This is a genomic window from Streptomyces sp. NPDC048825, from assembly GCF_043198355.1.
Lineage (GTDB): Bacteria > Actinomycetota > Actinomycetes > Streptomycetales > Streptomycetaceae > Streptomyces > Streptomyces xiangluensis.
Window position 1 is genome coordinate 1 of record NZ_JBICUR010000021.1, and the last position, 57,671, is coordinate 57,671.

The 57,671-nt window shown below is 69.3% G+C and carries 42 protein-coding genes, 1 tRNA gene, 1 rRNA gene and 1 pseudogene (1 of these 45 running past the window's edge); 29 read left to right on the top strand and 16 right to left on the bottom strand.

Annotated elements, in window-relative coordinates:
- The 3 genes from rrf to ACGFNK_RS37475 form a co-directional block, all read left to right on the top strand.
- Positions 1-92, top strand: a 5S ribosomal RNA gene (gene rrf / locus ACGFNK_RS37465); the annotation flags it as partial.
- A 114-nt stretch (positions 93-206) separates the two neighbouring features.
- Entirely contained in the window at positions 207-869 is a 663-nt protein-coding gene (locus ACGFNK_RS37470; RefSeq protein ID WP_386344914.1) for a DegT/DnrJ/EryC1/StrS family aminotransferase, read from the top strand.
- 90 nt (positions 870-959) lie between these two features.
- Positions 960-1,032, top strand: a tRNA-Thr gene (locus ACGFNK_RS37475).
- An 88-nt stretch (positions 1,033-1,120) separates the two neighbouring features.
- On the opposite strand, the gene ACGFNK_RS37480 is transcribed toward ACGFNK_RS37475, so the two are convergent.
- Entirely contained in the window at positions 1,121-3,871 is a 2,751-nt protein-coding gene (locus tag ACGFNK_RS37480; RefSeq protein ID WP_393423323.1) for a SpoIIE family protein phosphatase, read from the bottom strand.
- Positions 3,872-4,172: 301 nt separating this feature from the next.
- On the opposite strand from ACGFNK_RS37480, the gene ACGFNK_RS37485 reads away from it, so the two are divergent.
- The 8 genes from ACGFNK_RS37485 (at position 4,173) to ACGFNK_RS37520 (ending at position 18,083) form a co-directional block, all read left to right on the top strand.
- Positions 4,173-9,662, top strand: a complete 5,490-nt coding sequence (locus ACGFNK_RS37485; protein ID WP_393423325.1) for a HAMP domain-containing protein — start codon at positions 4,173-4,175, stop codon at positions 9,660-9,662.
- A gap of 277 nt (positions 9,663-9,939) precedes the next feature.
- Positions 9,940-10,620, top strand: coding sequence for a two-component system response regulator (locus ACGFNK_RS37490; protein ID WP_393423327.1), 681 nt, complete (start codon positions 9,940-9,942; stop codon positions 10,618-10,620).
- Positions 10,621-10,865: 245 nt separating this feature from the next.
- Positions 10,866-13,619, top strand: a complete 2,754-nt coding sequence (locus tag ACGFNK_RS37495; protein WP_393423329.1) for a DNA translocase FtsK — start codon at positions 10,866-10,868, stop codon at positions 13,617-13,619.
- A 270-nt stretch (positions 13,620-13,889) separates the two neighbouring features.
- The gene (locus ACGFNK_RS37500) at positions 13,890-14,732 is read left to right on the top strand and encodes a helix-turn-helix domain-containing protein (protein ID WP_393423331.1); all 843 of its coding nucleotides are present in this window, start codon (positions 13,890-13,892) and stop codon (positions 14,730-14,732) included.
- Positions 14,733-14,853: 121 nt separating this feature from the next.
- The gene (gene rimO / locus ACGFNK_RS37505; protein WP_393423333.1) at positions 14,854-16,326 is read left to right on the top strand and encodes a 30S ribosomal protein S12 methylthiotransferase RimO; all 1,473 of its coding nucleotides are present in this window, start codon (positions 14,854-14,856) and stop codon (positions 16,324-16,326) included.
- The gene (gene pgsA / locus ACGFNK_RS37510; RefSeq protein WP_393423335.1) at positions 16,323-17,054 is read left to right on the top strand and encodes a CDP-diacylglycerol--glycerol-3-phosphate 3-phosphatidyltransferase; all 732 of its coding nucleotides are present in this window, start codon (positions 16,323-16,325) and stop codon (positions 17,052-17,054) included. The genes rimO and pgsA overlap by 4 nt, the downstream gene beginning before the upstream one ends.
- Entirely contained in the window at positions 17,051-17,599 is a 549-nt protein-coding gene (locus ACGFNK_RS37515; RefSeq protein WP_393423337.1) for a CinA family protein, read from the top strand. Before pgsA ends, ACGFNK_RS37515 begins: the two co-directional genes overlap by 4 nt.
- Before the next feature lie 109 nt (positions 17,600-17,708).
- Positions 17,709-18,083 carry a helix-turn-helix domain-containing protein gene (locus ACGFNK_RS37520; RefSeq protein WP_393423339.1) on the top strand — a complete coding sequence of 125 codons (375 nt, stop codon included), beginning with the start codon at positions 17,709-17,711 and terminating at the stop codon, positions 18,081-18,083.
- Between the two features lie 618 nt (positions 18,084-18,701).
- Here the strand turns inward: ACGFNK_RS37520 and ACGFNK_RS37525 are convergent.
- The 3 genes from ACGFNK_RS37525 to ACGFNK_RS37535 all read right to left on the bottom strand — a co-directional run bounded on the left by ACGFNK_RS37525 (position 18,702) and on the right by ACGFNK_RS37535 (position 25,365).
- Positions 18,702-19,466 carry an SDR family NAD(P)-dependent oxidoreductase gene (locus ACGFNK_RS37525; protein WP_393423341.1) on the bottom strand — a complete coding sequence of 255 codons (765 nt, stop codon included), beginning with the start codon at positions 19,464-19,466 and terminating at the stop codon, positions 18,702-18,704.
- Between the two features lie 100 nt (positions 19,467-19,566).
- Complete coding sequence (locus tag ACGFNK_RS37530; RefSeq protein WP_393423343.1) at positions 19,567-20,376, bottom strand: Fpg/Nei family DNA glycosylase; 810 nt, start codon at positions 20,374-20,376, stop codon at positions 19,567-19,569.
- Positions 20,377-20,607: 231 nt separating this feature from the next.
- Positions 20,608-25,365, bottom strand: a complete 4,758-nt coding sequence (locus tag ACGFNK_RS37535) for an ATP-dependent helicase (protein ID WP_393423345.1) — start codon at positions 25,363-25,365, stop codon at positions 20,608-20,610.
- A 289-nt stretch (positions 25,366-25,654) separates the two neighbouring features.
- Here ACGFNK_RS37535 and ACGFNK_RS37540 point away from each other — a divergent pair.
- From ACGFNK_RS37540 to ACGFNK_RS37550, 3 genes and pseudogenes are all read left to right on the top strand, one after another.
- Positions 25,655-26,404: pseudogene (locus ACGFNK_RS37540) on the top strand (AraC family transcriptional regulator); the annotation flags it as partial.
- A gap of 113 nt (positions 26,405-26,517) precedes the next feature.
- Complete coding sequence (locus tag ACGFNK_RS37545; RefSeq protein WP_393423347.1) at positions 26,518-27,279, top strand: AzlC family ABC transporter permease; 762 nt, start codon at positions 26,518-26,520, stop codon at positions 27,277-27,279.
- Positions 27,276-27,584 (top strand): AzlD domain-containing protein, encoded by a 309-nt coding sequence (locus ACGFNK_RS37550; protein ID WP_393423349.1) that lies wholly within the window; start codon positions 27,276-27,278, stop codon positions 27,582-27,584. Before ACGFNK_RS37545 ends, ACGFNK_RS37550 begins: the two co-directional genes overlap by 4 nt.
- Before the next feature lie 98 nt (positions 27,585-27,682).
- Here the strand turns inward: ACGFNK_RS37550 and ACGFNK_RS37555 are convergent, their stop codons facing one another.
- On the bottom strand, positions 27,683-28,627 hold the full coding sequence (locus ACGFNK_RS37555; protein ID WP_393423351.1) for a hypothetical protein: 945 nt from the start codon (positions 28,625-28,627) through the stop codon (positions 27,683-27,685).
- A 79-nt stretch (positions 28,628-28,706) separates the two neighbouring features.
- On the opposite strand from ACGFNK_RS37555, the gene ACGFNK_RS37560 reads away from it, so the two are divergent.
- The 6 genes from ACGFNK_RS37560 (at position 28,707) to ACGFNK_RS37585 (ending at position 35,994) form a co-directional block, all read left to right on the top strand.
- Positions 28,707-28,901, top strand: coding sequence for a DUF3046 domain-containing protein (locus ACGFNK_RS37560; protein WP_344390026.1), 195 nt, complete (start codon positions 28,707-28,709; stop codon positions 28,899-28,901).
- A 60-nt stretch (positions 28,902-28,961) separates the two neighbouring features.
- Positions 28,962-30,248 carry an AI-2E family transporter gene (locus ACGFNK_RS37565; protein ID WP_393423354.1) on the top strand — a complete coding sequence of 429 codons (1,287 nt, stop codon included), beginning with the start codon at positions 28,962-28,964 and terminating at the stop codon, positions 30,246-30,248.
- A 218-nt stretch (positions 30,249-30,466) separates the two neighbouring features.
- Complete coding sequence (recA, locus tag ACGFNK_RS37570) at positions 30,467-31,597, top strand: recombinase RecA (RefSeq protein WP_393423356.1); 1,131 nt, start codon at positions 30,467-30,469, stop codon at positions 31,595-31,597.
- 3 nt (positions 31,598-31,600) lie between these two features.
- The gene (gene recX, locus ACGFNK_RS37575) at positions 31,601-32,494 is read left to right on the top strand and encodes a recombination regulator RecX (RefSeq protein ID WP_393423358.1); all 894 of its coding nucleotides are present in this window, start codon (positions 31,601-31,603) and stop codon (positions 32,492-32,494) included.
- Between the two features lie 237 nt (positions 32,495-32,731).
- Complete coding sequence (locus ACGFNK_RS37580) at positions 32,732-33,466, top strand: ArsR/SmtB family transcription factor (RefSeq protein ID WP_393423360.1); 735 nt, start codon at positions 32,732-32,734, stop codon at positions 33,464-33,466.
- Positions 33,463-35,994 carry an FtsX-like permease family protein gene (locus ACGFNK_RS37585; RefSeq protein ID WP_393423362.1) on the top strand — a complete coding sequence of 844 codons (2,532 nt, stop codon included), beginning with the start codon at positions 33,463-33,465 and terminating at the stop codon, positions 35,992-35,994. Before ACGFNK_RS37580 ends, ACGFNK_RS37585 begins: the two co-directional genes overlap by 4 nt.
- A 231-nt stretch (positions 35,995-36,225) precedes the next feature.
- Here the strand turns inward: ACGFNK_RS37585 and ACGFNK_RS37590 are convergent, their stop codons facing one another.
- From ACGFNK_RS37590 to ACGFNK_RS37625, 8 genes are all read right to left on the bottom strand, one after another.
- On the bottom strand, positions 36,226-36,627 hold the full coding sequence (locus tag ACGFNK_RS37590; RefSeq protein WP_393423586.1) for a rhodanese-like domain-containing protein: 402 nt from the start codon (positions 36,625-36,627) through the stop codon (positions 36,226-36,228).
- A complete protein-coding gene (locus tag ACGFNK_RS37595) occupies positions 36,618-37,163 on the bottom strand; it encodes a cysteine dioxygenase (RefSeq protein WP_393423364.1) in 546 nt (181 codons plus the stop codon). The genes ACGFNK_RS37590 and ACGFNK_RS37595 overlap by 10 nt, the downstream gene beginning before the upstream one ends.
- Positions 37,164-37,242: 79 nt before the next feature.
- The gene (locus ACGFNK_RS37600; RefSeq protein ID WP_393423588.1) at positions 37,243-37,329 is read right to left on the bottom strand and encodes a putative leader peptide; all 87 of its coding nucleotides are present in this window, start codon (positions 37,327-37,329) and stop codon (positions 37,243-37,245) included.
- 91 nt (positions 37,330-37,420) lie between these two features.
- Entirely contained in the window at positions 37,421-39,019 is a 1,599-nt protein-coding gene (locus ACGFNK_RS37605) for an FAD-dependent monooxygenase (RefSeq protein WP_393423366.1), read from the bottom strand.
- Positions 39,020-39,194: 175 nt separating this feature from the next.
- A complete protein-coding gene (locus tag ACGFNK_RS37610) occupies positions 39,195-40,106 on the bottom strand; it encodes an amino acid ABC transporter permease (protein WP_393423368.1) in 912 nt (303 codons plus the stop codon).
- Positions 40,103-40,777 (bottom strand): amino acid ABC transporter permease, encoded by a 675-nt coding sequence (locus ACGFNK_RS37615; protein WP_393423370.1) that lies wholly within the window; start codon positions 40,775-40,777, stop codon positions 40,103-40,105. Before ACGFNK_RS37615 ends, ACGFNK_RS37610 begins: the two co-directional genes overlap by 4 nt.
- Positions 40,778-40,873: 96 nt before the next feature.
- Positions 40,874-41,725: a glutamate ABC transporter substrate-binding protein gene (locus ACGFNK_RS37620; protein ID WP_393423372.1), complete on the bottom strand. Its 852-nt coding sequence runs from the start codon at positions 41,723-41,725 to the stop codon at positions 40,874-40,876.
- Positions 41,726-41,781: 56 nt separating this feature from the next.
- On the bottom strand, positions 41,782-42,558 hold the full coding sequence (locus ACGFNK_RS37625) for an amino acid ABC transporter ATP-binding protein (RefSeq protein ID WP_344390039.1): 777 nt from the start codon (positions 42,556-42,558) through the stop codon (positions 41,782-41,784).
- A 282-nt stretch (positions 42,559-42,840) separates the two neighbouring features.
- Between ACGFNK_RS37625 and ACGFNK_RS37630 the strand changes: the two genes are divergently transcribed.
- Together ACGFNK_RS37630 and ACGFNK_RS37635 are read left to right on the top strand one after the other, a co-directional pair.
- Positions 42,841-43,527, top strand: a complete 687-nt coding sequence (locus ACGFNK_RS37630) for a response regulator transcription factor (RefSeq protein WP_386344866.1) — start codon at positions 42,841-42,843, stop codon at positions 43,525-43,527.
- Between the two features lie 9 nt (positions 43,528-43,536).
- Positions 43,537-44,940, top strand: a complete 1,404-nt coding sequence (locus tag ACGFNK_RS37635; protein ID WP_393423375.1) for an ATP-binding protein — start codon at positions 43,537-43,539, stop codon at positions 44,938-44,940.
- 77 nt (positions 44,941-45,017) lie between these two features.
- On the opposite strand, the gene ACGFNK_RS37640 is transcribed toward ACGFNK_RS37635, so the two are convergent.
- Entirely contained in the window at positions 45,018-46,016 is a 999-nt protein-coding gene (locus ACGFNK_RS37640) for a TAXI family TRAP transporter solute-binding subunit (RefSeq protein ID WP_393423377.1), read from the bottom strand.
- A 258-nt stretch (positions 46,017-46,274) separates the two neighbouring features.
- Complete coding sequence (locus ACGFNK_RS37645; RefSeq protein WP_393423379.1) at positions 46,275-48,146, bottom strand: serine/threonine protein kinase; 1,872 nt, start codon at positions 48,144-48,146, stop codon at positions 46,275-46,277.
- A 175-nt stretch (positions 48,147-48,321) separates the two neighbouring features.
- On the opposite strand from ACGFNK_RS37645, the gene miaB reads away from it, so the two are divergent.
- Both miaB and ACGFNK_RS37655 read left to right on the top strand, forming a co-directional pair.
- Positions 48,322-49,848 (top strand): tRNA (N6-isopentenyl adenosine(37)-C2)-methylthiotransferase MiaB, encoded by a 1,527-nt coding sequence (miaB, locus tag ACGFNK_RS37650; RefSeq protein WP_393423381.1) that lies wholly within the window; start codon positions 48,322-48,324, stop codon positions 49,846-49,848.
- Between the two features lie 313 nt (positions 49,849-50,161).
- Positions 50,162-50,905 (top strand): class III extradiol dioxygenase subunit B-like domain-containing protein, encoded by a 744-nt coding sequence (locus tag ACGFNK_RS37655; RefSeq protein WP_393423590.1) that lies wholly within the window; start codon positions 50,162-50,164, stop codon positions 50,903-50,905.
- 416 nt (positions 50,906-51,321) lie between these two features.
- On the opposite strand, the gene ACGFNK_RS37660 is transcribed toward ACGFNK_RS37655, so the two are convergent.
- Complete coding sequence (locus ACGFNK_RS37660; RefSeq protein ID WP_393423383.1) at positions 51,322-51,612, bottom strand: hypothetical protein; 291 nt, start codon at positions 51,610-51,612, stop codon at positions 51,322-51,324.
- A 182-nt stretch (positions 51,613-51,794) separates the two neighbouring features.
- On the opposite strand from ACGFNK_RS37660, the gene miaA reads away from it, so the two are divergent.
- The 5 genes from miaA to ACGFNK_RS37685 all read left to right on the top strand — a co-directional run.
- Positions 51,795-52,733 carry a tRNA (adenosine(37)-N6)-dimethylallyltransferase MiaA gene (miaA, locus tag ACGFNK_RS37665; protein ID WP_393423385.1) on the top strand — a complete coding sequence of 313 codons (939 nt, stop codon included), beginning with the start codon at positions 51,795-51,797 and terminating at the stop codon, positions 52,731-52,733.
- 108 nt (positions 52,734-52,841) lie between these two features.
- Positions 52,842-53,339 carry a hypothetical protein gene (locus tag ACGFNK_RS37670; RefSeq protein WP_033318902.1) on the top strand — a complete coding sequence of 166 codons (498 nt, stop codon included), beginning with the start codon at positions 52,842-52,844 and terminating at the stop codon, positions 53,337-53,339.
- Positions 53,340-53,440: 101 nt separating this feature from the next.
- A complete protein-coding gene (gene dapF, locus ACGFNK_RS37675; protein ID WP_393423387.1) occupies positions 53,441-54,310 on the top strand; it encodes a diaminopimelate epimerase in 870 nt (289 codons plus the stop codon).
- A 169-nt stretch (positions 54,311-54,479) separates the two neighbouring features.
- Positions 54,480-56,636 carry a RelA/SpoT family protein gene (locus ACGFNK_RS37680; protein WP_393423389.1) on the top strand — a complete coding sequence of 719 codons (2,157 nt, stop codon included), beginning with the start codon at positions 54,480-54,482 and terminating at the stop codon, positions 56,634-56,636.
- Positions 56,637-56,725: 89 nt separating this feature from the next.
- A protein-coding gene (locus tag ACGFNK_RS37685) for a M1 family metallopeptidase (protein WP_393423391.1) crosses the window boundary here: on the top strand, positions 56,726-57,671 show its 5' portion. Its footprint extends 593 nt past the window's final position; the window shows 946 of its 1,539 coding nt (coding positions 1-946); the start codon lies at positions 56,726-56,728; the stop codon falls past the right edge of the window.

Here is a 57,671-nt window from a genome sequence, read left to right on the forward strand (position 1 = left end):
CGCCCGGTTACATTCCGAACCCGGAAGCTAAGCCTTACAGCGCCGATGGTACTGCAGGGGGGACCCTGTGGGAGAGTAGGACACCGCCGAACAAAAATTGAAAGAGCTGGTCCCCGAACTTCGGTTCGGGGACCAGCTCTTTTTTGTTGCGCGTCACTTGGCGTTCACGTTGCGCGAGAAGCATCCCGGGCATGGGGACTGTAGGAATGCTCAGGGCCGCGGGCGTCGGACTTGGTGACGAGGTCGTCGTGCCGGCGTTCGGGAACGTCGAGGTCGCCGAGGCCGTGAGCCTGACCGGTGCGATGCCGGTGTTCGCTGACATCGACCCGGCCACGTACTGCCTTGATGCCGCCGCCGTCGATGCTGTCGTCGGGCCGCGGACGGTGGCTGTCGTCGCCGTACACCGCTTCGGTCGGTCTGCTGACCTCGCTGGGCTGCGGCGCGCTGGGCAGCGGCATGGTCTCCTCGTGCTGGAGCTGAGCGAGTCGAAGGCGCCGTACGACGAGGTCGAGCAGCGCAGGGCTCATGCCGCGTATCTGGACAGGCGGTTGAGCGGGGTGCGGACGCCGGAGGGTGGCGTGGGGCACACGTACCAGCAGTACGTTGTGCGGGTGCCGGGCAATGGGCGGCCGGACCGGGACGCTTTCGCACGGGCCGTGCGGGCCAGGGGAGTTGAGTGCTGGGTGCCGGTGAAGACGCCTGTGCACCGAATGCCCGGATTCCGGCGGGACGTGTATCTGCCGGAGACCGAGCGCGCCGCCGATGAGACGCTGGCGCTGCCCGTGGACGCTGCTTTGACGAAGCGTGAGATGCATCGAATGGTGTCCGCGTGCAATGCGCTCGGTGGGTTGTTGCAGCCTGCCTTCTAGTCGAGCCCGGCGTCGAAGATGGTGGGAGCACTCTGCTGTTCGGGGTATGATCTATGCCGTTGCCGCGGGGAAAACCCGAGAGCGCGACAGGCCCCTATAGCTCAGTCGGTAGAGCGTCTCCATGGTAAGGAGAAGGTCAACGGTTCGATTCCGTTTGGGGGCTCTGACAGCAAAGGCCTCCGCCCAATCGGGCGGAGGCCTTTTTCGTATGCCTGGGCTTGTTCTGGGATTTCAGTGCGTCAGCTGTTGAGTCAGTCCTTGTGGAGGCCCGGAACGCGCATGGCCAGGATCGCCATGTCGTCTGACGGGGCGTCGGAGGCGAAGCGTTCGACCGCGCGCATGATGCGGGCGGCGACCGCGCCGGCGGTCAAGCCCGTGCAGGTGGTGAGGACGTCCGTGAGGCCGTCGTCGCCCAACATGCGGGTGCCTTCGCGGCGTTCGGTGACACCGTCCGTCACACACAGGAGGACATCGCCCGGATCGAGCGTCACTGTCTGCTCGTACAGCTCGAGGTCGTCCATCACGCCGAGAAGGGGCTGCGGTTCGGCGGCCGGTTCGACCGTGCCGTCCTGGCGCAGGCGCAGCGGGAGGGGATGGCCGGCGCAGACGATCTTCAGGACGGCACTGCCGTCGTCCTGGGGCCACAACTCGCCGTACAGGAGCGTCAGAAAGCGGCTGCGGGCGCCCTCGTCGAGGATCGCGGAGTTGAGGCGCTCCAGGACGGCCGGGCCGCCGAAACCCTCGCGGGCGAGGAGACGGAGGGCGTGACGGGCCAGGCCTGTGACGGCGGCGGCCTCCGGGCCCGTACCGCAGACGTCGCCGATGGCGAAGCCGTACGCGCCGTCGCGGATCGGGAAGACGTCGTAGAAGTCGCCGCCGACCTCATTGCCCTCGCCTGCCGCGCGGTAGATGACCTCGACCTCCACGCCCTCGATGACCGGGAGTTCGGGCGGCAGGAGGCTGCGCTGGAGGGACTGGCTGATGGCCATGCGCTCGGAGTACAGGCGGGCGTTGTCCAGGGCCAGAGCGGCCCGGCGAGAAAGGTCCTCGGCGAGTTCGAGGATCTCCTGACGGAAGTGTTCGTCCGTCGGCTTGCCGAGCGTCAGCATGCCGATAACGCGGTTGCGGGCCACCAGGGGGAGTACGACCGTCTCGCCGCCGACCGCCGAGGCCGTGGCGAGGGTGGTGCCGATGCCGGAGCTGACCGTCGCGGGCTCTCCGCGGCCGAGGCTGCGCATGGAGGTGCGCAGGGCCGCCTCGTGGGCCGCCTCAGCCGGGGCCGACCAGACGCGGGCGCCAGGAGTCGGGACCGGGTCAGGAGGGGCGATCTTGGAGAGGAGCGCCTTGAGGCCGTCGATGCGCTCCTCGTCTTCATGCAGGACGTACGAGAGATACGGGTCCGAGGCCTGGTCGGCAATCGTGTAGACGGCACACCAGGTGGCCAGGGTCGGGACCGTCATCTGTGCCATGAGGGCCAGTGTCTGATCGCGGTCCAGGGTGCCCGCGAGGAGGTCGGAGGCCTCTACGAGGAAGGACAGCGAGCCCCGGCGCAGACGCTCCAGCTCGCCCAGGCGGGCCGATTCGACGGCGAGCGCGATGCGGTCGGCGGCGAACTGGAGGCGCAGGGCCTCTTCGTTCGAATATCGCGCAGGGGACTCGGCCGCGACGCCGAGCGAGCCTGTGAGGCGGCCCTCGACCTTCAGTGGGACCGTGACGACCGACCGCATGCCCGTGCCGCTCAGCAGCGGTACGGCGCCCGGGACGGCCGTGAGGTCGTCGTGGACGGCCGGCATCCGGGCCGAGCCGTACCGGCCGGGACCCGCCTCCACGGGGACGCGAGCGAAGCGCTGGCGGGCGGAGGGGAGCCCGGTGGAGGCCCGTACCTCCAGCTCGGTCTCGTCGTCGGTGGCCAGGAGGAGGAAGGCGGAGTCGCCGTCGAGCATGTCGCGGGCGCGCTCCACGGTGCGCTGGAGGAGGCCGTCGAGGTCGTCCGGGGCCGGGGAGCCGATGAACACCTCGAAGGGGTCGGTGCCCTGGCCGCCTTCGGAGAGTGTCGCCGAGTCCGCGGCGGGTACGCGCAGGGGAGTCTGCAGGACGGCGCGCTCGTGATCCCGTACGAGGAGACAGACGGTGGAGGGCTCGCCGCCGGTGTCGCGGACGCGCAGATGCGAGGCGTACACAGGCGTCACGCGGCCGTTGGCACCGCGGATGCCGTAACTGCCCTCCCAGCGCGAGAGCTGGAGGGCTTCGGCGATGCCGGTGCTGGTGCCGGGGGTGTGCGGCCAGGCCGCGAGGTCGGTCAGCGGCTTGCCGATGACCTGCTCGGCGGCGTACCCGAAGAGCTCCTCCGCGTCCTCGCTCCAGGCGGAGATGGCGCCGGAGCGGTCGATCTGGACGACGGCGACGCGTACGCGGCCGTCGGCGAGGGGCAGGAGGTCCGCGGGCAGCGAGGGGCCGGCCGTACGCGTGCCCACCGGGCGGTCCGGGAGGTTGAGTTGGAACCAGACCTGCTTGTGGGTGGGCGTGTACTCCACACCCCAGCAGGCCGCCAGGGCCGCGCACAGCTGGAGACCTCGGCCACCCTCGCGGTCGGGGCTGCCCATGTTGACGGCCGCCGCCTGGAGTGGAATCTCTCGTTCCGGGTAGCGGTCCGCTACTTCGATGCGTACGCCGTCCTCGGTGCGCAGACACAGGACATCGGCGGACGTGCCTGCATGCACCACGGCGTTGGTGACAAGCTCGCTGGTGAGGACCACGGCGTCGTCGACGATGTCACCGAAACCCCAGCCCTGGAGGGTGTCACGGACGAAGGACCGAGCGGTTGCGACGGACCGTCCGACGGGGTCGAAGCTGGCGGCCGCGCGAGCGGTGATCACAGCACTCCTTGTCCGGGTCTCTGCGGGCAGGGCTTCGTGGCCGACTCGCCCCTGCCGCGGCAGATGGCGGTTGCCTGTTGGTCCGGGATCCTGGGGCTGTCCCCCAGGATGCACTCCGGTGGTCATGGTGAGGCCGCCCCTCCGATGCCTGCCCGCTCGTGCTCGTGCCACCGCCCAGACCGGACGGACCGGTGTGGCTGGACAGCCGCATGCAAGGTTACTTACCTTCGCCGTCCATGCGGATGCCGGTCACCACAGTGTTTCCGTCCGGGAGGGTGTGTGCGGACGATGTGCGAAGCTGCCGAACTGTTATGGCCTGGTTCAGGCACGGTGAAACACTGGGCAAGCTGCAAGAGATGGTCCAAACACGCAGTGCACTACCCGAACACCCCGAGCAGTAATGGTCGACCCTTGCGGGAGGGACACAGTGGAGTCTGGCGCAGCGACGCGGGGCGACAAAGCGCGCGCGAAAGGCGGACAGTCCCTGAGTAACCAGCGTAAACCGCGCAACGGAACCACCGAGGTGGACACCGCTGCGCTGAACAGACTGCTCGTGGCCCTGGAGTCCATGCGGGACGGTAACTTCCGCAAGCGGCTGACCGTGTCCGGCGACGGCGTTATGTCCGAAATCGCGGCGGTTTTCAATGAAGTGGCCGACCGTAATCTGCATCTGACGGGCGAACTGTCGCGCGTACGGCGCATGGTCGGCCGCGAGGGAAAGCTCACGGAGCGCCTGGAGACGGGCGTCTGCGAGGGGTCCTGGGCCGCGGCGATCGACGCGTCCAACGCGCTGGTCGACGACCTCGTGCGCCCGGTGTCCGAGGTCGGGCGGGTGCTGTCCGCGGTGGCCGACGGTGATCTGTCGCCGCGTATGGAACTGCGGGCGCAGGCCCCGGACGGCAGTGGGCATCCGCTCCGCGGGGAGTTCCTGAAGGTCGGTCGTACGGTCAACAACCTGGTCGACCAGCTGTCCACGTTCACCGACGAGGTCACGCGTGTGGCCAGTGAGGTCGGCACGGAGGGCAAGCTGGGCGGGCAGGCCCGTGTGCGCGGGATGTCCGGTTCGTGGAAGGACCTCACGGATTCGGTCAACACGATGGCGTACCGGCTGACGGCTCAGGTTCGCGACATCGCGCTGGTGACGACGGCGGTTGCCAAGGGTGACTTGTCCCGGAAGGTCACGGTTCATGTGGCCGGCGAGATGCTGGAACTCAAGAACACCGTCAACACGATGGTGGACCAGCTTTCCTCGTTCTCCTCCGAGGTGACGCGAGTCGCGCGCGAGGTCGGCACGGAGGGCGAGCTCGGCGGGCAGGCGCAGGTGCCCGGTGTGGCCGGTGTGTGGAAGGACCTCACCGATTCGGTGAATCTTATGGCCGGCAATCTGACGGCCCAGGTCCGCGGGATCGCGCAGGTGACGACGGCGGTCGCCAACGGTGACCTGTCGCAGAAGGTGACGGTTTCGGCGCGCGGTGAGATGGCGCAGCTCGCCGAGACGATCAACCAGATGACCGAGACGCTGCGTACGTTCGCGGACGAGGTCACGCGTGTGGCCAACGAGGTCGGCGGCGAGGGGCGGCTCGGCGGGCAGGCGAACGTGCCGGGTGCGGCGGGCACGTGGAAGGACCTCACCGATTCGGTGAACACGGTCTTCCGGAATCTCACCACTCAGGTTCGGGACATCGCCGCGGTGACGACGGCGGTGGCCAACGGTGACCTTTCGCAGAAGGTCAGCGTCGAGGTCGCCGGCGAGATGCTGGAGCTGAAGAACACCGTCAACACGATGGTCGACCAGCTGTCGTCGTTCGGTGCTGAAGTCACGCGAGTGGCGCGAGAGATCGGCGTCGAGGGTGAACTGGGCGGCCAGGCGGCGGTGCCGGGCGCGGCCGGTACGTGGAAGGACCTGACGGACTCCGTCAACACGGCGTTCCGGAACCTCACCGGACAGGTGAGGAACATCGCGCAGGTGACGACGGCCGTGGCCAACGGCGACCTGTCGCAGAAGGTCACGGTGGACGTCTCCGGCGAGATGCTCCAGCTGAAGAACACCGTGAACACGATGGTGGACCAGCTCTCCGCGTTCGGCGCCGAGGTCACGCGGGTGGCCCGGGACGTGGGCACCGAGGGCCGACTGGGCGGTCAGGCCCGCGTGGACGGCGTCTCCGGCACGTGGAAGGAGCTCACCGACTCCGTCAACTTCATGGCGGGCAACCTCACCTCGCAGGTGCGGCAGATCGCCCAGGTGACGACGGCGGTGGCGCGGGGTGACCTGTCGCAGAAGATCGACGTGGACGCGCGCGGGGAGATCCTGGAGCTGAAGAACACCCTCAACACGATGGTGGACCAGCTCTCCGCGTTCGCCGACCAGGTGACCCGGGTGGCCCGCGAGGTGGGCACGGAGGGCCGGCTTGGCGGTCAGGCCCAGGTGCCCGGTGTCGCCGGTGTGTGGCGGGACCTCACCGACTCCGTGAACGGCATGGCCGGCAACCTCACCGCCCAGGTGCGCAACATCGCGCAGGTCGCGACCGCGGTGGCCCGCGGTGACCTGTCGCAGAAGATCGACGTGGACGCGCGCGGGGAGATCCTGGAGCTGAAGAACACCCTCAACACGATGGTGGACCAGCTCTCGAACTTCGCCGAGCAGGTCACGCGGGTGGCCCGTGAGGTGGGCACGGAAGGCATCCTCGGCGGTCAGGCGGAGGTGCAGGGTGTCTCCGGCACCTGGAAGGACCTCACGCAGTCCGTCAACTTCATGGCGAACAACCTCACCATTCAGGTGCGGAACATCGCCGAGGTCACCACGGCGGTCGCCAATGGCGACCTCTCCAAGAAGATCACCGTCGACGCGAAGGGCGAGATCCTCGCCCTGGTCACCACCGTCAACACGATGGTCGACCAGCTGTCCAACTTCGCCGAGCAGGTCACGCGGGTGGCCCGTGAGGTGGGCACGGACGGCAGCCTCGGCGGTCAGGCGCGGGTGCCCGGTGTCTCCGGCATCTGGAAGGACCTGACCGACAACGTCAACGTGATGGCCAACAACCTCACGGGTCAGGTGCGCAACATCTCCCAGGTCGCGACGGCGGTGGCCAACGGCGACCTCACCAAGAAGGTCACGGTCGAGGCGAGCGGCGAGGTCGCCCAGCTCGCGGACACCGTCAACACGATGGTGCGGACGCTGAGTTCGTTCGCCGACCAGGTGACGCGGGTGGCCCGTGAGGTGGGCACGGACGGCATCCTCGGCGGTCAGGCGCACGTCCCGGGGGTCGCCGGTACGTGGAAGGACCTCACCGAGTCCGTGAACGGCATGGCGTCCAACCTCACCGGCCAGGTGCGCAACATCGCGATGGTCACCACGGCCATCGCCAAGGGCGACCTGACCAAGAAGATCGACATCGACGCGCGTGGCGAGATCCTGGAGCTCAAAACCACCATCAACACGATGGTCGACCAGCTCTCGTCCTTCGCCGAAGAGGTCACCCGCGTCGCCCGCGAGGTGGGCACCGAGGGGCAGTTGGGCGGCCAGGCGCGCGTACGCGACGTCGACGGCACCTGGCGCGACCTCACCGAGTCGGTGAACGAGATGGCAGGGAACCTGACCCGGCAGGTACGCGCCATCGCGCGCGTGGCGACCGCGGTGACCCGCGGCGACCTCAACCTGAAGATCGACGTGGACGCCTCCGGCGAGATCCAGGAACTTCAGGACTACATCAACAAGATGATCGCCAACCTGCGCGACACGACCATCGCCAACGAGGAACAGGACTGGCTGAAGGGCAACCTGGCCCGTATCTCAGGTCTGATGCAGGGCCGCCGCGACCTCGCCGACGTGGCCGCGCTGATCATGAGCGAGCTGACTCCGGTGGTCTCGGCGCAGCACGGTGCGTTCTTCCTGGCGATGCCCCTGGACGACGGCAAGGATGTGGGCGCCGCGGGCGACGACTCGTACGAACTGCGCATGCTCGGGCACTACGGCTACTCCATGGGGTCCATGCCGACGTCGTTCCGGCCCGGAGAGACGTTGATCGGGACGGCCGCCAAGGAGAAGCGGACGATTCTCGTCGACAATGTGCCGCCGGGGTACCTGAAGATCGCCTCCGGGCTCGGTGAGGCGCCTCCGGCGCATGTCATCGTGCTGCCGGTCCTCTTCGAGGCGACCGTTCTTGGAGTGATCGAGCTCGCATCGTTCCAGCCGTTCACGCAGATCCAGAAGGACTTCCTCAACCAGATCGCCGAGATGATCGCGACGAGCGTCAACACGATCGCCGTCAACACCAAGACCGAGGTGCTGCTCAAGCAGTCGCAGGAGCTGACCGAGCAACTGAGGGAGCGGTCAGCCGAGTTGGAGAACCGGCAGAAGGCCCTCCAGGCTTCCAACGCCGAACTGGAGGAGAAGGCCGAGCTGCTGGCCCGGCAGAACCGCGACATCGAGGTCAAGAACACCGAGATCGAGGAGGCGCGGCAGGTCCTGGAGGAGCGCGCCGAGCAACTCGCGGTCTCCATGCGCTACAAGAGCGAGTTCCTCGCCAACATGTCGCACGAGCTGCGTACGCCGCTCAACTCGCTGCTCATCCTCGCCAAACTGCTCGCCGACAACGCGGACTCCAACCTCACCCCGAAGCAGGTCGAGTTCGCCGAGACGATCCATGGAGCCGGCTCCGACCTGCTCCAGCTGATCAACGACATCCTCGACCTGTCCAAGGTCGAGGCGGGGAAGATGGACGTATCGCCGACGCGGATCGCTCTGGTCCAACTCGTCGACTACGTAGAGGCCACTTTCCGTCCGCTGACGGCAGAGAAGGGCCTCGATTTCTCCGTACGCGTCTCTCCCGAACTGCCCGCCACGCTGCACACGGACGAGCAACGGCTCCTCCAGGTGCTGCGTAACCTGCTGTCCAACGCGGTGAAGTTCACCGACTCGGGGGCGGTCGAACTGGTCATCCGGCCCGCCGGCGCGGACGTGCCCGTCGCCATCCGGGAGCAGCTCCTGGAGGCCGGCTCGCTGCGGGATGCGGACGCCGATCTGATCGCGTTCTCCGTGACCGACACCGGAATCGGTATCGCGGCCAGCAAGATGCGGGTGATCTTCGAGGCGTTCAAGCAGGCGGACGGCACGACGAGCAGGAAGTACGGCGGTACGGGACTGGGGCTGTCCATCTCGCGGGAGATCGCGCGGCTGCTGGGCGGCGAGATCCATGCGCAGAGCGAGCCGGGACGCGGCTCCACGTTCACCCTGTATTTGCCACTGCACGCGAGCGAACTGCCGCCGCAGGGCTACCCGCAGCTCGCGGCGCCGGCGATGGACAACGGAGCGCTCGCGCTGCCCGCGGAGGTCGACGACGGGGCCCCTGTGGAGACGCCCGCCGAGGTCAAGTCGTACCAGGAGACCCAGAACGGGGCCGCCGCGCTCTTCAGGCGGCGCCGCAGGTCGCTGCCCTCTGCCGGGCAGCGGCCCGTGCTGTCGGGGCAGCAGGGCCAGGTCCAGGAGCCCTGGGCCGCGCGCGGTGAGGAGGCGTCCGGCCGGCCGAGGGGCGCCTTCCACTTCGAGGGCGAGAAAGTGCTGATCGTCGACGACGACATCCGCAATGTGTTCGCGCTCACCAGCGTCCTGGAGCAGCACGGCCTGTCGGTGCTGTACGCCGAGAACGGCCGCGAGGGCATCGAGGTCCTGGAGCAGCACGACGACCTCACGGTCGTCCTGATGGACATCATGATGCCCGAGATGGACGGGTACGCGACCACGACGGCGATCCGCCGGATGCCCCAGTTCGCCGGCCTGCCGATCATCGCCCTCACCGCGAAGGCGATGAAGGGCGACCGCGAGAAGGCGATCGAGTCGGGGGCTTCCGACTATGTGACGAAGCCGGTCGATCCCGATCATCTGCTCGAGGTGATGGACCGGTGGATGCACGAGCGATGACCGGATCGGGTCCCCCTGTTCAAGTGCACAGTGAGCATGGGGGACCAGAGCGCGCGGTGCTGCTGACTGACTGTGCCCGGCCCCGTGTAGAAACCCGGGATTCGGGGAACCTTCTGGTCTCCTGCCGCGTTTCTGCTACGTGCACAGTGACATCGCGGTGACAGGGTGTGGCGACAGGCGGGGTGCGGCTACCATGACCGGCACAAGGACGGGCGGCGTAAGGGAGTCGTCCCCTGGGGCGGCGCCCGGTGCACTGCCGGGGCGAGGAGGACGGGCCATGGTGCAGAAGGCCAAGATCCTCCTGGTCGATGACCGGCCGGAGAATCTGCTGGCGCTGGAGGCCATCCTCTCTGCGCTCGATCAGACACTGGTTCGGGCATCGTCCGGGGAGGAAGCGCTCAAAGCACTGCTCACGGACGATTTCGCGGTCATTCTGCTGGATGTCCAGATGCCGGGCATGGACGGTTTCGAGACCGCCGCGCACATCAAGCGGCGGGAGAGGACCCGGGACATCCCGATCATCTTCCTCACCGCCATCAACCACGGCCCGCACCACACCTTCCGGGGATATGCGGCGGGCGCGGTGGACTACATCTCCAAGCCGTTCGACCCGTGGGTGCTGCGGGCGAAGGTCTCCGTGTTCGTCGAGCTCTACATGAAGAACTGCCAACTCCGGGAGCAGGCGGCGCTGTTGCGGCTCCAACTGGAGGGCGGTGGCGGCAAGAGCGCGGAGACCAAGGAACCGGCTGGACTGCTCGCCGAACTCTCCGCGCGGCTCGCGGCGGTAGAGGAGCAGGCCGAGGCGCTCTCCAAGCAACTCGACGACGACTCGGCGGATGCGGCGGCGGTGGCGACCGCAGCTCATCTCGAGCGCAAACTCACGGGACTGCGCAGGGCGCTGGACGCGCTGGAACCGGGCTCGGGGAACAGCGCGGCTTCTCTGCCTTCGCAGAACTGAGTTTGCACAACGGCGGAAATGCAGGAGTCCGGTGTCGCCTGGTCCGCGCATGAGCTGATGGCCCGCGTGTGTGTTGCCTGCCTGCGAGCTGAGCTGAACGGCGCTGCTCTCCGGCGTGCTTTGCCCGGCGAGTCCCCTACTGCGGTTGAGGCTCCGTCAACTTGGCGCCTCTATGGAGGCGACACGAACGGGTGAAGCAGAAGGCACACGTGTCCGCAGTGGTCTCCCCCGGTAACCTCACACCCATGGCCCCTCGTCAGCCCGCAGCCAAGAAGTCGACCGCGAAGAAGGCGGCCGCTCCGAAGAAGGCTGCGGCGAAGAAGGCCCCCGCGAAGAAGGCCCCGGCCAAGAAGGCTCCTGCGAAGAAGGCCGCGGCCAGGAAAGCCGCGCCGCCCAAACCGGCGCCCAATCCCACAGGGGGCTTGTTCAAGCTCGTACGCGCCCTCTGGCTCGGTCTCGCGCACGCCGTCGGCGCCGTGTTCCGAGGCATAGGGCAGGGCGCGAAGGGGCTCGACCCGGCGCATCGAAAGGACGGACTCGCCCTGCTGCTGCTCGGCCTCGCCCTGATCGTCGCCGCGGGCACCTGGTCCAACCTCCGGGGCCCTGTCGGCGACCTCGTCGAGCTGCTGGTGACCGGCGCCTTCGGCCGCCTCGACCTGCTTGTGCCGCTCCTGCTCGCGGTGATCGCCGTACGACTCATCCGGCACCCCGAGAAGCCAGAGGCCAACGGACGTATCGTCATCGGCCTGTCCGCGCTCGTCATCGGCGTACTCGGCCAGGTCCACATCGCCTGCGGCGCGCCCGCGCGCAGCGACGGCATGCAGGCCATACGGGACGCCGGCGGGCTCATCGGCTGGGGCGCGGCGACGCCGCTGACGTACATGATGGGCCAGATCCTGGCCGTACCGCTCCTCGTGCTGCTCACCATTTTCGGGCTCCTGGTCGTCACGGCGACCCCCGTGAACGCCATTCCGCAGCGGCTTCGGCTGCTCGGCACCAAGCTTGGCCTCGTACAGCCGAAGACGGCCGAGAGCGACTTCAGCGAGGACGACGAGCGCTACGACGACCAGTGGCGCGAGGCGCTGCCCGCGCGCTCCCGAAAGCGCCGCTCCGCGCCCCGGGCGTCCGAGGAGTACGACCCGGACAGCGCCGAGCAGGAGGCGCTCTCCAAGCGTCGCAGCCGCTCCAGGCGGCCCCCCGCCCAGCAACCCGCCGCGGACCGGCAGAGGGACGCGGTGGACGTGGCCGCGGCGGCCGCAGCGGCGCTCGACGGTGCCGTGATGCACGGGATGCCGCCCTCGGCGCTCGTGGCTGATCTGACGCAGGGCGTCGGGGCGGATCGCGGGGACCGCGAGGACACGGGTGGTGGGCACCAGGAGACGACGCCGGTACCGGCCGCGCGCAGCAAGGGCGGCAAGCCCAAGCAGGAGATGCTGAAGGCCGAGGTCGCCGACCTGACCAAGGCGCCCCCGGAGGAGCCACGCGATCTACCGCCGCGCGCCGAACAGCTCCAGCTCTCCGGCGACATCACGTACTCCCTGCCGTCGCTCGACCTCCTGGAGCGCGGCGGCCCGGGCAAGGCGCGCAGCGCCGCCAACGACGCCATCGTCGAGTCGCTCACCACCGTCTTCACCGAGTTCAAGGTCGACGCCTCCGTCACCGGATTCACGCGCGGCCCGACGGTCACTCGGTACGAGGTCGAGCTCGGCCCCGCCGTGAAGGTCGAGCGCATCACGGCGCTCACCAAGAACATCGCGTATGCCGTCGCCAGCCCGGATGTGCGGATCATCAGCCCGATCCCCGGCAAGTCGGCGGTTGGCATCGAGATCCCCAACACCGATCGCGAGATGGTCAACCTGGGCGACGTACTGCGGCTGGCCGACGCGGCTGAGGACGACCATCCGATGCTGGTCGCGCTCGGCAAGGACGTCGAGGGCGGCTATGTGATGGCCAACCTTGCGAAGATGCCGCACGTGCTGGTGGCCGGAGCGACCGGGTCCGGTAAGTCGTCGTGCATCAACTGTCTGATCACGTCGATCATGGTCAGGGCGACGCCCGAGGACGTCCGCATGGTGCTCGTCGACCCCAAGCGCGTCGAACTCACCGCGTACGAAGGTGTTCCGCACCTCATCACGCCGATCATCACCAACCCGAAGCGGGCCGCCGAGGCGCTGCAGTGGGTCGTACGGGAGATGGATCTGCGTTACGACGACCTCGCGGCGTTCGGATTCCGGCACATCGACGACTTCAACGAGGCCATCAGGAACGGCAAGGTCAAGCTGCCCGAGGGCAGCGAGCGTGAGCTCAGCCCGTACCCGTATCTGCTGGTGATCGTCGACGAGCTCGCGGACCTGATGATGGTCGCCCCCAGGGATGTCGAAGACGCCATCGTGCGCATCACGCAGCTCGCGCGCGCGGCCGGTATCCATCTCGTCCTCGCCACTCAGCGCCCCTCCGTCGATGTCGTCACCGGTCTGATCAAGGCGAACGTGCCGTCCCGGCTCGCCTTCGCCACCTCCTCGCTCGCCGACAGCCGCGTCATCCTCGACCAGCCCGGCGCCGAGAAGCTGATCGGCAAGGGCGACGGGCTCTTCCTGCCGATGGGGGCCAACAAACCGGTCCGTATGCAGGGCGCCTTCGTGACCGAGGACGAGGTCGCGGCGGTCGTACAGCACTGCAAGGACCAGATGGCGCCGGTCTTCAGGGACGACGTCGTGGTCGGCACCAAGCAGAAGAAGGAGATCGACGAGGACATCGGCGACGACCTCGACCTGCTGTGCCAGGCGGCCGAACTGGTCGTCTCCACGCAGTTCGGATCCACCTCGATGCTCCAGCGCAAGCTGCGCGTCGGGTTCGCCAAGGCCGGGCGGCTGATGGACCTCATGGAGTCCCGCAACATCGTCGGGCCGAGCGAGGGTTCCAAGGCTCGTGATGTTCTTGTGAAACCTGACGAGCTGGACGGAGTGCTCGCGGTGATCCGTGGGGAGGCTCAACCGTAAGGAATCACCGTCAGGAATCGGTGCGGGCCGGGTCCCTGCGCGAGTGGGTCGACGATGCGCGAACGTGACTCATCCGTAAAGAGGCGGCGAGCAACCGTTTCCCTTCGGCGCACGTCAAGTTGAGGGGTGGGACAGATACGTGTCCCACCATCAGGACGTCCGGCCATTCTGATGGCGTACAAAGTCATACCGCCCGGTTGCCCCACCCTTTGGCACCCCCCATAGACTGAACCTCCAGCACAGGTGGCTATTCGCTCGAAAGGCGCCCCCGTGTCCATCGGCAACTCCCCTGAGGACAACTTCCCTGAGGACAAGCGTCCCTTCGAAGAAGACGACCGTCCCTCGATCGGCAGTGCGCTGCGGCAGGCACGTATCGATGCAGGGCTGACCGTCGACGACGTCAGTAACGCCACCCGGGTCCGCATCGCCATCGTGCAGGCGATCGAGCAGGACAACTTCGCCGCCTGCGGCGGAGATGTCTACGCGCGCGGTCACATCCGGACCCTGGCACGCGCTGTGCACATCGATCCGGATCCGCTGCTCACGCAGTACGCCGCCGAGCACGGCGGGCGTCCGGCCCCGACGCCGGCGGCCCCGCTGTTCGAGGCGGAGCGGATCCGTCCGGAGCGCCAGCGGCCGAACTGGACGGCAGCCATGGTCGCCGCGATCGTCGCCGTGATCGGTTTCGTCGGGTTCACGCTGTTCAGCGGCGGTGACGACGGTGCCGATGCGAAGACCCAGGTCGCCGAGGGTTCCAAGCCCGCCGCCACCAAGTCCCCCGACCGCAAGCCTGACAAGACCGCCGACCCCACGCCCGACGCATCGGACAGCGCCATCGCGGCGGCGCCGCGGGACAAGGTCACCGTCCGGGTGACCGCCCCCGACGGGCGCAGCTGGATCTCGGCTCACGATCACAGCGGCCGACGGCTGTTCGACGGCTTCCTGGAGCAGGGTGACTCCAAGACCTTCCAGGACAAGGAGAAGATCGACCTCGTCCTCGGTGACGCGGGTTCGCTCCAGCTGTACGTCAACGGCAAGAAGATCGACGACGAGTTCCGGCCCGGAGGGGTCGAGCGCCTGACGTACACGAAGGGCGACCCCGAGGTCGGCTGAGGCGCACGGCATTCAGGGGCAGACGGGCACGGGGTTTTTCGGGCAGGCGGGTACGGGGTTGGCCAAGGACGGCCAACCCCGTCGACGTGGGCTGTCAGTGGGACGAAGTAGTCTTGAGCCCATGCCTGAACGCCGTACCGTCGCACTCGTCACTCTTGGCTGCGCTCGTAACGAGGTGGACTCGGAGGAGCTCGCAGGCCGCTTGGAGGCGGACGGCTGGCATCTCGTGAAGGACGCCGAGGAAGCGGACGTCGCCGTCGTGAACACGTGCGGCTTCGTCGAAGCCGCCAAGAAGGACTCCGTCGACGCCCTCTTGGAGGCCAACGACCTCAAGGGACACGGCAGAACCCAGGCCGTCGTCGCCGTCGGCTGCATGGCCGAGCGGTACGGCAAGGAGCTCGCCGAGGCCCTCCCCGAGGCCGACGGCGTGCTGGGCTTCGACGACTACGCGGACATCTCCGACCGGCTCCAGACGATCCTGAACGGCGGGATCCACGCCGCCCACACCCCGCGGGACCGCCGCAAGCTGCTGCCGATCAGCCCTGCCGAGCGGCAGGAGTCCGCCGTCGAGGTCGCGCTTCCCGGGCACGGACCGGCCGATCTTCCGGAGGGGCTTGCTCCGTCTTCGGGCCCCCGTGCGCCGCTTCGGCGCCGTCTCGACGGTTCTCCGGTCGCCTCGGTGAAGCTGGCCTCGGGATGCGACCGCCGCTGCTCCTTCTGCGCCATCCCGTCCTTCCGCGGCTCGTTCATCTCGCGGCGGCCGTCCGACGTCCTGGGGGAGACACGCTGGCTGGCCGAGCAGGGCGTCAAAGAGATCATGCTGGTCTCCGAGAACAACACCTCGTACGGCAAGGACCTGGGCGACATCCGGCTCCTGGAGACGCTGCTGCCGGAGCTTGCCGAGGTCGACGGGATCGAGCGGGTGCGGGTCAGCTATCTGCAGCCCGCCGAGATGCGGCCCGGGCTCATCGACGTACTGACCTCGACGCCGAAAATCGCGCCTTACTTCGACCTGTCCTTCCAGCACTCGGCTCCCGGTGTGCTGCGCGCGATGCGGCGCTTCGGAGACACCGACCGGTTCCTGGAACTGCTCGACACGATCCGCGCCAGGGCCCCGCAGGCGGGCGTGCGGTCCAACTTCATCGTGGGCTTCCCCGGCGAGAGCGCGGACGACCTGGCCGAGCTGGAGCGCTTCCTGAACGGTGCGCGGCTGGACGCGATCGGCGTCTTCGGATACTCCGACGAGGAGGGCACGGAAGCGGCGACGTACGAGAACAAGCTGGACGAGGACATCGTCGCCGAGCGGCTGGCCCGGGTCTCGCGGCTCGCGGAGGAGCTTGTCTCGCAGCGGGCCGAGGAGCGCGTCGGCGAGACCGTGGAGGTGCTCGTCGAGTCGCTCGACGCCGCCGAGGGCGCGATCGGCCGTGCGGCGCATCAGGCGCCGGAGACTGACGGCCAGGTGCTGTTCACGAGCGGCGAGGGTCTGACGGTCGGCCGTATGGTCGAGGCGAAGGTGGTCGGTACGGAAGGTGTCGACTTGGTGGCCGAGCCGCTCCTGGGCTCGCTCGCAGGTCCTGAGGAGGCTGCCAGATGACGGGAGTCCCGGCATCCGCGGCGGGCGGCCCCGGCGCGCCCGGCACGCGTGGTGCTGCCGCCGGCGCCCCCGGGACGGGCGCTTCCGGTGCTCAGGGCTCGAAGTCGTCGCGCGGCGGGAAGCTGGGCGCCGTGGCCGTGAACCAGGCCAGCCTCTGGAACGTCGCGAACCTCCTGACCATGCTCCGCCTCGTCCTCGTGCCGGGCTTCGTCGCGCTGATGCTGGCCGAGGGCGGGTACGACCCCGTCTGGCGGGCCTGGGCCTGGGCCGCTTTCGCGGTTGCCATGATCACCGACATCTTCGACGGCCACCTTGCGCGTACGTACAACCTCGTCACCGACTTCGGGAAGATCGCCGACCCCATCGCCGACAAGGCGATCATGGGGGCAGCACTGATCTGTCTGTCCTCGCTCGGCGATCTGCCGTGGTGGGTGACGGGTGTCATCCTCGGGCGGGAACTGGGAATTACGCTGCTGCGTTTCCTGGTTATCCGCTACGGCGTCATTCCGGCGAGCCGCGGCGGAAAGTTGAAGACGCTCGCCCAGGGCACGGCGGTCGGGATGTACGTCCTGGCGCTGACGGGGCCATTGGCGACCCTGAGGTTCTGGGTGATGGCTGTGGCGGTCGCCCTGACCGTGGTGACCGGGCTCGACTATGTGAGACAAGCCATTGTGCTGCGACGCCAGGGTCTCGCCGAGCGGAAAGCAGCGGCAAAGGAGGCGGAATGACTGCTTCCCAAGCTGCTGAAGTGCTGAAACTACTGACAGTGAGAGGCGAGACGCTGGCTGTCGCAGAGTCCCTGACGGGTGGTCTGGTGGCAGCGGAGATCACGGCCGTGCCGGGGGCTTCCAAGGCCTTCCGCGGCTCCGTGACCTCGTATGCCACCGATGTGAAGCAGGATCTACTCGGCGTCGACGCCACCCTTCTGGAACAGCGCGGGGCGGTGGATCCGCAGGTCGCAGCCCAGATGGCGGCCGGCGTACGCAAGGTGCTCGGCGCGGATTGGGGCCTCGCGACCACCGGTGTCGCAGGTCCCGAAACCCAGGACGGGCAGCCGGTCGGCACGGTTTTCATTGCCGTCGACGGGCCTTCCGCGGAGGTCGGCGGCGGTTTTGGTGGCGGGAAAGTGGCGGCGCTGCGGTTGAACGGCGGCCGGACGGAAATCCGTATGGAGAGTGTACGGAGCGTGCTCGGGCTTCTCCTGGAGGAGCTCGAGCACGAACAGCTGGGAAATGAGCGGGCACAGGATACGGAACAGAACGGGGGGAATTGATGTTTACAGCCCTGAGTGAACACGACATCGCTCCCCGCACGGCCGCGGCGCAAGGCGGTACGGTGGGGCGAGAAGGATGCGGCTACACGGCCCGAGGAGGGAGCCACCGATGATTCTGCTCCGTCGCCTGCTTGGTGACGTGCTGCGTCGGCAGCGCCAGCGCCAGGGCCGTACTCTGCGCGAAGTCTCCTCGTCCGCCCGAGTTTCACTCGGCTATCTCTCCGAGGTGGAGCGGGGGCAGAAGGAGGCTTCCTCCGAGCTGCTCTCCGCGATCTGCGACGCGCTGGACGTACGGATGTCCGAGCTCATGCGAGAAGTGAGCGACGAACTCGCGCTCGCCGAGCTGGCCCGGTCGGCAGCGGCCACCGAGCCTGTGCCAACGCCAGTACGCCCGATGCTCAATTCCGTGTCAGTGACCGGTGTGCCACCGGAACGAGTGACGATCAAGGCGCCGACCGAGGCGGTCGACGTAGTCGCCGCCTGAACGGCTGCCGGCTTGTGGTGGCTCGTGAGCAAGCTCTCATGAGCTGAGAACCGGCTGAGAACTGTGTGAGGGCCCCGATCGGGACCTCTCCGGGGAGACCTGGAGGGGTGCGGTCGGGGTTTTTGCGTTGCTGGAGGGCGGCTGCTGGGGATTCGTATGCTCCGGAGGAGGGCCGTCGGGGCATTTGTGTTTCGATTTCATCACATTTGCACCGTTTGCCGGTGTGTCCCGGGACGGCGATGGTTGAGGGGCCGGGGGCGCTCGAAGCGGAGCGACAGCGCCTTTCGCGTGTGGGTGCGCTGGGCGCCTCGTGGGGATTGATGCGCCCTGCCGGTGGTTCACGGTCGTGGTCTAGCGTCGGTTGGCGGGTTGGAGGTGGCGCCATGGCGTGGCGAGCGATGCGAATAGGGCGGTGGGGGCTGGCTCTCGGGGGCGGGACGCTGTGGTGCTGCGGAGTGGTGCGATGGGTGTTTGCGTCGGATGTCGGGGCGTGGGAGGGGATGGTCGTGGCCGGGGGGTGGGGGTTGAGTCTGCTTCCGGTGCACTGTGTGCCGAAAGCCCGGGCCAAGGCTGACGCGAGGCTTGGGTCGCGGATCGGGGAGTAGACCGGCACTGGTGCTACCAAGGCATGGCCACGCCGCCGTTCGGGCGGAGGATCTGGCCCGTTGTGAAGGCCGAGGCGTCGCCGGCGAGATACAGGACCGCGTGCGCGATGTCCTCCGGCTCGCCGACCCGGCCCAGCGGTGACATCCGGGCCATGAATGCCTCGGTCCGCGCCTGGGACTCGTCGTCATGGCGGTCTGTCATGGGCGTGCGGATCCAGCCCGGAGCGACCGCGTTGACGCGGATGCCGTGCGCCCCCATCTCGGTCGCCAGGGTCTTCGTCAACTGGACGACGGCCGCCTTCGCCGCCCCGTAGCAGAGCAGCCCGGGCCCTCCGGTGTCGACAGCGCCCGAGGCCATGGTGACGATGCTGCCGCGTGTCCCGGACGCGATCATGGCGCGGGCCGCCTCCTGGCACGCATACAGCACGCCTTTGAAGTTGACGCCGATTACTCGGTCCAGGTCCTCGTCGCGGGTCTCCAGGACCGGACTGCTGTGCATGATCCCGGCGACGGCGGCCATCACGTCGAGACGCTCACAGGCCGCGACCGCCTGGCCGAGCCGGGCGCGGTCGGTGACGTCGAGGGCGTATGTGTGGGCCGCGCCGCCCTTGTCCTTGATCAGGGCCGCCGTCTCGTCGAGGCCCCGGTCATCGCGGTCCGCGCAGTGGACGACAGCCCCTGCCTCCGCGAGCAGCACGGCACAGGCGCGGCCGATGCCGCTCGCGGCGCCGGTGACAAAAGCGGTGCGTCCGGTGAGGTCGTACGCCGTGACGGGCATGAAGGGACCGTACGAGAGTTTCTGACGGATCGTCAATTAGTTGTACGGGATGGGGGCGGAGTGGTACGTGGACGGGTTGTACGTGCCGGGGTGCACCTCATCAGGAAGGCCTCGTCTCGGGGGCTGGGCCCGACTGGCATGTCGGGCACCAATACGTGGGACGTTCTCGGGAGCCGTCGCCCTGGTTCGCCGTACGGATAGAGGTGCGGCAGCGCAGGCAAGGGCGGGGTGTGCGGCCGTACACGTAGAGGTTCTGGTCGCGGCGGCCCGTGGTGCTGCGGGCCGGGCGGTCGCGATTGGCTTCCAGGAGTTTCTTGGCGAGGGCGGGCAGTTGGGCGGCACGTTCGGCGGGGAGGTGGCCGATGGGCAGCCATGGAGTCGCCCGGAGCAGGAAGCAGAGCTCGCTCTTGTAGACGTTGCCGATTCCGGCGAGGTTGCGCTGGTCGAGGAGGGCTTCGCCGAGCGGGCGGGCCGGGTCGCGCAGGAGGTTCTCCAGGGCCTTGTCGGGGTTCCAGTCCGGGCCCAGGAGGTCGGGGCCGAGGTGACCTACGGCCCGATGCTCGTCGGTGCTGCGGAGCAGTTCGAGTACGGGGAGCCGGTAGCCGACGGCTGTGTGCTCCGCGGTGCCGAGGATCACGCGGATCTGGTGGCCGGGACCGCCGCTCCAGCGCTCGCCGGGCGCGTACACCTTCCAGGAACCGTCCATCCGTAGGTGCGTGTGCAGCGTCAGCCCGCCCTCGATACGGGTGAGCAGGTGCTTTCCACGTGGGGTGACGTCCAGGACGGTACGCCCGGTGAGGTCGGCCGTGGCGTACTTGGGCACCCGCAGGTCGGAGCGGGTGAGCACGTGGCCCGCGAGCGCTGTGTGCAGGCGCCGGGCGGTCTGCCAGACGGTGTCTCCTTCGGGCATGGGGTCCAGGGTGGCATGGGGCGGGCGGGGGCGTCTTGGTCGGGAACGCGGGGAGGCTGGTGGCGGGCGGGGTGTGTCGGGTGGTGTGGCTGAGGACGGGACGGACGACTGGTCGCCTGGGACGGCTGGCGGTCGGCTGGGGAGGCGAGCGGGCGGCGGGGACAGGCCGGCGCGGCCTGGTGCTCCGACCTTCGTCAGGTCCGTCGGTGCGTGTTACTGCGCTGGGTGGGCTTATGCGCGCATGCGCAGGCCCCGCGGCGTCGCGTGGAAACCGGCTCCTTCCAGGAGTGTGCCGAAGGGCGACGTCAGGGCCGAGACGCCGTTCACACGCTCCACAGTGACCGTGCCGAGGGAGCCCGCACGGGCGGCTGCGGAGAGGGCCTCGGAGGCTATGCGCAGGCGTGGGTCGTTCAGCGGGGTGTCGTCCGAGGCGGAGGGCCAGGCCAGGAGGGTCTTGCCGCCGCGCTCCATGTAGAGGGTCAGCTCGCCGTCGACCAGCACGACCAGGGAACCCGCCTTGCGGCCGGGCTTGTGACCCGCGTCGGCCGGGGGGTCGGGCCAGGGGAGGGCCGCCCCATAGGCGTTTGCCGGGTCGGCGGCGGCCAGGACGATGGCACGGGTGGCGTTGCTCGGACGGGGGCGCGAGGCGGGGCCGCCGGGGAAGCCGGTGTCGGAGGGGGCGTCGGCGTAGGGGTCCTGGAAGCCGGTGTTGGCGCCCGGGAACGCCGCCTCTGGCAGATTCTCGCCTCGCTCGCGTGCGTTGGCCGCCGCGCGAAGCCGGTCCACCGCGCCGTCCATCGCGAACTGTGCGGCACCGAGCCCCTCCACCACGTAGCCCCGGCGTGCCTGCCCGCTGTCTTCGAAGGCGGACAAGATGCGGTACGTCGCCGAGAAGCCGCCCTCGACCCCTTCCGCGGCGACTGCACCCCGGGTGACCACGCCGTGCCGGTCGAGCAGGGTGCGGGCCAGGGCGTGGGCGCGCACGGTGGGGTCTGCCTCGCGGTCAGGGAGCAGTGACCAGCGGCCCGCGACGGTGGGAGGGCCGGTACGGGAGGCGGGGCGTGCTGCGGCTGTCAGGCTGCCGTACCGTCCGCGCGGCACCGTGCGCTTCGCGCGATGTGCGGTGGAACCGGCGGTGCGACCAGAGCCCAGGAGGGAGCGCATCGGGCTGAGTGTGTCATTCGTCAGCCGGCCCGACCAGGCCAGGTCCCAAAGGGCGTCGGCGAGTTGGGGGTCGGTGGCGTCGGGGTGCGTGGTGGCGCGGATCTGGTCGGCGATCTGGCGGAAGAAGAGCCCATAGCCTCCCGAGAGGGCGTCCAGGACCGACTGATGGAGCGCGGTCAGCTCCAGAGGATGCGGGGCCGGCAGCAGCAGGGGGGCCGCGTCCGCCAGATACAGCGACACCCAGCCGTCCTTGCCGGGCAGTGCGCCGGCTCCGGCCCACACCACCTCGCCCGCGGCTGTCAGCTCGTCGAGCATCGCCGGAGCGTAGTTCGCGACACGGGACGGCAGGACGAGCTTCTCGAGCGCGGAGGCGGGCACCGAGGCGCCCTGCAACTGCTCGACGGCGCGTACGAGCCCGTCGATGCCGCGCAGCCCGTGCCCGCTGCCCAGATGCTGCCACTGCGGCAGGAACTGGGCGAGTGCGGCGGGCGGCACCGGCTCCAGCTCCTGCCGCAGCGCCGCGAGCGAACGGCGCCGCAGCCGCCGCAGCACCGCCGCGTCGCACCATTCCTGGCCGATGCCGGCCGGGTGGAACTCTCCTTGTACGACACGGCCGCCCGCGGCGAGCCGCTGCAGGGCGCCCTCGGTGACCGCCGTACCGAGGCCGAAGCGTGCCGCCGCCGCGGTCGAGGTGAACGGACCGTGGGTGCGTGCGTACCGCGCGAGGAGGTCGCCGAGCGGGTCCTTGACCGGCTCGGTGAAGGCCTCGGGGACGCCGACGGGCAGCGCCGTGCCGAGCGCGTCACGCAGTCGGCCCGCGTCCTCGATCGCCGCCCAGTGGTCAGCCCCGGCGATCCGGACCCGGATGGCGCGGCGGGACGCGGCCAGCTCCGGGGCCCACTCCGGTTCGGCGCCGCGCTCGGTCAGATCCGCGTCCGTGAGGGGGCCGAGCAGGCGCAGCAGGTCCGCGACGCCTTCGGCGTCCTTGACGCGGCGGTCCTCGGTGAGCCACTGGAGTTCGCGCTCCAGCTCGGTCAGGACGTCGGCGTCCAGGAGCTCGCGCAGCTCGGCCTGGCCGAGGAGTTCGGCGAGGAGCCGAGAGTCCAGCGACAGGGCGGCGGCGCGTCGTTCGGCGAGCGGGGAGTCGCCCTCGTACAGGAACTGCGCGACGTATCCGAACAGCAGTGACCGTGCGAACGGTGACGGCTCCGGTGTCGTGACCTCGACGAGCCGCACCTTGCGGGACTCGATGTCACCCATCAGTTCCGTGAGGCCGGGCACGTCGAAGACGTCCTGGAGGCACTCGCGCACCGCCTCCAGGACGATCGGGAAGGAGCCGAACTCGCTGGCCACCTGGAGAAGTTGTGAGGCGCGCTGGCGCTGCTGCCACAGCGGGGTGCGCTTTCCGGGGCTGCGGCGCGGCAGCAGCAGGGCGCGGGCGGCGCACTCGCGGAAGCGGGACGCGAACAGGGCGGATCCGCCGACCTGGTCGGTGACGATCTGGTCGACCTCGCCCTTGTCGAAGGCGACGTCTGCCGCGCCCACAGGGGCCTGGTCCGAGTCGTACTCGGTGCCCATGGTCCTTGGTTCCTGGTCGAGCAGGTCCAAGCCCAGCAGGTCGGCGTCCGGGAGGCGCAGCACGATGCCGTCGTCGGCGTGCATGACCTGCGCCTCCATGCCGTACCGCTCGGAGAGGCGGGCGCCCAGCGCGAGGGCCCACGGGGCGTGGACCTGGGCGCCGAAGGGGGAGTGCACGACGACTCGCCAGTCGCCCAGCTCGTCGCGGAACCGCTCGACGACGATGGTGCGGTCGTCCGGGATGTGGCCGCAGGCCTCGCGCTGTTCGGCCAGGTAGGACAGGACATTGTCGGCGGCCCAGGCGTCGAGGCCGGCGGCGAGGAGCCGGAGCCGGGCGTCGTCCTTCGGCAGGGAGCCGACCTCGCGGAGGAACGCGCCCACCGCGCGGCCCAGTTCCAGCGGGCGGCCCAGCTGGTCGCCCTTCCAGAACGGCAGCCTGCCCGGCACTCCGGGCGCGGGCGAGACGAGGACGCGGTCGCGCGTGATGTCCTCGATGCGCCAGGAGCTGGTGCCGAGCGTGAAGACATCGCCGACGCGGGATTCGTAGACCATCTCCTCGTCGAGCTCGCCGACCCGTCCTCCGCCCTTCTTGGGGTCGGCGCCCGCGAGGAACACCCCGAAGAGGCCGCGGTCCGGAATCGTGCCTCCCGAGGTGACGGCGAGGCGCTGCGCGCCTGGGCGGCCGGTGACCGTCCCGGCAACGCGGTCCCAGACGACGCGTGGCCGCAACTCCGCGAAGGCGTCGGACGGATAGCGGCCCGCGAGCATGTCGAGCACCGCCGTGAACGCGGACTCCGGAAGCGATGCGAAGGGTGCGGCCCGGCGAACCGTCGCGAGCAGGTCGTCGACCTGCCAGGTGTCCAGGGCGGTCATGGCGACCAGCTGCTGGGCCAGCACGTCCAGGGGGTTGGCGGGGATACGGAGGGACTCGATGGAGCCGGTGCGCATCCGCTCGGTGACGACGGCGGCCTGGACGAGGTCCCCTCGGTACTTGGGGAAGACGACACCGGTGGAGACCGCCCCGACCTGGTGCCCCGCGCGGCCGACGCGCTGGAGACCGGAAGCCACCGACGGCGGGGACTCGACCTGCACGACGAGGTCCACCGCGCCCATGTCGATGCCCAGTTCGAGACTGGAGGTGGCGACCACCGCAGGCAGCCGGCCCGCCTTCAGGTCCTCCTCGACCAGCGCGCGCTGCTCCTTGGAAACCGAGCCGTGGTGGGCGCGCGCGATGACCGGCGGGGCGCCCTGGGCCGCGCCCGAACCGCCCATCAGCTGGGCGGGGGCATGGTGCTCCTCCATAGGCTCGCCCGTCGCCCTCTCGTACGCGATCTCGTTGAGCCGGTTGCAGAGCCGCTCCGCGAGCCGCCGGGAGTTCGCGAACACGATCGTCGAGCGGTGTGCCTGGACGAGATCGGCGATCCGCTCCTCGACATGCGGCCAGATCGACGGGCGCTCGGCACCCTCGTCGGAGTCGGCGACCGGGGAGCCCCCCAACTCGGCGAGATCCTCCACCGGAACGACCACCGACAGGTCGAACTCCTTGCCGGACGGCGGCTGGACGATCTCCGCCTTGCGGCGCGGCGAGAGATAGCGCGCCACTTCATCCACCGGACGCACCGTCGCGGACAGGCCGATGCGGCGCGCAGGCTTCGGCAGCAACTCGTCGAGCCGCTCCAGGGTCAGGGCGAGATGGGCGCCGCGCTTGGTGCCCGCGACCGCGTGCACCTCGTCCAGGATCACCGTCTCGATACCGGTCAGCGCCTCGCGTGTGGCCGAGGTGAGCATCAGGAACAGCGACTCCGGCGTCGTGATCAGGATGTCGGGCGGGCGCGTTGACAACGCGCGGCGCTCGGCGGGCGGGGTGTCGCCGGAACGGATGCCGACCTTCACCTCGGGCTCGGGCAGCCCGAGGCGCACTGCTTCCTGCTTGATGCCGGTCAGCGGGCTGCGCAGATTCCGCTCGACGTCGACCGCGAGCGCCTTGAGCGGCGACACGTACAACACCCGGCAGCGCTTCTTGGGGTCGGCCGGCGGCGGCGTCGAGGCCAGCTGGTCGAGCGCGGCGAGGAACGCGGCCAGCGTCTTGCCGGAACCGGTCGGCGCGACCACAAGCACATCCGAGCCCGCCCCGATGGCCCGCCACGCCCCGGCCTGGGCGTCGGTGGGCGCGGAGAAGGCCCCCGCGAACCAGCCGCGGGTCGCGGGCGAGAAGCCGTCGAGGGCACCATGCGCAGACCTGACCATGCCCCCATCCTGCACCCCGCCACTGACAACGGGTTTGACCTGCGAAGACGGCCTCGCGGAGGGGTTCGCGGGAGGCGCCTGGGCAGAGGCACGGGCTGTGGCGGAGGCCGGCGCAGGCCGCGGTGCGGGGCGCTGCGCGCTGCGATGAGGGAGTACGCACCGTCCGGGACCCGTCGTGACCCCGAATCGTCTCGGTTCCCGGCAGCGGGCGGGTCCGGGCCTGGCAGCAGCCACACCCGCCGCCCGAAACCCGCCGAACCCAGCCGGCGACCTGGCGCAGAATGGGGACATGGCAGGTTCGGGCGAGCGAGCACGGCACTGGCAGTACCCGGAACTGCCAGGCGTCGACCTGCTGCGCGCCCGGTACATCCGGAAGACCTTCGTCCGGCACACCCACGAGAACTTCGTCATCGCCGCCATCGCCGACGGCGTCGAGGTCTTCCACCACGGCGGCGCTGACCAGTACGCGGGACCCGGCTCCCTGGCCCTGGTCAACCCCGACACCCCGCACACCGGTCGCGCGGGCGGTCCCGAAGGCTGGCGGTACGGGGCGGTCTACCCGTCCCCCGACCTGGTGGCCGAGATCGCCGCCGAAACCACCGTGATCCGCGGCACCCCCGGATTCACCACCCCGGTGCTCGACGACCCCTACGCCGTACGCCTGGTCCACCAAGTGCTGCGTGCAACCGACGAGGGCAACGCACTCGCCGCCGACACCCTGCTGAGAGTCGCCGTCACACGGCTGCTGCGACTGAACGGCGGGCCGCTCCCGCAGCGCGCTCCGCGCACGGCGGGCGCCCGAATCGCTGCACGCGCGCGTGCCGTCCTCGAGGAACGGATGACCAACCCGCCCACCCTGGAACGGCTCGCCGCCGACCTCGGCACCAGTCCATTCGCGCTGCTGCGCGCCTTCCGGGACACCTACGGCATGCCTCCGCACGCCTGGCTGACCGACGCCCGCATACGCCGCGTACGCCACCTCCTCGACGCCGGCACCGCGCCCGCCGAAGCCGCCCACGCCGTGGGCTTCACCGACCAGCCGCACCTCAACCGCCACTTCACCCGGATCGTGGGCGTGCCGCCAGGGGCATACCAGCGCGAGCGCAAGAACGTACAAGACCCACAGGAGGGGCTCCTTCTACGGTCCAAGGCGTGGCAGAACAGACAGCTCTCGCAGACACACGTGGTGAAGACGGCGGAAAACCCGACGCCGCCGTCGTACGAGACGCCCTCGGAGTCGGGATCGCCGTCGGACTGTCCGGTTTCGCCTTCGGGGTGACCTCGGCAGGAAGCGGCCTCACCCTGCTGCAGACCTGCGCGCTCAGCCTCCTGGTGTTCACCGGCGCCTCGCAGTTCGCCCTCGTGGGAGCGCTCGCGGCCGGAGGCAACCCGTTCACCGCCGCCGCGGGCGCGTTCTTCCTTGGTGTGCGCAACGCCTTCTACGGGCTGCGTCTTTCGCAGTTGCTGGCCCTCCCACGCGCGGTGCGGCCGTTCGCTGCCCAGTGGGTCATCGACGAGACCGCGGCCGTAGCGCTCGCTCAACCCACACGACGCAGTGTGCGGATCGGCTTCACTGTCACTGGACTGACCCTCTACGTGCTGTGGAACCTCACCACGCTGCTCGGCGCATTGGGGGCCGAAGCAATCGGCGACACCAACGCATGGGGCCTGGACGCCGCCGGGCCCGCCGTCTTCCTGGCCCTGCTCGCGCCGATGCTCAAGACGACCCCGGAGCGGGCCGTCGCGGGCCTCGCGGTCGTCCTCGGCCTCGGACTCCTGCCCGTACTGCCCGCCGGTGTGCCCGTCCTGGTGGCCGCGCTCGCCGCCCCGGCTGTCCTGTGGGCGGAGGGCCGCCGCAAGGGGCGTACGACCGCTGTGAAGCCCGCGAACGACGCAGCAGGGGAGGACCGTTGAACATCTGGATCGCGATCGCCGTGACCGCCGTCGGCTGCTATGCCGTGAAGCTCATCGGTCTCCTCGTCCCCGCGGGGGTCCTGGAACGGCCGCTCGTCCAACGGCTGGCCGCCCTGCTGCCCGTCGCCCTGCTGGCCGCCCTCACGGCCCAGCAGACCTTCGCCGACGGCCGGGCCCTGGTCCTGGACGCGAAGGCCGCCGGGCTCGCGGCAGCCGCCGTGGCGCTGCTTCTGCGGGCTCCTTTCTTGCTCGTCGTCGCGGCGGCTGTGGTGGTCACGGCAGGGGTGCGGGCGATGACCGGCTGACGTACAGGGCGGCCACGCGCGCGTGGAGGCCGATTGGCGGCACGCGCGCGTATGAGGGCCGGTTTACGTACGCGCCGCCCTGGAAGCCCCCGGACACGTCAGCCGACAGGGCGCCCGTACGCCCGCAGAGTGCGCAACGCCTCGATCGTGACGATCGGACGCGCCTCCAGGGCCGTGCCCGGCGCCCACTGACGCCAACGGATCGGCCAACCGCCGTCCTCCTCCTGCGCGTCGGCCAGAAAGTCCAGCGAGCGCGCCATCTCCTCGTCGGTGAACCACGCGCGCGCGAGCGAGTCCGGTGTCTTTGCGTAGTCGTGCCCGAAGTGGTGCTCGCCCGGCGCGTAACCGGGCGCCACCGGAAACTCCTCAGACCGCTCCGGGTCCAGCGCCGCGAGCCGGTGCTCGCGCACCAGACGGCCGAGCCGGTCGGCGGCCGCCTCCGCGCGCGAACGATCGGGAGCCGAGTCCAGAAAGGCCACGGCCGCCTCGATCTCGTACGGATGCGACTTCTCCAGAGACTCCACCGCCTGCCAGCAGAAATCGGTGGCCCTGAACAGCCAGGCGTGCCACACCTCATTGCGGTGCAACAGGCCCACCACGGGCCCTGTGGCGAGGAGTTCACTGGGCGGATCGTCCACGACCGGCACGAAGGGGGCCACGGGATAGCCGCGCTGGCTGGGATGGATCGCCGGCAGCGCGCCGTCCTGCGTCGACACGGCGGTCAGATAGCGGCACACACGCTCTACCCGCTGCCCGCCGCACCGCCCGATCGAGTCCAGGACACGCAGCGCGTGCCCGGTGTGCAGGGGCTGGCTGACCGGGCCACGAAGATCGGGCTCGAGCGCGTGGCCGTATCCCTCGTCCTGATTACGGTAGGCGGCCAGCGCGGTCTCCACCGCGTCGGCATCGCCACCGAGGAAGTGGTACGCGAAACGCCGCTGCTCCAGCACGCGCGCGGTGAGCCAGACGAAGTGCTCGGCGCGGGCTAGCTGGGAGTGTGCCGGGCGCTTCGGGGGGAGTGGGGATGCTCCGGTTTCGGCCATGGTCCGACCGTAGGACGGAAAGCGTTCTCGACAAGCGGTCCCGGCTCGGCCCCACTCTCAGGGGCGGGATACTGAAGTCATGCGGTTGACGGTCTTCTGGCAGCGGATGGCGGAACACTTCGGCAAGGGGTACGCCGACACCTTCGCGCGCGATCACGTGATGTCGGAGCTCGGAGGGCGCACCGTTCACCAGGCGCTGGACGCGGGCTGGGAGGCGAAGGACGTGTGGCGTGCGGTGTGCACGGCCATGAACGTTCCGTACGAAAAGCGCTGACCGACCACGAAGATCCGAGGACCGGGACCGATTGTCGGTGGTGTGAGCGAGACTTGCACGGTGGCATCGACAGATGAGACCGCCCAGGTCGGACAGCAGGCATCCCCGCTCGGCACGACGCCGCCCACGCGACCCTCGACCGACGGCCCGACGGCGCGCGCCCGCATGCCACGCTGGCTACCGCGCGCCATGGTGCTCGCCCTCGCCCTCATCGCCTGCTTCCAGCTGGGCAGTTGGGCCTTCCACCAGCTGACCGGGCTGCTGATCAACATCCTGATCGCGTTCTTCCTGGCGCTCGCCATCGAACCCGCGGTGAGCTGGATGGCTGCGTACGGTATGCGCAGAGGACTGGCCACCGCGCTCGTGTTCTTCGCCGTGATGATCGTGAGCGCGGGCTTCGTCACACTGCTCGGCTCGATGCTCGCCGGGCAGATCGTCGACATCGTCGAGGACTTCCCGAAGTACGTCGACTCGGTGATCAGCTGGATCAACACGACCTTCCAGACGGAGCTCAGCCGCGTCGACATCCAGGACAGCCTGCTCCGCTCCGACTGGCTCCGCAGGTACGTGCAGAACAGCGCGGGCGGTGTCCTCGACGTGTCCGCCCAGGTCGTGGGCGGTCTCTTCCAGCTCCTGACGATCACACTGTTCTCGTTCTACTTCGCCGCCGACGGACCGCGACTGCGGCGCGCGCTGTGCTCCGTACTGCCGCCCGCCCGCCAGGCCGAGGTGCTGCGCGCCTGGGAGATCGCCGTCAACAAGACCGGCGGATACATCTACTCACGCGGACTGATGGCGCTGATCTCGGGCGTAGCGCACTACATCCTGCTGGAGTCCCTCGGCGTGGACTACGCGCCCGTGCTCGCCGTCTGGGTGGGTCTGGTCTCGCAGTTCATCCCCACGATCGGCACGTATCTCGCCGGCGCCCTGCCCATGCTGATCGCCTTCACAGTCGATCCCTGGTACGCGCTGTGGGTGATGGTCTTCGTCGTGATCTACCAGCAGTTCGAGAACTACATGCTGCAGCCCAAGCTGACCGCCAGGACCGTGGACGTCCACCCGGCAGTCGCCTTCGGGTCCGTCATCGCGGGCACCGCGCTGCTCGGCGCCGTCGGCGCACTGATCGCCATCCCAGCCGTCGCCACGCTGCAGGCCTTCCTGGGGGCGTATGTCAAGCGGTACGACGTCACGGACGACCCCCGGGTACACGGACACCGCAGGCGGGGCTCAGGCGCTCTCCTCGCGCGCATACGAGGCTTGGTGCGCGGGTCCGGGCAGACGGAGCCCGTGGTGGGAGAGGAAGCGGCGGAGGGAGCGCCCGGGAAAGCCATGCGGGACTCCTCGTAGGGCATCCACGCACGGGTCGCGGTTGAGGCGGGTGGTGCGCTTGACACCAAAATCGAACATCCATTCTTATGGAATCTCCGGCGGGGCTCTCGACGGCGATTTCGCGGGGAAGTGCCCGAGTTATCCACAGGCAGGACGGGCGTCGGGGCGCATTGTCAGTGGCAGGCGTTAGCGTCTTTGACGTGAAGCGATCGACTCAAGCAAATCGGGTGGAACCCATGGCAGGAACCGACCGCGAGAAGGCCCTCGAAGCCGCACTCGCACAGATTGAACGGCAGTTCGGCAAGGGCGCAGTGATGCGCATGGGCGAGCGGCCGAACGAGCCCATCGAGGTCATCCCCACCGGGTCGACCGCACTCGACGTAGCGCTCGGCGTCGGCGGCATCCCGCGCGGCCGAGTGGTGGAGGTGTACGGACCGGAGTCCTCCGGTAAGACGACCCTGACGCTGCACGCGGTGGCGAACGCGCAGAAGGCCGGCGGTCAGGTGGCGTTCGTGGACGCGGAGCACGCCCTCGACCCCGAGTACGCGAAGAAGCTCGGCGTCGACATCGACAACCTGATCCTGTCCCAGCCGGACAACGGCGAGCAGGCCCTGGAAATCGTGGACATGTTGGTCCGCTCCGGCGCCCTCGACCTCATCGTCATCGACTCCGTCGCCGCCCTCGTGCCGCGCGCGGAGATCGAGGGCGAGATGGGTGACTCGCACGTGGGTCTGCAGGCCCGCCTGATGAGCCAGGCCCTCCGGAAGATCACCAGCGCACTCAACCAGTCCAAGACCACCGCGATCTTCATCAACCAGTTGCGCGAGAAGATCGGCGTGATGTTCGGCTCCCCGGAGACCACGACCGGTGGCCGGGCGCTGAAGTTCTACGCCTCGGTGCGCATGGACATCCGCCGCATCGAGACCCTGAAGGACGGTACGGACGCGGTCGGTAACCGCACCCGTGTCAAGGTCGTCAAGAACAAGGTTGCACCGCCCTTCAAGCAGGCCGAGTTCGACATCCTCTACGGACAGGGCATCAGCCGCGAGGGCGGCCTGATCGACATGGGCGTGGAGCACGGCTTCGTCCGCAAGGCCGGCGCCTGGTACACGTACGAGGGCGACCAGCTCGGCCAGGGCAAGGAGAACGCTCGTAACTTCCTGAAGGACAACCCCGACCTCGCCAACGAGATCGAGAAGAAGATCAAGGAGAAGCTGGGCGTCGGCGTGAAGCTGAAGCCGGAGGAGCCGACGGTCGAGCCGGGCGCGGACGCGGCGGTCGCGGCAGTCCCGGGCGAGGCCGCGAAGGCGGTGCCCGCTCCGGCGGCCAAGGCCACCAAGTCGAAGGCCGCGGCGGCCAAGAGCTGATCCATGACGCGACGAACCGACTGGGCCGAGTACGTCTATCCCGGTGCCCCGGAGGTGCAGGGGCATCGAGGTGGCGTCGGCTCCATCGGAGACGACGACAGGGCGAACGGCGGTGACGGGCCGGACGGCACCGGCGCATTGGGTGCCGAGGGGGCGTACAGAAGTGATCCGGACGGTGATGGCGGACCGGACGGTGGCCCGCGCCGTGGTGACGGTCCGCCCCCTGCCGACGGTTTGGGGCGGGGTGACTGTGCGCCAAGCAGCGGTGTAAGTCGGGGCGGTGGCCGTGATGGACGGTCTCGTGGCCGCCGGAGGCGCGGCTTCGGAGAGTCGTCCGGCGGCTCGAAGGACGGAGGCACCCCTTCCTCGTCGAGGGCCGAGGCGGGGGAGCCTTCAGGGGACCCGGCTGAGCGGGCGCGGGCCATCTGCCTGCGTCTGCTCACCGGGACTCCGCGCACGCGAAAGCAACTCGCGGACGCGCTGCGCAAGCGCGAGATCCCGGACGATGTGGCGGATGAGGTGCTGTCCCGCTTCGAAGAGGTCGGCCTGATCAACGACAGCGCCTTCGCGGATGCCTGGGTGGAGTCCCGGCACCACGGCCGGGGCCTGGCCCGGCGGGCGCTGGCACAGGAGCTGCGGACCAAGGGTGTGGACTCGACGCTGATCGACGAGGCGGTCGGACAGCTCGACTCCGAGCAGGAGGAGGCGACGGCGCGGGAGCTAGTGGCACGCAAGCTCCGCTCCACCCGAGGCCTCGACCGCGACAAGCGGCTACGGCGCCTCGCGGGCATGCTCGCCCGCAAGGGTTACTCCGAGGGCATGGCGCTCAGAGTGGTCCGGCAGGCGCTGGAGGAAGAGGGGGAGGACACGGAGGGGTTGGGGGACGAGGGGGCCTGATCCAGAGGTCCCTCGTGGCTGCAAGGCGCACTCTGGCTGCCGGGTAGCAGCTGGCCCTTCGCGGGTCCTGAGCACGGTAGACGCGCGGGGGCGCCGATCGCGTTCAGGGCTTGACGCTCGTCCGGACCCGTGAGCTCCACGGCCCAACTCTTCGCCTGTCAGGTGGGGTTAACCCCCCGCTGAAGACGCTGGGCCGCCGCAATGCACAGATACCTGTGCACAGGCGACTGTGTACGCATGCCCCAGGAACCCGGCGACACAGACCCCGCAGAACAAGGGCCTGCCCCTACCGGCCCCTCGACGGCGCCGTCCGCCCCCATCGAGCTCACCGACCTCGCCGCCCTCAAAGCTCTCGCACAACCCCGGCGGCAGCGAATGCTGCAGCACCTCACGGTGCACGGCCCCGCCACGTCCGCGACGCTCGCCCGGGCCCTCGGCCTCAACACTGGAGCCACCAGCTACCACCTTCGCGAACTCGCCCGCTACGGCTTCGTCGAGGAGACCGAAGTGGCAGACGGAGGCATCGGCCAGGGCCGGGAGCGCTGGTGGCGGGCTGTCCCCGGCGACCGCCGATTCCCGCCCCGCAACCGCCAGAGTCCCGAAATGCGGCTCGTCATGGACGAGTTGAACCATCACGCGTACGCCGCCGACCTCGAACTCTTCGAGCAGCTCCAGCGGGACGCGACCGACGACCCGTGGGCGGATGCCTTCCCGTACTCACGCGGCACGATCCGGCTGACGCTCCCCGAACTACGCGCATTCTTCGAGGAGTACATCGCGCTCCTCAACCGCTATAAGCGCCCGGAAGCCGACACACCGCCCGGCGCGCGCATGGTGCTCACCCGGTTCCTCGCCTTCCCCGCCCAGGCCGATGCGCCGGGAGCCGACCGGTCCGATGCTCTGGACGACTCCCGGATCGACGCCACGGGCGACTCCACGCCCGACAACAGAAAAGAGACCGAGACCTCATGATGCTGCGCTACGCCCTGCAGACCGTCCGGGACCGCACAGCCGGTTTCCTCGGGGCCTTCGTCGCCCTGATGTGCGCGGCCGCTCTCATCACCGCCTGCGGCACCCTCCTGGAAACCGGGCTGCGCGGCACCATCGGCACCGAGCGCTATGCCGCCGCCCCGGTCGTGGTCTCCGCCGACCAGAACGTCCACCAGACCACCGTCAAGCGCAAGAAGGGCAAGACGAAGACCAAGCACAAGGCCAAGCCGATCGCCGAGCGGGCCTGGCTGTCGGAGGACCTCGCCGCACAACTCGACAAAGCTCCGGGCGTCGCCAGGGTTATCCCCGAGCTCACCTTCTTAGCCCAGCCGTTGACGCCTGCGGGCACTGGCGAAAGGACCCCCTACGGCCACGCCTGGGACTCCGCCGCCCTCACCCCGTACACCCTGACCGCCGGCACCCCTCCCAGGGCACAGAGCGATCTGGTCGTCGACCGTTACCTCGCCGACCGCGCCGACCTCAAGGTCGGTGACCACCTCACCGTCCAGTCCACCCAGAGCCCGCGCGCGTACCGGATCACTGGAATCGCTGCGCCCACCGGCGACGACGTACGCCACCAGACGTCCCTCTTCTTCTCCACCGCCGAGGCCCGGCGCCTTGCCGCGCACCCCGGGCAGGTCACAGCGTTCGGCGTGATCCCGGCTCAGGGCACGGACCCGGCTGCCCTCAAGGTGTCCGTAGCCAAGGTGCTGCACGGCACCACCGCGAAGATCAGCGCGGGCGACGAGCGCGGCCCCGTCGAGTTTCTGGACGCCGCCACCGCCCGCACCAAGCTGATCAGCATGGGCGGGGCGATGGGAGGTACCTCCCTGCTTGTCGCTGTACTCGTGGTCGTCGGCACCTTCGCGCTCTCGGTGCAGCAGCGCCACCGCGAACTCGCTCTGCTGCGCGCCATCGCCGCCACACCGGGGCAGATCCGCAAGCTGCTCGGCCGTGAAGCCCTGCTCGTCGGCGCGGGTGCCGGAGTCGCCGGAGCACTCATGGGACTGCCTCTCGGCAGTTGGCTGTACGGCAGGTTCGTCGCCATGGGAGCCGTCCCGGCCACGCTTCAGCACACGGTCAGTGTCTTCCCGCTGTTCGCAGCGGTCGCCGCGACCCTGTTCGGAGCCTGGGCGGCGGCCCGTATCTCCTCACGCCGCATCACCCGCATTCGCCCGGCGGAGGCGCTTGCCGAGGCCAGGGTCGAGCGCACCCGGCCCGCATGGGGACGCCTTCTCGCAGGATTCGCATTGCTCGCCGGAGGCACGGTCTTGGTCGCCGTACTCAGTGTCCTGCGCACCGAGCCGGCCTCGACTCCCGTGACGTTCCTGGCCGTTGTGGTCCTCTCCACGTCCGTGGCGCTGTTGGGTCCGCTCCTGGTGAGGGCCGCTGCGGCAATCCTGGGCGGCCCGCTGCGGCTGACCGGTCCCGGCGGCAGGCTCGCCAAGGCCAACCTCCGCGGCAACGCCGCCCGCATGGCCTCCGTCGTCACGCCGCTCACCCTCCTCATCGGAATGACCTGCACCGTGCTCTTCGTCCAACCGACCCTCGGCAACGCCGCCCGCGCCCAGGCCCGCGAGGGCATACGTGCCGACTGGGTGCTCGCCGCGCAGGGCCCCGGCGTCCCGGCGCAGGCCGCACAGCAGCTGCGTACGAACGACGACGTCGCCACCGAAGTCGTCCGCACAACCGTCCGGGTCGGCCTCGACAAGTACGCGGCACAGGGCGTCACGCCCGCCGGCCTCACCCGCACGTGGGACCCCGACGTCACCGCGGGCTCCGTCGCGAAGCTCACGAGCGACACCGTCGCCGTCAGCGAACTCGCCGCGGACCAGCTCCACTTGAAGCCAGGCAGCACGCTCAAGCTCACTCTCGGCGACGGCAAACCCGTCACGCTCACTGTCGTCGCCGTCTACGCCAAAGGCCTGGGCTTCGGTGACCTCACCATGGCCCACGAACTGGTCGCCCGCCACGTCGACAACCCACTCGCGGCCACGGTCCTCGTCTCCACCACCCGCTCACAGGAAGAACTCGCGGCCGGCGTCCGGAAGTTCCCGGGCGTCCAGGTTCTCTCGCCGGACACCGCGGACTCCCTGCAGGCCGAGCGCCAGCAGGCGAACGCCGAGGTCAACTATGTCGCCATGGGGCTCGTCCTGGCCTTCACTGCCATCGCTGTCATCAACACGCTGGCCATGTCGGTCTCCGAGCGCGTCCGAGAGTTCGCGATGCTCCGCCTCGCGGGAGCCACCCGCCGCCAAGTGCTGCGGATGCTGCGCACCGAGGCGCTGTCGGTCCTGCTCCTGGCTGCAGCTCTCGGCAGCGGCATCGCGCTCGCCGTGCTGACGGCCTTCAGCGTGGGTATGACCGGCAGCGCGGCACCAGCGGTCACACCCCTGGTGTACGTCGCGGTGGTCGGGGTGGCCGGACTTCTGGCCCTCGTCGCGACCGCCCTGCCGGGGCGAGCCGCGCTGATGCCCTTGCCCGTCACGGTGGCGACGGCCAAGGAGTAAGGAACGGACGCAATGGTGGGGACCCCTTACATGAAGGGGCCCCCACCGCTACATATGCCCAAGTAGCCGGGTACGCACGCCATTCACGTTACTCACGCGACGTACGGACGCGCGCTCGCCCTGTACTCCGTAACCGCCGCGTCCGGTCCCCCGCCACCCGCCGCCCGCCGCGCGCCAATGCGCCTGGAACTCCGAAAGCGGCGCTTGGAGTCCCGACAGCCAAGACGTCACCTAAGACGTCACCGGAAGCCCAGACGCCCGCCACGCTTGGAAGCCCCCCACCAGATCCGTAGCCCGGCGCAGCCCCAACTGCCGCAGTGACGCGGCAGCGAGGCTCGACGCGTAGCCCTCGTTGCAGACCACCACGACCCATAGATCATGACTCGTGGCCTCGGGGGCGCGATGGCTGCCCTGTGGGTCGAGTCGCCACTCCAGTTCGTTGCGCTCGACGACGAGGGCGCCGGGGATCAGGCCGTCGCGGTCGCGCAGAGCGGCATAGCGGATGTCGACCAGTAGAGCCTCGCCGGCCTGCGCGGCATGGTAGGCATCCGCAGGCTCTACACGGTCGAGGTCCGAGCGGACGCGCTCGAGCAACTCGTCGATTCCCAGGGGTCGTTCGGTGCTCACTGCCAGTCCTCCGGCCGTTCGACCTGCTCCAGGCGCATGACCTGGCCGGTACGGCTGTAGCGGCGGATCCGGGGCAGCGGCGGGTAGTAGGCGTGGACGGAGATCGCGTGCTGCTCGGTGGACTCGTTGAGTACCTCGTGCACATGGTTGCGACCGAAAGCGCGTCCCTTGCCGGCCGGCAGTCGTCGTTCCTGGTCGATTCCCTCGGTGAGTTCCAGGGTCTTCCAGCCGTCGGTGGGCAGCCGGGCCGTGAGCGAGTTCTCCTTGAGCTCGCCCGACGCCGTGAGGAAGGCCCCGACCGACTCGGCGTGGTCGTGCCAGCCCGTGCCGGTGCCGGGCGGCCATCCGATGAGCCAGGCCTCGCTGCCGCCGGGGCCTTCCAGACGCACCCAGGTACGGCCCTCAGGGTCGAGCGGGAGTGAGGCGATCAGCTCAGGGTCGGTGGCCGTTTGCCGGACGAAGTCGAGCAGGTCGGCCTGGGTGGGGGTGGTGCGAGTGGGCGTGCTGTCAGTGGGTGCGGAGACAGAGGGTGACACAGACACGGGTACCGTCCTGATGAGTGTTCGCGCGGGGGCGCGGGCCGAGCAGTGGGTGGCGCGCGCGGGTGACTGGGATGCGAATTCAGCAGGACGAGTGACACACGCAGCCCGCATAGCGGATGAGGTCCATATGGACCCTCCGCCACAGGTGCACACAGGTGTCTGTCACGAGCCGGAGTACACCATGGCGGTGCGGGCCGGTCAACTCGGGGTCGCTGTATGGACAAGGGGCTCGGTGGCACCCTGTGGACAGGGGCGGCTCAGCTCGTTCCCGCCGGGGCCTCGGCCGTGGCCCGTGGTCTGCCCAGCGTCGCCTCGGCGGCCTCGTACAGATCGGCCGGGCGCACCCCGCTCAGCGCCGTGACCAGGTGTCCGTCGGGGCGGATCAGCAGCACGGTGTGTGCGGCGGCGCCGGGATAAGCCTCCGCGACGAGCAGTTCGGCGGGGTGCGGCAGCGCCGTCACGGCGGCCGCGAGGCGAGGCATGATCCCGGCCGTCATCCAGTGCTTGCGCTCCCACACACCCGTACCCGGCGCGATCAACAGCACGAGGAGCACGTCACGACCCAGCCGATCCCGCAGTTGCACGAACGAACCGTCCTCCGCCGTCACCCGTACATCGACGACCGGAGCACCCGCCTCCGTGGCGACCTCGGCCGCCGACTCGGTGCGTGGAGGCGTGAGGGGCGAATCGGCGTACGCCCCCGGCGCGCCCAGCGGGCCGCGTCCGAGGTGACCGTCTGTGAGCAGCGCATCGTGGCCGCGGGCCGAGCCGGGCACGACGGAGCGCAGGCCTCCGCCGGCGCGCAGCAGCGGAAGCGACTGGTCGGCCGCGCGGAGCCGGGCGGCAACGACGGCGCGCCGTTCCACCTGGTAGCTGTCGAGCAGCGCCTCATGCGGACCGTGGTGCCAGGCGAGGGCCAGCTTCCATGCGAGGTTGTCGGCGTCCCGCAGGCCTTCGTCGAGCCCTTGGGCGCCCAGCGCGCCCAACAGATGTGCGGCGTCTCCGGCGAGGAAGACCCGGCCGACCCGCCACCGGCGGGCCAGGCGGTGGTGGACGATGTGGACTCCGGTGTCGAGCAGTTCGTACGGAGGTGTGGAGCCCCCGCTCCAGCCCGCGAGGGTCTCCCGGACGCGCGCCACCAGCAGGTCGGGAGTGACCAGGTCCTTCCCCGGCGGCAGCAACCAGTCCAGCCGCCACACGCCGTCGGCGAGGGGACGCCCGGTCACCTCCCCGGCCGAAGGCCCCGACGTCCGCCACGGCGGCATCCGGTGCAACAACGCCTCACCGGGCCACGGAAGTTCCGTCCGCAGGGCCGCGACGGCGTGCCGCTCCACGGCCGTACGTCCCGCGAAGCGGATGTCCTGAAGCTTGCGCACGGTCGAGCGCGGACCGTCGCAGCCGATCAGGTAACTGCCGCGCCACCACGTGCCCTTGGGGCCGCGGGTGTGCGCCGTCACGCCCGCCTTCTCCTGCTCTATCGAGTCGAGGCGGTTCTCCACGGCGACCTTGATCAGGCGCTCGCCCGCGATCGCGTCCCGCAGGGCGGCCGTCAGCACGTGCTGGGCGATGTGCAGCGGAGCGGGTTCGTCGTCGCCGAACGTGATCTGCTGCATCACCTGCTTGCGCCGCATCGACCGCCATCCGGCCCAACGGAATCCGGCCTCGGCGATCGGGATTCCAGCGAGCCGCTCCATGAGCGCGGCAGTGTCCTCGCGCAGTACGACGGTTCGTGCAAGCCGCTGCTCGTCCTTACCCGGTCCCTCGTCCAGAACGACGGAAGGCACCTCCTGACGCGCCAGGGCCAACGCCAGCGTGAGCCCGACGGGCCCCGCTCCGACAATGATCACCGGGTCCACGGCGTGGCTCCCCCTGCCCGGAGCGGTGTCCTGAGTGTCTTATCGGGACTTGCAGGTGGAGCGGGGTGCGCGATCACAGAACGTATGCAACCTATTGCCGGTGTTTGCGTCAAGTGACAGAGGCAGTGGCGATCACGCCACTGCCTCCGTACGGGTCACGCTCTTTGACTCTCCATCAGATTCCGCCGCCGCCAGCACCGGTCGCCGCCGTGCCCCCCACCTCGCCGGCGTTGATGTCGTCCACGTTGTCGGCCCCGAGGACCGCACCCGTGCTCTTCTTGCTGCGCCGCAGCCTCTTCTCCAGCCAGCTCGCGAAGCTGGTGAGGATGAAGTTGAGCACGATGTAGATGACCGCCACCACGACGAAGCTTTGAACGACGTTGCCGTAGTTGGCAGCAAGAGTGCCGCGCGTGTTGAGCAGCTCGGTGAACCCGATCATCACGCCGCCCAGTGCGGTGTCCTTCACGATGACCACGAGTTGGCTGACGATGGCCGGCAGCATGGCCGTGACGGCCTGCGGCAGCAGGACGTTGGTCATGGTCTGGCCCTTGCGCAGGCCGATGGCCATCGCGGCCTCCGACTGGCCCTTGGGCAGGGACAGAATGCCCGCCCGTACGATCTCGGCGAGGACGGACGCGTTGTAGAGCACCAGGCCGGTGACGACCGCGTAGAGGGGCCGCTGTTCGCTGGTGACGTTCGTGTAGCGGTCGTAGAACTCGTTGGCGAACAGCATCAGAAGCAGTACCGGGATCGCCCGGAAGAACTCGACCACCACGCCGGCCGAACCCCGCACCCACCGGTGGTCGGAGAGGCGCGAGATACCGAAGACCGCGCCCAGCGGAAGAGCGATCAGCATGGCCAGTGCCGCGGCCCTCAGCGTGTCGCCGAGGCCCGGCAGCAGATATGTCGTCCAGGCCTGGGACTCCGTGAACGGTTTCCACAGGGCCCACGTCAGCTGGCCCTTGTCGTCCATGGTCTGCCAGACCCACCACAGGAGCAGGGCGAGCAGGACGAAGAAGACCACCGAGAGGAGCACGTTGCGCCGCTTGGCGCGGGGCCCCGGAGTGTCGTAGAGAACGGAGCTCATCGCTTCACCGCCAGTCGCTTGCTCAGCCAGCCGAAGAAGAGGCCGGTCGGGAGGGTCAGTACCACGAACCCGAATGCGAAGACGGCGCCGATGAGCAGCGTCTGAGCCTCGTTCTCGATCATTTCCTTCATCAGGAGGGCAGCCTCGGCCACGCCGATCGCGGCCGCCACGGTCGTGTTCTTGGTCAGGGCGATAAGCACGTTGGCCAGCGGGCCGATCACCGAACGGAAGGCCTGCGGCAGGACGATGAGCCGGAGGGTCTGAGTGAAGTTCAGTCCGATGGCACGGGCCGCCTCGGCCTGTCCGAGCGGCACCGTGTTGATGCCGGAGCGGATCGCCTCACAGACGAAGGCCGCGGTGTAGGCGACGAGACCGAGGACCGCCAGGCGGAACCCTCGGACGTCGAATTCGGACGCGCCCATCGTCACGCCGAAGATGTCGGAGAGGCCGAGCGAGGTGAAGACGATGATGACGGTGAGGGGGATGTTCCGGACGATGTTGACGTAGGCCGTGCCGAAACCGCGCATGAGCGGCACCGGGCTGACCCGCATCGCGGCCAGGATGGTGCCCCAGACCAGGGAGCCGACGCCAGAGAAGACGGTGAGCTGTACCGTCGTCCAGAAGGCGCCCAACAGGCTCGGGTCGTCATACTCTGAAAGAAAGTCGAACACGATTTCCCGCGCTTCCGGGTGTGTGTCGTACGTGGACAGCGCGGCGTGCCGCCGCCTTGATCGCAATCGGCGACGGCACGCCAGTGAACCCTCGCGCTACTTGACGATCTGGCCGATCTTCGGCGCGGGCTCGTTCTTGTAGTTGGCCGGACCGAAGTTGTCCGTGACCGCCTTGTCCCAGGCCTTTTCGCTGACCATCTTCTCCAGGGCGGCGTTGATCTTGTTGAGGGTCTCGGTGTCACCCTTCTTCACGCCGATGCCGTAGTTCTCGTTGCTCAGCTTGAGGCCGGCGAGCTTGAACTGGCCCTTGTACTGCTCCTGCGCGGCGAAGCCGGCGAGGATCGAGTCATCCGTGGTCAACGCGTCCACGGCGCCGCTCTGCAGAGCGGCGATGCACTCCGAGTAGCCGCTCCTCTCGGTGAGGTTGGCCTCCGGGGCGAAGTCGTTCTTGACGTTCTGCGCCGAGGTGGAGCCCGTCACCGAGCACAGGTTCTTGTCATTGAGGTCCGTGGCTTTGGTGATGTCCGAGTCGGCCTTGACCAACAGGTCCTGGTGGGCCAGCAGGTAGGGGCCGGCGAAGTCGACCGACTTCTTGCGCTCGTCGTTGATCGAGTAGGTGGCCGCGATGAACTTCACGTCACCGCGCTTCAGTGCGTTCTCCCGGTCGGGGGTCTTGGTCTCGACGAACTCGATCTGGTCGGCGTCGTAGCCGAGTTCCTTGGCCACGTACGTCGCCACGTCCACGTCGAAGCCGGAGAAGGATCCGTCCGGCTCCTTCAGGCCCAGACCGGGCTGGTCGTACTTGATGCCGATCTTGATCTTGTCGCCGCCGCCCGAGCCCGACCCCGAGTCGGCGCTGTCGCTTTTGCCGTCTCCACCACAGGCCGTCGCGGTAAGGGAGAGGACGAGCGCAGTGGCCGCCGCGGCGGTGACCTTGCGAAGCTTCATGGTGAACATCCTTTGGGTGGTGAAGAGAATGCCGTCGTTGCGGGTGGCGCAGGTCGTCAGTGGTGAAGGATCTTCGACAGGAAGTCCTTGGCACGGTCACTGCGCGGGTTGCTGAAGAACTGGTCCGGCACAGCCTCCTCGACGATTCGGCCGTCCGCCATGAAGACGACACGGTTGGCAGCCGAACGAGCGAAGCCCATCTCGTGCGTGACGACGATCATGGTCATGCCGTCGCGTGCGAGCTGCTGCATGACCTCCAGGACCTCATTGATCATCTCCGGGTCGAGGGCCGAGGTCGGCTCGTCGAAGAGCATGACCTTGGGGTCCATCGCCAGCGCCCGAGCGATCGCTACACGCTGCTGCTGACCGCCCGAGAGCTGTGCGGGGTACTTGTCCGCCTGGGCGGTAACGCCCACTCGGTCGAGCAGCGCCCGTGCCTTCTCCTCTGCGGCCTTCTTGTCCGCCTTGCGGACCTTGAGCTGGCCCAGCGTCACGTTTTCGAGCACCGTCTTGTGCGCGAACAGGTTGAACGACTGGAAGACCATGCCGACGTCGGCACGCAGCCGGGCGAGTTCCTTGCCCTCCTCGGGCAGCGGCTTTCCGTCGATCGAGATGGTTCCCGACTCGATGGTCTCCAGGCGGTTGATGGCGCGACACAGGGTGGACTTTCCGGACCCGGAGGGTCCGATGACCACGACGACTTCACCACGAGCGATGGTCAGGTCGATGTCCTGGAGCACGTGCAACGCGCCGAAGTGCTTGTTGACGTTCTTCAGCACGACCAGATCGTCGGCCGTGGGTACGGCGTCCTTGGTCACCGATACTTCGGTCATCGGCCTCTTGCTCCGTCCTCCTCGGTTGCGGAGGACAGTAGTAACGCCGTACGACCAGCGTCATTACATCTGAGGGGAAATTGAGCATAACGATCTGGTAGCAACCGGACACTCTTCGTGAACGGTCGCCTCCGGTCCGTACCGGCTGGGTAACGGAAACCCGCCGCGACCCGAACCCTCTTGACGCCGTACTTGCGCATCGGCGTGACTGCCTTGGTGCACGTGCGCGTGCTCATCTCTACGCGCCGAGACTGTATGGCCGATGAACCGAAGGGGGCCGGAATGCGACTGCTCCTCGTCGAGGACGACAACCATGTCGCCGCCGCTCTGTCCGCGGTCCTCGCGCGCCATGGCTTCGACGTCACGCACGCCCGCAGCGGGGAGGAGGCGCTCCAGGCGCTCGTCCCGGAGGGCGCGGGTTTCGGAGTGGTCCTGCTCGACCTGGGGTTGCCCGACCAGGACGGCTACGAGGTGTGCGGCAAGATCCGTAAGCGCACCAGTACCCCGGTCATCATGGTGACCGCGCGCTCCGACGTACGTTCTCGGATCCACGGCCTCAATCTAGGCGCCGACGACTACGTGGTGAAGCCCTATGACACCGGTGAACTGCTGGCTCGTATCCACGCCGTCAGCAGGCGCAACGTTCCCGACGAAACGACTGTCCCTATAGAGACCGCACTGCACCTGGGTCCCGTACGTATCGAACTGCCCACCCGTCAGGTCAGCGTGGACGGTTCGGTTGTCCAACTGACCCGCAAGGAGTTCGACCTTCTCGCGCTGCTCGCCCAGCGCCCTGGAGTGGTGTTCCGGCGGGAGCAGATCATCAGCGAAGTGTGGCGCACCAGCTGGGAAGGGACCGGGCGCACCCTGGAGGTGCATGTCGCCTCCCTGCGCTCCAAGCTGCGCATGCCGGCCCTGATCGAGACCGTGCGCGGCGTCGGCTACCGGCTCGTCGCGCCCGTCGCATAGCGGGCTCAGGTGCGCTCACGACTCCTCCCGCTGCTCATCGTCCTGATGGCGGCGGTGCTGCTCGCGCTCGGCGTCCCTCTCGCCATCAGCCTGGCGGCCGCCCAGCAGCAGAAGGTGGTCGTCGACCGGATCGACGACACGGCACGTTTCGCGTCCCTCGCACAGTTCGTCACCAGCCCCCCGAAGGGCTCACGGGTCAACTCCCCGAACGAGCGGCTCAAGACCCTCACCAGGGAACTCATCAAGTACAACGGGCTGTACGACATCAAGGCCGGCGTCTTCTACCGCGAAAATGTCATGGCCAATGCGCCCGTGGACTGGTACGTCCCCGAGCAGGGCGAGCTTCGCGACGCGTTCGACGAGGCCTTCCAGAGCCGTCGCAGCCACGACCCGAAGCAGGTCTGGCCGTGGGAGCGGGACCGTCTCGTCGTAGCGTCGCCCGTCATCCGGGACGGCGACGTCCTCGCCGTCGTGGTCACCGACTCGCCCACCGGGCAGATGCGCTCGAAGATCCTCCGTGGCTGGCTGATCATCGGTGCAGGTGAGATCGCCGCGATGCTCCTCGCGCTCAGCGCCGCGCTGCGCCTGACCGGGTGGGTGCTGCGGCCCGTACGCGTCCTCGACGCCACCACCCACGACATCGCGACCGGACGGCTGAAGTCCCGCGTCGCGGCTGCCGGCGGGCCGCCGGAACTCAGGCGTCTGGCCCGGTCGTTCAACGAGATGGCCGACAACGTCGAGGACGTCCTGGAGCAGCAGCGCGCCTTCGTGGCCGACGCCTCACACCAACTGCGCAACCCCCTGTCCGCCCTGCTGCTGCGCATCGAACTGCTCGCACTGGAACTCCCCGAGGGCAACGAGGAGATCGCCTCCGTCCGCACCGAGGGCAAGCGCCTCGCCCAGGTCCTGGACGACCTCCTGGACCTCGCTCTCGCCGAGCACGCCGAGGCGGACCTGCGGCTCACCGACATCGGAGAGCTGGCCGCCGAGCGCGTGGCGTCATGGTCGCCGGTCGCCGACGACAAGGGCGTACGACTCGTCGGGACCTGCCCCGCCACGACCGCCTGGGCCGACCCGGTCGCCCTATCCAGCGCCCTGGACGCCGTGATCGACAACGCGCTGAAGTTCACCCCTGAGGGAGAGTGCGTCGAGGTCGAGGTCGCCTCCAACGGCACGGTCTCGACCGTCGTGGTCGCCGACCGCGGTCCCGGCCTCAGCGACGAGGAACTCGCCCGCGTCGGCGACCGCTTCTGGCGCAGCCCCAGTCACCAGAACGTCAAGGGTTCGGGCCTGGGCCTGTCCATCTCCCGGGCCCTGCTGGCCGCGGGCGGCGGCTCCATCGTGTACGAACACCACGAGCCGCACGGCCTGAAGGTGACGGTGAGCGTGCCGCGGACGGTGCCCGGCGCCTGAACGGGCTGCTAAGGCGCCTGTGGGGCGTTTGCCGAGGGGGCTTGGCCTGGCGCGGACCGCGGCCGTCGTACGAGCCGCTACGGCTTGACCGAACGGTAGTAGCGCCCCGCGCCCTCGTGCAGGTCCAACGGGTCGGTGTAGATGGCGGTCCGCAGGTCCACCCGCTGTGCCGCGTGCACCTTCTCGCCGATGCTGTCGCGACTGTTGATCACTGTGCGGGTCATCCCCTCGGTCAGCTTCGCGTCCGTGTCGGCCCGTGTCACGAGGAGGTTCGCCACCGCCACCGTCGGCACGGACTCTCCGGACTGGGCGCTGGGGTAGGCCTCCGCCGGCATCACGGCGGACCGGTAGTACTCGGCCTCCCCGCCTTGTTTGTGCAGCTCCTTCACGAGGGCCTCATTGATCGGGACCAGCTTGATGTCGAACCTGTTCGAGAGCTCGGTCACTGCACCCGTGGGAAGCCCGCCGGACCAGAAGAAGGCGTCGATCTTCCCCGTCTCGAGCAGCTCCGGCATTTCATTTATGCCGACGGACACCGGCTCGATGTCAGTTTCCAGATCGAGCTCTGCCGCCCTCAGTACATGCTCCGCGATCAGCCGCACTCCGGAGCCGGGCTGCCCGACCGCCACCTTCTTGCCCTTCAAATCTGCGATGTTCTCCACGGAGGATGTCTGGGGGACGATCACGTGCACGTAGTCGTCGTAGAGTCGCGCGCAGCCGCGCAGCAGATCCGCGCCCCGACCGCCCTCCCGCTGGTACTTCTTCACCGCGTCTGCCGCCGCGATGGTGAAGTCGTCCTCCCCGGTGGCCACCCGCTCCACGTTCTGCTGGGAGCCCACGCTCTCCCGTAGCTTCACATTCAGGCGCGGCATGTCCTTAGCGAGAGCCTCCTGCAGCAGCGTCCCGTAGAGCTGGTACACCCCGGTCGCCGACCCGGTGCTGAAGGAGACCGTTCCGCCCGGTGAGCTCTTGCCCAGGGGCAGCAGCCACCACAACAGCAGCCCGAAGGCCACGAAGGCGGCGGCCGAACCCTGCAGGGCCCGACGTCTGCCGATACGGGAGAGTTCCTGGAACATGCGCGCGATCCTGCCAGCTCACCGACGGGGATGACCAGGGCCGGACGGGCTGCGCCAGGTGAGCGTCGACGACAGCCCACCGCTCGAACCCGGGCGGCGCACCACGTCCCTCGTCACCCAGTGCCTGGGCGGATGCCTCACACAGCGCGCCATCCGCCCTCACGAGACAGTCGCGCCTCTGTCGTCCGGCGCGCTACTGCATCTGCAACATCTCTCTGGCGGTCGTACGCGTCGCGGACGAGCCCTCCTGGACCACTCCTAGGCCGCGTTGCGCCACACCTTCACGTCCAAGGTGGCGTACGTCGTCCCGGACGAGCCCTGGTACGTCGCCAGCCCCACGTGCCCCGTCCCGCTGATCACGCACATCTGCTGGCCGACGGTGAGGTCCTTGACCCAGATGTAGCTTTTGTAGCCGGTCGCTGCCTTGCACACGTCCAGGCCCCCTTGCCGACCGACCGGCAGCAGGGCGAGGGAGCTGCCGGCGTCGGTGCCGGGGGCGAGGACCGCGCCCGAGGAGTAGACGGCGTACGTCAGATCCTCGTCGGAGGTCCCGGTGTCCGCCCTGGACCGCACCGGAGTGTCTGCCAGATACAGGTCGTGGCTCTTGGTCATCCGGATCCCTGCGTACGTCACCGGGACAGGGGCCGTCGGCGACGGGGGTCTGCTGGGTGCGGCTGTCGGGGGAGCCGAGGTTGTGGTCCGGGTGGGCGTCGCGGCCCCCGAAGGGCTGGGCGGCAGAGCGGACTTGGTGGCTTTGGGCTTCTTCGAGGCCGAGGCCGAGGACGGGGAGCCGGACGCCGGCGGCGACGCCTTGGCGGCCGTGGCCGACGGTGATGCGCCCACCTCCTGCGCCCGGCCGTCGCTCTTGTCGCCGTCGCCCGGAACGAGCAGCAGCGCTGCGGCCGCCCCACAGGCAACGAGCACGACGGCAGCCGCCGACAACAACCAGCCCCGGGCCTTGCGGCCGGTGTCACCCGAGGCCACCGAGGACGTCTGTGCGGCCGCCGGCTCCTGCGGCTGCGGCCAGGAAGGCGGAGCGTACGGACCCGGCGCGGCGCCTGGCCCCATCACGAAGGGTCCGGGCAGCGCGGCATGGGACGGCGAGTTGGCGGCGTAGGCTGCCGGGGGCCCGAAGTCGCCGGAACCGGCGGGCCCGAATCCGCCGGAAGCGTGAGTGCCCTGAGTCACCCCCGCCCGGGCCTGATCGGCGCCTTCGGCCCGAGCCGCGATGCCCGCCGCCAGCTCGCCCGGCAGCCACGCGCCGGACGTGAACCGCGCCTCGTCACCGCGATGCGCCTGGATCGTCTGAACGGAGCGTATGAGGTCCTCGACGGAAGGCCGCTCGGCGGCGGGCTTGCGCAGACACCGTGCCACCAACTCCCGTATCTCGACCGGCACGCGATTGAGATCGGGCTCCTCGTGCACCACCCGATAAAGCACCGCGTGCGGATCCCCTGCCCCGAAGGCGGTGCCGCCCGTCGCCGCGAACACGGCCATCTGCCCCAGCGCGAACACATCGGCCGAGGAGCCGGCCTCCCCGCCGAGCGCCTGCTCCGGCGCCATATAGGCGACCGTGCCGAGGGCCACCCCGCTCTGCGTCACCGACGTGGCATCCACCGCCCGCGCGACACCGAAGTCGATGACCCGCGGCCCGTCCGTGGCGAGCAGCACATTCGACGGTTTGAGATCCCGATGCACGATGCCCTCGCGGTGCACCGCCTGCAGGGCCTCCGCGACACCGGCGATCAGCCGCAGCACGGTGTCGACGGGCAGCGCCCCGTGGTCGCGCACCGCGTCGGCGAGGGACGGCCCCGGCACATAGGCGGTCGCACACCACGGCATGGGGTCTTCGGTGTCGCTGTCCACGACCGGAGCCGTATAGAGCCCGTGCACCCGGCTCGCCGCGGCCACCTCCGCCCGGAACCGCTTTCGGAACTCGGCGTTCTCGGCCAGCTCCGGCCGGATCACTTTGACCGCGACGGCCCGCCCGCCCGGCGTGTGCGAGAGATAGACCCGCCCCATGCCACCGGACCCGAGCCGGGCCACCAGCCGGTAGCCGCCGACGACCTGCGGATCGCCTTCCTCCAGTGGCTGGAAACCACCGGTATCGGCCCCACCGTTGCTCAACACGCCCCACTCCACCCCGTGAACTGCTCTGTGGTGCCCATTGCATCACGGGTCCCTCGCGTCCCGCCCCCTCGACGGAGCAGCCGATCACCCGGGCGCCCTGCTCTTCGGCTTCGGGAGGCGTTCGCCTCGGAAAACACCGGGACAGGGTTCTCCAGCAACCGCCTACCCTTGAGGAATGACCAGCAGCAGCGACCGGAGCCTCGCAGTGGACGTTCAAGGATCTAAGAGCTACGAAGTCCGAACCTACGGGTGCCAGATGAACGTCCACGACTCCGAGCGGCTCTCCGGGCTGCTGGAGGACGCCGGCTACGTACGTGCGCCCGAGGGGGCGGACGGTGACGCGGATGTCGTCGTCTTCAACACGTGCGCTGTGCGGGAGAACGCCGACAACCGCCTGTACGGCAATCTCGGCCGCCTCGCGCCGATGAAGTCGAAGCGGCCAGGGATGCAGATCGCCGTCGGCGGCTGTCTCGCGCAGAAGGACCGCGACACCATCGTGAAGAAGGCGCCCTGGGTGGACGTCGTCTTCGGTACGCACAACATCGGCAAGCTGCCCGTCCTCCTGGAGCGCGCCCGCGTACAGGAAGAGGCGCAGGTCGAGATCGCCGAGTCGCTCGAGGCGTTCCCGTCGACGCTGCCGACCCGCCGCGAGAGCGCGTACGCCGCGTGGGTCTCCATCTCCGTCGGCTGCAACAACACCTGTACGTTCTGCATCGTCCCGGCGCTGCGCGGCAAGGAGAAGGACCGCAGGACCGGCGACATCCTCGCCGAGATCGAGGCCTTGGTCGGCGAAGGCGTCAGTGAGATCACGCTGCTCGGTCAGAACGTAAACGCTTACGGATCCGACATCGGCGACCGTGAGGCCTTCAGCAAGCTGCTGCGGGCCTGCGGGAAGATCGAGGGCCTGGAGCGCGTCCGCTTCACCTCGCCCCATCCGCGCGACTTCACGGACGACGTGATCGCCGCGATGGCCGAGACACCGAATGTGATGCCGCAGCTCCACATGCCGCTTCAGTCCGGCTCCGACCCCGTCCTGAAGGCGATGCGCCGCTCGTACCGGCAGGAGCGGTACCTCGGGATCATCGAGAAGGTCCGGGCCGCGATCCCGCACGCCGCGATCACCACCGACATCATCGTGGGCTTCCCCGGAGAGACCGAGGAGGACTTCGAGCAGACCCTGCACGTGGTCCGTGAGGCCCGCTTCGCGCAAGCGTTCACGTTCCAGTACTCCAAGCGTCCCGGAACCCCGGCGGCCACCATGGAGAACCAGATCCCCAAGAAGGTTGTGCAGGCGCGGTACGAGCGTCTTGTCGCCCTCCAGGAGGAGATCTCCTGGGAGGAGAACAAGAAGCAGGTCGGTCGCACCCTGGAGTTGATGGTCGCCGAGGGCGAGGGCCGCAAGGACGGCGCCACGCACCGCCTCTCCGGCCGCGCCCCTGACAACCGCCTGGTGCACTTCACCAAGCCCGACGCCGAGGTCCGCCCCGGTGACGTGGTCACCGTGGAGATCACCTACGCCGCCCCGCACCACCTGCTCGCCGAGGGCGCCGCCCTCGATGTGCGCCGCACGCGCGCGGGGGACGCCTGGGAGAAGCGCAACACGACCGAGACCGCGAAGCCCGCGGGAGTGATGCTCGGGCTGCCCGCCGTGGGCGTACCGGCGCCGCTGCCGGCCCCAACGGGGGGTTGCTCCGCACACTGATCCGCACGCGCGAAGGGGGGCCATGGCGCGCTGGGTGATCACGGTGGAGTACACGAAGGTGGATTCGGGGCCGGGGATGGAGACGATCGCCGAGTTCGACGGCTCCCGCGAGGACGCCGAGCGCAGGCTCTCGGAGACTGCCCACACCCACAAATCGGGACGGCGCGAGCGGCACAGCCGTATCTGTCGCCACCTCGGCGGTGACGCCTACTGCGTGGACGTCCAAGGCGCTGGATCTACGCACGAGTGGTGCTCCCTGCCGCCGAGCCGGTCTGGAACTCCGACTCGGGACCGCCGCAGTAGGCTGGCGATCATGCTGGTCGCCGCCGCTGTCTGCCCCTGTCCGCCGCTGCTCGTACCCGAGGCCGCCGCGGGCGCGGCGCCCGAGTTGGACACCGCGCGCGTGGCATGTGCGGACGCCCTCGGCGTACTGGCCGCCGCCCGCCCCGACCGGCTCGTGGTCGTCGGCCCCGCCGAGCAGAGTCGGCAAGGGCCGTATCAGGAGGGCACGCGGGGTTCGTTCCGCGGGTTCGGCGTGGACCTCGAGGTGCGTTTGGGTTCTGGTCCGGGTGTTGGTCCGGGCGAAGGAAGGCCGGATCCGGCCGCGCCGGAGCGTGAGCTTCCGGCCTCGCTCGCCGTCGCTGCCTGGCTGCTGCAGCGAACGGACTGGTCCCACGCTCCTGTGGAAGGTCTCGGTGTGGGGGAACCTCTCGCGGCCGAGCGGTGTATTCAGATCGGGAAGGAAATCGTCGCGCGGGCCGAGAGGGTGGCACTGCTGGTGATGGGCGACGCCAGCGCGTGCCGGTCGCTCAAAGCGCCGGGGTATCTGGACGAGCGGGCGGCGGAGTTCGACGCGGAGGTCGCGCGGGCGCTGGCGGCGGCGGACGTGGCGGCGCTCGAGGCGCTGGATGCCGCGCTGGCGCGGGAGTTGATGGCCTCCGGCCGGGTGCCCTGGCAGGTGCTCGCGGGCGCGGCCGACGGCGCGGGGCTCCGCGGCGCCCTGCTGTACGAGGACGCGCCTTACGGCGTGGGGTACTTGGTGGCGGCCTGGTCGTAGCCGCGAGGTGACGGGCGCCGCCGTAGCGGGCCGGCTCGGCCTGGCGTAGGCGCAGGGCCACTGGGGTGGAGTGGAGCCGGCACTGAGTCACAAGCGGCCACTGAGCCCTGGGGCGGCGGCGCTGAGTCTGTGTCGCCTGCTGGGCGTCTGCCAACAAGCCGACAACACGACGGACGGCCCGGAACCCCCAAGGGCTCCCTGGCCGTCCGCCGATGTGCTGTCTTTCAGGATGCCGAGGGCGGTGGCGGTGCGTCGTGGAGGAGCCGTCACGCCGCCGTCCGTCCCGTCAGTCTCCTTGTGCGCAAGCCGGTCCAGGGCACCCTGCTGCGCGAGGTGCGAGACCTTTCCCTTGGCGGGCGTGAGCTTGGTCTTCAGGCTCTCCAGGAGACCCAGGGTTCACCTCCCTCGCGGGACGGTTACTGGCGGGCGCCCTCGTCGGCCTCGTTGTCGGCCGCCTTCTCGGCGGACTGCTGCTTGGGGATCTCGACGCCGTCCGAAGCCTCGGGCTCCGGGGACTCCGCCGACTCCTCCGCGGCCCCGTCCTCGGTATCGGCCGACTGCTCAGCTACCTCCGCCGCTTCTTCCGTATCAGCCTTCGCCTCGGGTTGGGCCGTCAGGGTGTCGGCCTGCGGCTCAGCGGTTGACGCCTCCTCCGGCCTACTGGACTTAGGCTTGTCTTTCCGAAGAAGCCGTGCAAAAACGCCCATATCAACTCCATACCCTGCTCGTGTGGGCGAAATTCCATGCCGCCCGGTGCGTCCCATTGCGTCGCCGGGTCCGCCGGTCCTCAAAACCGGCGGCTGGAACCTCGCAACAGGCAACGACCCCAGACCCGTGGCGTCACGTAACTCGTTCGAGGAGAGGCCCAGAGGTTTGCGAGACTGTTGCGGTGAGTAGTGCAGCCCCCGCCCCGCGGGTCATCGCCGTCGTCGGTCCTACCGCGGCGGGAAAGTCCGATCTGGGAGTCCAGCTTGCCCAGCAACTCGGCGGCGAGATCGTCAACGCCGACTCCATGCAGCTCTACCGGGGGATGGACATCGGCACCGCCAAGCTGACGCCCGAGGAGCGTCGAGGCATCCCGCACCACCTCCTGGACATCTGGGACGTGACGGTGACCGCGAGCGTGGCCGAGTACCAGCGGCTCGCCCGCGCCCGTATCGACGCCCTCCTCGCCGAGGGGCGCTGGCCGATCCTCGTGGGCGGCTCCGGCCTGTACGTCCGGGGAGCCGTCGACAATCTGGAGTTTCCCGGTACCGACCCCGAAGTGCGGGCCCGCCTGGAGGAGGAGCTCACTCTGCGCGGCTCGGGTGCCCTGCACGCCCGGCTGGCGGCCGCCGATCCCGAGGCGGCCCATGCGATTCTGCCCAGCAACGGACGCCGGATCGTCCGCGCCCTCGAAGTCATCGAGATCACCGGCAAGCCCTTCACCGCCAACCTGCCCGGCCACGACTCCATCTACGACACCGTGCAGATCGGCGTAGATGTGGCGCGTCCCGAACTCGACGAGCGCATCACCCGCCGGGTGGACCGGATGTGGGACGAAGGGCTCGTCGACGAGGTGCGCGCGCTGGAGGCGCGAGGCTTGCGTGAGGGGCGTACGGCATCGCGGGCGCTCGGCTACCAGCAGGTTCTGGCGGCTCTCTCCGGGGAGTGCACCGACGACGAGGCGCGGGCCGAGACCGTACGCGCCACCAAGCGCTTCGCGCGCCGTCAGGATTCCTGGTTCAGGCGCGACCCACGGGTGCATTGGCTCAGTGGGGCCGCGGCGGATCTCACGGAACTTCCGGGGCACGCCCTGACATTGGTCGAACGACCGGTTACAGCCTGATCACGTCATGGCATCGGGACGCTCCGCCCGTCATCCCAGCCTATGACACCGTGCCATCATCGAGCTTCGATCGACCAAGTGGAGTCCGAGTTGGGAGGGCGCGTGGCGATGGAGGCCGGCCCTCGCGACACCGCACAAGGCACGGAGCACGACACCGTAAGGGATCAGCAGGATCCGGACGGGGACCGACTGAGCCCCGACGGACCCGACGAAACCCCGGGCGGCGTGACCGCCGACGGACCCGGGCCCGACGAGATGTTCGCGGAGCCCGAGGTCGAGGTTGAGCTGCGTCCACAGCGCCGGCTGCGGATCTGGCAGCTCGCGCCCATCGTGGGCCTGGCCGCGCTCGGCTCCCTGATGTTCGCCTTCCCGCTGGCGTTCGACTTCGGCGACAGCGGTGCCATGATCGCCATGCTCGGCCTGCTGATCTCCTCCTGCGCCGCGGGCTGGGGCATGATGGCCGCCCGCCGCGTCGGCTACACCTGGCCCGGCCTGCCGCAGCGCGGCTCCGGCCGTCGCCCGGACTGGCGGGTCGTGATCGCGTACGCCGTGATCGTCGCCCTGGTCGTCGTCCTCGCCGTGTGGCGAGTGGCCCGCCTGCGCTGAGGCCTGGAGGGCTCCTGATGGACTTCCGCGGCGTCGCGGAGACCGATCAGGAGTCCCCCAGCCCGGGCCGAGGTCTCGCACCCACCCCGTACGATCGAGGAATGAGCACGCGGATCGCCTTCCTCAAGGGGCACGGGACCGAGAACGACTTCGTGATCGTCCCCGACCCCGAGAACGCCATCGACCTGCCCCCGGCCGCCGTCGCCGCCCTCTGCGACCGCCGCGCGGGCATCGGCGGGGACGGTCTGCTGCACGTTGTACGGTCCGCCGCGCACCCCGAGGCCAAGGAGATGGCCGCCGAGGCGGAGTGGTTCATGGACTACCGCAACGGCGACGGTTCGATCGCGGAGATGTGCGGCAACGGAGTGCGGGTGTTCGCGCGCTACCTCCAGCGCGCCGGACATGTGACCGAAGGAGACATCGCGATCGCCACGCGCGGGGGCGTGAAGAGGGCGCACATCGCCAAGGAGGGCGACGTCACCGTCGGCATGGGCAAGGCGCTCCTCCCCGAAGGGGACGTCACCGTGAGCGTGGGTGAGCGCAGCTGGCCCGCGCGCAACGTGAACATGGGCAATCCGCACGCGGTCGCCTTTGTCGACGACCTCGACCATGCAGGCAACCTGTTCGCACCCCCGCCGTTCAGCCCGGTGTCCGCGTACCCGGACGGGGTGAACGTCGAGTTCGTCGTCGACCGCGGCCCTCAGCACGTCGCCCTGCGCGTGCATGAGCGCGGCGCCGGAGAGACGCGCTCGTGTGGCACGGGCGCGTGTGCCGTCGCGGTGGCGGCGGCGAGACGGGACGGCGCCGATCCCGGCGTCACCGGCACCCCGGCCACGTACACCGTCGACGTGCCCGGCGGACGCCTGGTGATCAGCGAGCGGCCCGACGGCGAGATCGAGATGACCGGACCCGCGGTGATCGTCGCCGAGGGCGAGATCGACGCCGAGTGGCTCGAAACCGTAAACCCCTGAGCCATCGCTCGAATGGGTGATCCGTTTCACGCTCGGCGTGAGGCGGTCAGCCGAGCGTGCTGGGCTCGATAGCATCAAGCACCGGCCCGGACGGGGGAACGACACCATCCCCAGAGCCGTGTACGCCATGGGGTGCCCCGTCCGTCGGTCAACGCAGCCGGAGGTGCCCATGAGTGCGGAGGCCACGAACCCCGCGACGCCCGGCCCGATCGCGCCCGAAGCGCATCGCAGGAGGAGCCGCCCACGCATCGATCTGCGCCGCCTCGGCCGGGCCGCGCTCCTGGGGTCCGCGGGCCGCGGCCGGCTCCCCGACGCGATCAGCCATGTGGTCGAGGCGCATCGCGCCCACCACCCCGACGCCGTCCTGGAGCCACTGCACCGGGCGTACGTCCTCGCCGAGTCCTCGCACCGCGGCCAGATGCGCAAGAGTGGCGAGCCCTACATCACACACCCGCTCGCCGTGACCTTGATCCTCGCTGAACTCGGCGCGGAGACCACGACATTGACGGCTTCTCTGCTCCACGACACCGTCGAGGACACGGAGGTGACGCTCGACCAGGTACGGGAGGAGTTCGGCGAGGAGGTCCGCTTTCTCGTCGACGGCGTCACGAAGTTGGAGAAGGTCGACTACGGAGCGGCCGCCGAGCCGGAGACGTTCCGCAAGATGCTCGTCGCCACGGGTAACGACGTACGCGTGATGTCGATCAAACTCGCCGACCGGCTGCACAACATGCGCACCCTGGGTGTCATGCGTCCCGAGAAGCAGGCGCGCATCGCCAAGGTCACCAGGGACGTGCTGATCCCGCTCGCCGAACGGCTCGGGGTCCAGGCGCTCAAGACCGAGCTCGAGGACCTCGTCTTCGCGATCCTGCATCCCGAGGAGTACGAGCGCACCAGGGAGCTCATCGTCGAGAACGCGGCGCGCGCCGACGATCCCCTCGCGGAGATCGCGGAAGAGGTGCGCAAGGTCCTGCGCGAGGCCGGACTGCAGGCCGAAGTGCTCATCCGGCCACGGCACTTGGTTTCGCTGCACCGCACCTCCCGCAAGCGCGGACGGCTGCGCGGCGTCGACTTCGGACGTCTCCTGGTGCTCGTGAACGAGGACGCCGACTGCTACGGAGTCCTCGGTGAACTGCACACCTGTCTCACGCCGGTGGTCTCGGAATTCAAGGACTTCATCGCCGTCCCCAAGTTCAACCTGTACCAGTCGCTGCACACGGCCGTCGCCGTCCCCCAGGCTCGAACAGACTCGCCCGGGGGCACCCCCATGGCCGGCCAGGTCGCCGAAGTCCTCATCCGTACGCACCAGATGCACAAGGTCGCCGAGGCCGGAGTCATCGCGCTCGGCAATCCCTACGCTCCTCCTTCGGAGGAGCAACTGGACAGTGACGGCGAGCGCGTGGACCCCACCCGACCCGGCTGGCTCTCCCGCCTTCTCGACTGGCAGGAGGCCGCGCCGGATCCCGACACGTTCTGGTCCACACTTCGCGAAGACCTCGCCCAGGACCGGGAGATCACCGTATTACGCCCCGACGGCGGCACGATCGGGCTGCCCGCGGGCGCGAGCTGCGTGGACGCCGCGTACGCGCAGTACGGCGAAGACGCGCACGCCTGCATGGGCGCGCGTGTCAACGGACGCCTGGCGACGCTGAGTACGGTCCTGCGGGACGGCGACACCGTGCAACTGCTCATGGGTCAGGACGCGTCCTCAGAGCCCTCAAGGGAGTGGCTTGAGCACGCGCGTACGCCCGCCGCGCGCATCGCCATCCAGCGCTGGCTCGCCACGCACCCCTCGCCCGGCGACACCCCGGAAGCGGAGATCTCCGCCGCGCCCCTCAGGCCGACCGTCGACGGGTCTGCCGCGCCGCCATCTGACGCGAACGCCGTAGTCGACGAGCCCGGTGCGACCGTACGCCTCGCGGGCTGCTGTACGCCCGTACCGCCCGACGAGGTCACCGGCTTCGCTGTACGCGGGGGAGTGGTGACAGTTCATCGTGTCGAGTGCGCTGTGGTGGCGCGTATGAAAGACGCGGGGCGCAGGGAGGTCGACGTGCGCTGGGGTGACACCACGGAGTGCCGTGTCACGCTGGTCGCCGAGTCCTTCGGGCGGCCGCATCTGCTCGCCGACCTGACCGAAGCCATCGCCCTGGAGGGTGTCGCCATCGTCTCGGCGACCGTCGAACCCCCCAGCCAGCAGCGCGTACGCCACACCTACACGCTCCAACTCCCGGACGCCGCACACCTGCCCGCGCTGATGCGGGCGATGCGCAACGTGCCGGGTGTGTACGACGTGGGCCGGGCCCAGCACCAGGCGACGACTCCGTAGCAGGCCATCAGCAGGCTATCGGCACCCCTTCGAGTGTGTGCGGCGCGAGTCGTCACCACACGCCGGACGGGTGCTGATAGCCGTGGTTCATGCCGCTCACCTCCAGGACCCGGGCTCTGCTCCCGAAGGCCGTCAGGTCACTCCGCAGGGCGCTGCTCGCCTCCTCCTCCCTCTGCCTTATCGCCGCGAGCGGCCCCACGCCGGCGGAACCGCTCGGCATCGGCGACCGCCTTTTCCCACACCTCGGCAACCCCGGGTACGACGTCATGGCGTACGACCTCGCCTTCACCTATTCCGGGAACAACAGCGAGCCGCTGCCGGCCGTCACCACGATCGACGCCCGGGCGACGGACTGGTTGGAGCAGGTCAATCTTGACTACTCGCACGGAACAGTGCGATCCGTCGAGGTCAACGGCGTGCCCGCGGAGTTCCGCAGCGCGGGAGAGGACTTGGTGGTCACGCCCGCGGAGCGACTGGCGCCCGGCAGCCGGATGCGGATCACGGTGGGCCACGACAGCGATCCGACGCCCGGGGAGGACGTGGAGAGCGGCTGGGTGCGGACCGAGGACGGGCTCGCCATGGCCAACCAGATCGACGCCGCGCACCGGATCTTCCCGGGCAACGACCATCCCTCCGACAAGGCGATCTTCACCATCCGTGTCACCGCGCCCGACGCATACACGGCCGTGGCGAACGGACTGCCGCTGGAAGCGGTCCGCCACGCGGGGACCACCACCTGGGCGTACCGAACCGAGCACCCCATGGCCACCGAGCTCACCCAGGTGTCCATCGGACGCTCCTCCGTGCCGCACAGGAGCGGGCCGGGCTCTCTCCCTGTACGTGATGTGGTGCCCTCCAAGGACCGCGAGAAGCTGGAGCCCTGGCTCAAGAAGACGCCCGAGCAGATCACCTGGATGGAAAGGAAGGTCGGGCGGTACCCCTTCGAGACGTACGGGCTGCTGATCGCCGAGGCGCGGACAGGCTTCGCACTCGAGACACAGACGCTCTCTCTCTTCGAGAGAGAGTTCTTCACCC

Excerpts from the sequence above, each read along its gene's own strand:
- ACGFNK_RS37625 (WP_344390039.1), bottom strand. The coding sequence starts at position 42,558 with ATGACCGAAGTATCGGTGACCAAGGACGCCGTACCCACGGCCGACGAT.
- ACGFNK_RS37680 (WP_393423389.1), top strand. The coding sequence starts at position 54,480 with ATGAGTGCGGAGGCCACGAACCCCGCGACGCCCGGCCCGATCGCGCCC.
- ACGFNK_RS37585 (WP_393423362.1), top strand. The coding sequence starts at position 33,463 with ATGATGCTGCGCTACGCCCTGCAGACCGTCCGGGACCGCACAGCCGGT.
- recA (WP_393423356.1), top strand. The coding sequence starts at position 30,467 with ATGGCAGGAACCGACCGCGAGAAGGCCCTCGAAGCCGCACTCGCACAG.
- ACGFNK_RS37555 (WP_393423351.1), bottom strand. The coding sequence starts at position 28,627 with ATGGCCGAAACCGGAGCATCCCCACTCCCCCCGAAGCGCCCGGCACAC.
- ACGFNK_RS37640 (WP_393423377.1), bottom strand. The coding sequence starts at position 46,016 with ATGTTCCAGGAACTCTCCCGTATCGGCAGACGTCGGGCCCTGCAGGGT.
- ACGFNK_RS37535 (WP_393423345.1), bottom strand. The coding sequence starts at position 25,365 with ATGGTCAGGTCTGCGCATGGTGCCCTCGACGGCTTCTCGCCCGCGACC.
- ACGFNK_RS37560 (WP_344390026.1), top strand. The coding sequence starts at position 28,707 with ATGCGGTTGACGGTCTTCTGGCAGCGGATGGCGGAACACTTCGGCAAG.
- ACGFNK_RS37520 (WP_393423339.1), top strand. The coding sequence starts at position 17,709 with ATGATTCTGCTCCGTCGCCTGCTTGGTGACGTGCTGCGTCGGCAGCGC.
- ACGFNK_RS37655 (WP_393423590.1), top strand. The coding sequence starts at position 50,162 with ATGCTGGTCGCCGCCGCTGTCTGCCCCTGTCCGCCGCTGCTCGTACCC.
- recX (WP_393423358.1), top strand. The coding sequence starts at position 31,601 with ATGACGCGACGAACCGACTGGGCCGAGTACGTCTATCCCGGTGCCCCG.
- ACGFNK_RS37530 (WP_393423343.1), bottom strand. The coding sequence starts at position 20,376 with ATGCCCGAAGGAGACACCGTCTGGCAGACCGCCCGGCGCCTGCACACA.
- ACGFNK_RS37495 (WP_393423329.1), top strand. The coding sequence starts at position 10,866 with ATGGCCCCTCGTCAGCCCGCAGCCAAGAAGTCGACCGCGAAGAAGGCG.
- ACGFNK_RS37515 (WP_393423337.1), top strand. The coding sequence starts at position 17,051 with ATGACTGCTTCCCAAGCTGCTGAAGTGCTGAAACTACTGACAGTGAGA.
- ACGFNK_RS37630 (WP_386344866.1), top strand. The coding sequence starts at position 42,841 with ATGCGACTGCTCCTCGTCGAGGACGACAACCATGTCGCCGCCGCTCTG.
- ACGFNK_RS37480 (WP_393423323.1), bottom strand. The coding sequence starts at position 3,871 with ATGACCACCGGAGTGCATCCTGGGGGACAGCCCCAGGATCCCGGACCA.
- ACGFNK_RS37470 (WP_386344914.1), top strand. The coding sequence starts at position 207 with ATGCTCAGGGCCGCGGGCGTCGGACTTGGTGACGAGGTCGTCGTGCCG.
- dapF (WP_393423387.1), top strand. The coding sequence starts at position 53,441 with ATGAGCACGCGGATCGCCTTCCTCAAGGGGCACGGGACCGAGAACGAC.
- ACGFNK_RS37620 (WP_393423372.1), bottom strand. The coding sequence starts at position 41,725 with ATGAAGCTTCGCAAGGTCACCGCCGCGGCGGCCACTGCGCTCGTCCTC.
- rimO (WP_393423333.1), top strand. The coding sequence starts at position 14,854 with ATGCCTGAACGCCGTACCGTCGCACTCGTCACTCTTGGCTGCGCTCGT.
- ACGFNK_RS37670 (WP_033318902.1), top strand. The coding sequence starts at position 52,842 with ATGGAGGCCGGCCCTCGCGACACCGCACAAGGCACGGAGCACGACACC.
- ACGFNK_RS37490 (WP_393423327.1), top strand. The coding sequence starts at position 9,940 with ATGGTGCAGAAGGCCAAGATCCTCCTGGTCGATGACCGGCCGGAGAAT.
- ACGFNK_RS37525 (WP_393423341.1), bottom strand. The coding sequence starts at position 19,466 with ATGCCCGTCACGGCGTACGACCTCACCGGACGCACCGCTTTTGTCACC.
- miaB (WP_393423381.1), top strand. The coding sequence starts at position 48,322 with ATGACCAGCAGCAGCGACCGGAGCCTCGCAGTGGACGTTCAAGGATCT.
- ACGFNK_RS37580 (WP_393423360.1), top strand. The coding sequence starts at position 32,732 with ATGCCCCAGGAACCCGGCGACACAGACCCCGCAGAACAAGGGCCTGCC.
- ACGFNK_RS37660 (WP_393423383.1), bottom strand. The coding sequence starts at position 51,612 with ATGGGCGTTTTTGCACGGCTTCTTCGGAAAGACAAGCCTAAGTCCAGT.
- pgsA (WP_393423335.1), top strand. The coding sequence starts at position 16,323 with ATGACGGGAGTCCCGGCATCCGCGGCGGGCGGCCCCGGCGCGCCCGGC.
- ACGFNK_RS37610 (WP_393423368.1), bottom strand. The coding sequence starts at position 40,106 with ATGAGCTCCGTTCTCTACGACACTCCGGGGCCCCGCGCCAAGCGGCGC.